This is a genomic window from Streptomyces sp. SJL17-4 (assembly GCF_036826855.1).
In the GTDB taxonomy this organism is placed as follows: domain Bacteria; phylum Actinomycetota; class Actinomycetes; order Streptomycetales; family Streptomycetaceae; genus Streptomyces.
This window is the reverse complement of record NZ_CP104578.1, coordinates 2,354,918-2,411,572: the sequence shown is the minus strand read 5'-3', so window position 1 is coordinate 2,411,572 and position 56,655 is coordinate 2,354,918. Positions and strand designations below refer to the sequence as shown.

At 72.7% G+C, this 56,655-nt stretch carries 52 protein-coding genes (2 of these 52 only partly in view); 27 read left to right on the top strand and 25 right to left on the bottom strand.

Annotation, left to right across the window (positions count from 1 at the left end):
- The 9 genes from N5875_RS10375 to N5875_RS10335 all read left to right on the top strand — a co-directional run.
- Window positions 1–556: the end of a HAMP domain-containing protein gene (locus tag N5875_RS10375; RefSeq protein ID WP_338493273.1), read on the top strand. Its footprint begins 4,922 nt before the window's first position; 556 of the gene's 5,478 nt are visible here — the last part of the coding sequence; its start codon lies beyond the left edge, outside the window; it ends in the stop codon at window positions 554–556.
- A 404-nt stretch (window positions 557–960) separates the two neighbouring features.
- Window positions 961–1,635 carry a response regulator gene (locus N5875_RS10370; RefSeq protein WP_015036579.1) on the top strand — a complete coding sequence of 225 codons (675 nt, stop codon included), beginning with the start codon at window positions 961–963 and terminating at the stop codon, window positions 1,633–1,635.
- Window positions 1,636–1,761: 126 nt separating this feature from the next.
- Window positions 1,762–4,608 carry a DNA translocase FtsK gene (locus N5875_RS10365; protein ID WP_318207582.1) on the top strand — a complete coding sequence of 949 codons (2,847 nt, stop codon included), beginning with the start codon at window positions 1,762–1,764 and terminating at the stop codon, window positions 4,606–4,608.
- Between the two features lie 277 nt (window positions 4,609–4,885).
- On the top strand, window positions 4,886–5,713 hold the full coding sequence (locus N5875_RS10360) for a helix-turn-helix domain-containing protein (RefSeq protein ID WP_338493269.1): 828 nt from the start codon (window positions 4,886–4,888) through the stop codon (window positions 5,711–5,713).
- A gap of 90 nt (window positions 5,714–5,803) precedes the next feature.
- Window positions 5,804–7,324, top strand: a complete 1,521-nt coding sequence (gene rimO, locus N5875_RS10355; protein ID WP_318207580.1) for a 30S ribosomal protein S12 methylthiotransferase RimO — start codon at window positions 5,804–5,806, stop codon at window positions 7,322–7,324.
- Complete coding sequence (pgsA, locus tag N5875_RS10350; protein ID WP_318207579.1) at window positions 7,321–7,995, top strand: CDP-diacylglycerol--glycerol-3-phosphate 3-phosphatidyltransferase; 675 nt, start codon at window positions 7,321–7,323, stop codon at window positions 7,993–7,995. Before rimO ends, pgsA begins: the two co-directional genes overlap by 4 nt.
- Window positions 7,992–8,513, top strand: a complete 522-nt coding sequence (locus tag N5875_RS10345) for a CinA family protein (RefSeq protein WP_318207578.1) — start codon at window positions 7,992–7,994, stop codon at window positions 8,511–8,513. The genes pgsA and N5875_RS10345 overlap by 4 nt, the downstream gene beginning before the upstream one ends.
- Before the next feature lie 109 nt (window positions 8,514–8,622).
- A complete protein-coding gene (locus tag N5875_RS10340) occupies window positions 8,623–9,006 on the top strand; it encodes a helix-turn-helix transcriptional regulator (protein ID WP_030326330.1) in 384 nt (127 codons plus the stop codon).
- 280 nt (window positions 9,007–9,286) lie between these two features.
- Window positions 9,287–9,556, top strand: a complete 270-nt coding sequence (locus N5875_RS10335) for a hypothetical protein (RefSeq protein WP_338493267.1) — start codon at window positions 9,287–9,289, stop codon at window positions 9,554–9,556.
- Here the strand turns inward: N5875_RS10335 and N5875_RS10330 are convergent.
- The 3 genes from N5875_RS10330 to N5875_RS10320 all read right to left on the bottom strand — a co-directional run bounded on the left by N5875_RS10330 (window position 9,504) and on the right by N5875_RS10320 (window position 15,946).
- Complete coding sequence (locus N5875_RS10330; RefSeq protein WP_338499139.1) at window positions 9,504–10,304, bottom strand: SDR family oxidoreductase; 801 nt, start codon at window positions 10,302–10,304, stop codon at window positions 9,504–9,506. The genes N5875_RS10335 and N5875_RS10330 overlap by 53 nt on opposite strands.
- A gap of 140 nt (window positions 10,305–10,444) precedes the next feature.
- Entirely contained in the window at window positions 10,445–11,260 is an 816-nt protein-coding gene (locus N5875_RS10325; RefSeq protein ID WP_338493266.1) for a DNA-formamidopyrimidine glycosylase family protein, read from the bottom strand.
- Between the two features lie 36 nt (window positions 11,261–11,296).
- Window positions 11,297–15,946: a crosslink repair DNA glycosylase YcaQ family protein gene (locus N5875_RS10320; RefSeq protein ID WP_318207575.1), complete on the bottom strand. Its 4,650-nt coding sequence runs from the start codon at window positions 15,944–15,946 to the stop codon at window positions 11,297–11,299.
- Window positions 15,947–16,059: 113 nt separating this feature from the next.
- On the opposite strand from N5875_RS10320, the gene N5875_RS10315 reads away from it, so the two are divergent.
- Genes N5875_RS10315 through N5875_RS10305 form a run of 3 tightly spaced genes read left to right on the top strand, consistent with a single transcriptional unit; the run spans window position 16,060 to window position 18,045 of the window.
- Entirely contained in the window at window positions 16,060–16,905 is an 846-nt protein-coding gene (locus tag N5875_RS10315; protein WP_318207574.1) for an AraC family transcriptional regulator, read from the top strand.
- Between the two features lie 10 nt (window positions 16,906–16,915).
- Window positions 16,916–17,740 (top strand): AzlC family ABC transporter permease, encoded by an 825-nt coding sequence (locus N5875_RS10310; protein WP_318207573.1) that lies wholly within the window; start codon window positions 16,916–16,918, stop codon window positions 17,738–17,740.
- On the top strand, window positions 17,737–18,045 hold the full coding sequence (locus N5875_RS10305) for an AzlD domain-containing protein (RefSeq protein ID WP_055601382.1): 309 nt from the start codon (window positions 17,737–17,739) through the stop codon (window positions 18,043–18,045). Before N5875_RS10310 ends, N5875_RS10305 begins: the two co-directional genes overlap by 4 nt.
- Window positions 18,046–18,080: 35 nt before the next feature.
- On the opposite strand, the gene N5875_RS10300 is transcribed toward N5875_RS10305, so the two are convergent.
- Window positions 18,081–19,010, bottom strand: coding sequence for a hypothetical protein (locus N5875_RS10300; protein ID WP_338493264.1), 930 nt, complete (start codon window positions 19,008–19,010; stop codon window positions 18,081–18,083).
- Between the two features lie 79 nt (window positions 19,011–19,089).
- Between N5875_RS10300 and N5875_RS10295 the strand changes: the two genes are divergently transcribed.
- A complete protein-coding gene (locus N5875_RS10295) occupies window positions 19,090–19,284 on the top strand; it encodes a DUF3046 domain-containing protein (protein ID WP_318207571.1) in 195 nt (64 codons plus the stop codon).
- 80 nt (window positions 19,285–19,364) lie between these two features.
- On the top strand, window positions 19,365–20,801 hold the full coding sequence (locus tag N5875_RS10290) for an AI-2E family transporter (RefSeq protein ID WP_338493262.1): 1,437 nt from the start codon (window positions 19,365–19,367) through the stop codon (window positions 20,799–20,801).
- 9 nt (window positions 20,802–20,810) lie between these two features.
- Here N5875_RS10290 and N5875_RS10285 read toward each other — a convergent pair whose 3' ends face one another.
- From N5875_RS10285 to N5875_RS10265, 5 genes are all read right to left on the bottom strand, one after another.
- A complete protein-coding gene (locus N5875_RS10285; protein ID WP_318207570.1) occupies window positions 20,811–21,590 on the bottom strand; it encodes a cytochrome d ubiquinol oxidase subunit II in 780 nt (259 codons plus the stop codon).
- A 57-nt stretch (window positions 21,591–21,647) separates the two neighbouring features.
- Entirely contained in the window at window positions 21,648–22,994 is a 1,347-nt protein-coding gene (locus N5875_RS10280; protein ID WP_338493260.1) for a cytochrome ubiquinol oxidase subunit I, read from the bottom strand.
- 162 nt (window positions 22,995–23,156) lie between these two features.
- Window positions 23,157–23,825, bottom strand: a complete 669-nt coding sequence (locus N5875_RS10275; RefSeq protein WP_318207568.1) for a response regulator transcription factor — start codon at window positions 23,823–23,825, stop codon at window positions 23,157–23,159.
- Entirely contained in the window at window positions 23,822–25,150 is a 1,329-nt protein-coding gene (locus tag N5875_RS10270; protein WP_338493258.1) for a sensor histidine kinase, read from the bottom strand. The genes N5875_RS10275 and N5875_RS10270 overlap by 4 nt, the downstream gene beginning before the upstream one ends.
- A gap of 132 nt (window positions 25,151–25,282) precedes the next feature.
- Window positions 25,283–26,920 (bottom strand): IucA/IucC family protein, encoded by a 1,638-nt coding sequence (locus N5875_RS10265; RefSeq protein ID WP_338493257.1) that lies wholly within the window; start codon window positions 26,918–26,920, stop codon window positions 25,283–25,285.
- A gap of 41 nt (window positions 26,921–26,961) precedes the next feature.
- Here N5875_RS10265 and N5875_RS10260 point away from each other — a divergent pair, with 41 nt between their 5' ends.
- A complete protein-coding gene (locus N5875_RS10260; protein ID WP_338493256.1) occupies window positions 26,962–28,503 on the top strand; it encodes an IucA/IucC family protein in 1,542 nt (513 codons plus the stop codon).
- A gap of 42 nt (window positions 28,504–28,545) precedes the next feature.
- On the opposite strand, the gene N5875_RS10255 is transcribed toward N5875_RS10260, so the two are convergent.
- From N5875_RS10255 to N5875_RS10245, 3 genes are all read right to left on the bottom strand, one after another.
- Entirely contained in the window at window positions 28,546–29,037 is a 492-nt protein-coding gene (locus N5875_RS10255; RefSeq protein ID WP_318207564.1) for a DUF3291 domain-containing protein, read from the bottom strand.
- Between the two features lie 32 nt (window positions 29,038–29,069).
- Window positions 29,070–29,783, bottom strand: coding sequence for a helix-turn-helix domain-containing protein (locus N5875_RS10250; protein WP_338493252.1), 714 nt, complete (start codon window positions 29,781–29,783; stop codon window positions 29,070–29,072).
- A 135-nt stretch (window positions 29,784–29,918) separates the two neighbouring features.
- On the bottom strand, window positions 29,919–30,524 hold the full coding sequence (locus tag N5875_RS10245; protein WP_318207562.1) for a GPP34 family phosphoprotein: 606 nt from the start codon (window positions 30,522–30,524) through the stop codon (window positions 29,919–29,921).
- Window positions 30,525–30,986: 462 nt separating this feature from the next.
- Here N5875_RS10245 and N5875_RS10240 point away from each other — a divergent pair, with 462 nt between their 5' ends.
- The 3 genes from N5875_RS10240 to recX all read left to right on the top strand — a co-directional run bounded on the left by N5875_RS10240 (window position 30,987) and on the right by recX (window position 33,508).
- Window positions 30,987–31,469 (top strand): VTT domain-containing protein, encoded by a 483-nt coding sequence (locus N5875_RS10240; protein ID WP_318207561.1) that lies wholly within the window; start codon window positions 30,987–30,989, stop codon window positions 31,467–31,469.
- Window positions 31,470–31,800: 331 nt separating this feature from the next.
- Complete coding sequence (gene recA / locus N5875_RS10235; RefSeq protein WP_338493247.1) at window positions 31,801–32,937, top strand: recombinase RecA; 1,137 nt, start codon at window positions 31,801–31,803, stop codon at window positions 32,935–32,937.
- 4 nt (window positions 32,938–32,941) lie between these two features.
- Window positions 32,942–33,508: a recombination regulator RecX gene (gene recX, locus N5875_RS10230; RefSeq protein WP_318207559.1), complete on the top strand. Its 567-nt coding sequence runs from the start codon at window positions 32,942–32,944 to the stop codon at window positions 33,506–33,508.
- Between the two features lie 44 nt (window positions 33,509–33,552).
- Here recX and N5875_RS10225 read toward each other — a convergent pair whose 3' ends face one another.
- The 8 genes from N5875_RS10225 to N5875_RS10190 all read right to left on the bottom strand — a co-directional run bounded on the left by N5875_RS10225 (window position 33,553) and on the right by N5875_RS10190 (window position 40,101).
- Window positions 33,553–34,005: a rhodanese-like domain-containing protein gene (locus tag N5875_RS10225; RefSeq protein ID WP_338493245.1), complete on the bottom strand. Its 453-nt coding sequence runs from the start codon at window positions 34,003–34,005 to the stop codon at window positions 33,553–33,555.
- Window positions 34,002–34,556 (bottom strand): cysteine dioxygenase, encoded by a 555-nt coding sequence (locus N5875_RS10220; protein WP_338499137.1) that lies wholly within the window; start codon window positions 34,554–34,556, stop codon window positions 34,002–34,004. The genes N5875_RS10225 and N5875_RS10220 overlap by 4 nt, the downstream gene beginning before the upstream one ends.
- Window positions 34,557–34,696: 140 nt before the next feature.
- Complete coding sequence (locus N5875_RS10215) at window positions 34,697–34,768, bottom strand: putative leader peptide (RefSeq protein WP_309544753.1); 72 nt, start codon at window positions 34,766–34,768, stop codon at window positions 34,697–34,699.
- Window positions 34,769–34,815: 47 nt separating this feature from the next.
- On the bottom strand, window positions 34,816–36,621 hold the full coding sequence (locus tag N5875_RS10210; RefSeq protein WP_338493243.1) for an FAD-dependent monooxygenase: 1,806 nt from the start codon (window positions 36,619–36,621) through the stop codon (window positions 34,816–34,818).
- 193 nt (window positions 36,622–36,814) lie between these two features.
- Window positions 36,815–37,705 (bottom strand): amino acid ABC transporter permease, encoded by an 891-nt coding sequence (locus N5875_RS10205; RefSeq protein ID WP_338493240.1) that lies wholly within the window; start codon window positions 37,703–37,705, stop codon window positions 36,815–36,817.
- On the bottom strand, window positions 37,702–38,376 hold the full coding sequence (locus N5875_RS10200) for an amino acid ABC transporter permease (RefSeq protein WP_338493237.1): 675 nt from the start codon (window positions 38,374–38,376) through the stop codon (window positions 37,702–37,704). Before N5875_RS10200 ends, N5875_RS10205 begins: the two co-directional genes overlap by 4 nt.
- Before the next feature lie 120 nt (window positions 38,377–38,496).
- On the bottom strand, window positions 38,497–39,318 hold the full coding sequence (locus N5875_RS10195; protein ID WP_338493234.1) for a glutamate ABC transporter substrate-binding protein: 822 nt from the start codon (window positions 39,316–39,318) through the stop codon (window positions 38,497–38,499).
- 54 nt (window positions 39,319–39,372) lie between these two features.
- Window positions 39,373–40,101 carry an amino acid ABC transporter ATP-binding protein gene (locus N5875_RS10190; protein ID WP_173861672.1) on the bottom strand — a complete coding sequence of 243 codons (729 nt, stop codon included), beginning with the start codon at window positions 40,099–40,101 and terminating at the stop codon, window positions 39,373–39,375.
- 329 nt (window positions 40,102–40,430) lie between these two features.
- On the opposite strand from N5875_RS10190, the gene N5875_RS10185 reads away from it, so the two are divergent.
- Window positions 40,431–41,144 (top strand): response regulator transcription factor, encoded by a 714-nt coding sequence (locus N5875_RS10185; RefSeq protein ID WP_318207554.1) that lies wholly within the window; start codon window positions 40,431–40,433, stop codon window positions 41,142–41,144.
- Window positions 41,145–41,162: 18 nt separating this feature from the next.
- Window positions 41,163–42,599, top strand: a complete 1,437-nt coding sequence (locus N5875_RS10180; RefSeq protein WP_318207553.1) for a HAMP domain-containing sensor histidine kinase — start codon at window positions 41,163–41,165, stop codon at window positions 42,597–42,599.
- On the opposite strand, the gene N5875_RS10175 is transcribed toward N5875_RS10180, so the two are convergent.
- The 4 genes from N5875_RS10175 to N5875_RS10160 form a co-directional block, all read right to left on the bottom strand.
- Window positions 42,578–43,579 (bottom strand): TAXI family TRAP transporter solute-binding subunit, encoded by a 1,002-nt coding sequence (locus tag N5875_RS10175; RefSeq protein WP_338493231.1) that lies wholly within the window; start codon window positions 43,577–43,579, stop codon window positions 42,578–42,580. The two genes, N5875_RS10180 and N5875_RS10175, sit on opposite strands and share 22 nt — an antisense overlap.
- Window positions 43,580–43,758: 179 nt before the next feature.
- Window positions 43,759–44,946 carry a chromosome condensation regulator RCC1 gene (locus N5875_RS10170; protein WP_318207551.1) on the bottom strand — a complete coding sequence of 396 codons (1,188 nt, stop codon included), beginning with the start codon at window positions 44,944–44,946 and terminating at the stop codon, window positions 43,759–43,761.
- A 17-nt stretch (window positions 44,947–44,963) separates the two neighbouring features.
- Window positions 44,964–46,133 (bottom strand): chromosome condensation regulator RCC1, encoded by a 1,170-nt coding sequence (locus N5875_RS10165; protein WP_318207550.1) that lies wholly within the window; start codon window positions 46,131–46,133, stop codon window positions 44,964–44,966.
- Window positions 46,134–46,149: 16 nt separating this feature from the next.
- On the bottom strand, window positions 46,150–47,376 hold the full coding sequence (locus tag N5875_RS10160) for a sialidase (RefSeq protein WP_318207549.1): 1,227 nt from the start codon (window positions 47,374–47,376) through the stop codon (window positions 46,150–46,152).
- Between the two features lie 663 nt (window positions 47,377–48,039).
- Between N5875_RS10160 and N5875_RS10155 the strand changes: the two genes are divergently transcribed.
- From N5875_RS10155 to N5875_RS10145, 3 genes are all read left to right on the top strand, one after another.
- Window positions 48,040–48,522 carry a hypothetical protein gene (locus tag N5875_RS10155; RefSeq protein WP_318207548.1) on the top strand — a complete coding sequence of 161 codons (483 nt, stop codon included), beginning with the start codon at window positions 48,040–48,042 and terminating at the stop codon, window positions 48,520–48,522.
- An 80-nt stretch (window positions 48,523–48,602) separates the two neighbouring features.
- Complete coding sequence (locus tag N5875_RS10150) at window positions 48,603–49,604, top strand: hypothetical protein (protein ID WP_318207547.1); 1,002 nt, start codon at window positions 48,603–48,605, stop codon at window positions 49,602–49,604.
- An 18-nt stretch (window positions 49,605–49,622) separates the two neighbouring features.
- Window positions 49,623–51,023, top strand: a complete 1,401-nt coding sequence (locus tag N5875_RS10145) for a hypothetical protein (RefSeq protein WP_338493229.1) — start codon at window positions 49,623–49,625, stop codon at window positions 51,021–51,023.
- Window positions 51,024–51,050: 27 nt separating this feature from the next.
- Here the strand turns inward: N5875_RS10145 and N5875_RS10140 are convergent, their stop codons facing one another.
- Window positions 51,051–52,802: a glutamate--tRNA ligase family protein gene (locus tag N5875_RS10140; RefSeq protein ID WP_338493226.1), complete on the bottom strand. Its 1,752-nt coding sequence runs from the start codon at window positions 52,800–52,802 to the stop codon at window positions 51,051–51,053.
- Between the two features lie 203 nt (window positions 52,803–53,005).
- Here N5875_RS10140 and N5875_RS10135 point away from each other — a divergent pair, with 203 nt between their 5' ends.
- From N5875_RS10135 to N5875_RS10120, 4 genes are all read left to right on the top strand, one after another.
- A complete protein-coding gene (locus N5875_RS10135) occupies window positions 53,006–54,367 on the top strand; it encodes an MFS transporter (protein ID WP_338493223.1) in 1,362 nt (453 codons plus the stop codon).
- Window positions 54,364–55,281 (top strand): TIGR03619 family F420-dependent LLM class oxidoreductase, encoded by a 918-nt coding sequence (locus tag N5875_RS10130; protein WP_338493220.1) that lies wholly within the window; start codon window positions 54,364–54,366, stop codon window positions 55,279–55,281. Before N5875_RS10135 ends, N5875_RS10130 begins: the two co-directional genes overlap by 4 nt.
- Before the next feature lie 32 nt (window positions 55,282–55,313).
- A complete protein-coding gene (locus N5875_RS10125) occupies window positions 55,314–56,384 on the top strand; it encodes a LysR family transcriptional regulator (protein ID WP_338493218.1) in 1,071 nt (356 codons plus the stop codon).
- A 221-nt stretch (window positions 56,385–56,605) separates the two neighbouring features.
- On the top strand, window positions 56,606–56,655 hold the 5' portion of the coding sequence (locus N5875_RS10120; RefSeq protein WP_338493215.1) for a DMT family transporter. The gene runs 880 nt beyond the window's last position; 50 of the gene's 930 nt are visible here — the first part of the coding sequence; its start codon is at window positions 56,606–56,608; its stop codon lies off the right edge, out of view.

Below are 56,655 nucleotides of genomic sequence, written 5' to 3'. Positions count from 1 at the left end.
GCCGCCGCCGGTACGGACGGAGGCGCGGTCCGGGGCCGGGGCGCTCTTCCGGCACCGGCGGAAGGCGGCCGCGGAGGCCACGGGGGCGCGGACGGCGGTGCCGGGGCAGTTCGGCCAGCAGGTCGCCGCCGACCGGGCGGAGCAGGAGGTGGAGGCCGAGCCGCGCCGTACCTTCGGCTTCTCCGGCGAGAAGGTGCTCATCGTCGACGACGACATCCGCAACGTCTTCGCGCTCACCAGCGTCCTGGAGCAGCACGGACTCGCGGTGCTCTACGCGGAGAACGGGCGGGAGGGCATCGAAGTCCTGGAACAGCACGACGATGTGACGATCGTCCTGATGGACATCATGATGCCGGAGATGGACGGATACGCGACGACGACCGCGATCCGGCGCATGCCGCAGTTCGCGGGGCTGCCGATCATCGCGCTGACGGCGAAGGCGATGAAGGGCGACCGGGAGAAGGCGATCGAGTCCGGTGCCTCGGACTATGTGACGAAGCCGGTCGATCCCGACCACCTGCTCTCCGTGATGGAGCAGTGGATGCGGGGGCAGTGACTCCGGGGCTCCGGGCGGGGACCGTGGGGCGGGGGAGTCCCTCCGCACCATGGGCCCGCCGGGGGCCGGGGAGTGCCTCCGCACCAGGGGTCCGCCGGGGCCGGAGGGAGTACCTCCGCACCATGGGCCCCGGGGGGCGCGGCCGGGGTTTCGGTCTTCGCTGACGGACTGTCGCCAGGGGGTGTGAGGGGCCGGTATACGGGGAACCTTCTGGTCTCCCACCGCGTTTCCGGTACGTGCACAGTGACATCGCGGTGACAGGGTGTGGCGACGGGCGGGGTGCGGCTACGATGACCGGCACAAGGACGGACGGCGTTAGGGAGTCGTCTTCTGGGGCGGCGCCCGGTGCTTCCCCCGGTTCCGGGAGCCGGGGAGAGACGTTGCCGGGGCGAGGAGGACGGGGCATGGTGCAGAAGGCCAAGATCCTCCTGGTCGATGACCGGCCGGAGAATCTGCTGGCGCTGGAGGCCATTCTCTCCGCGCTCGATCAGACGCTGGTGCGGGCATCGTCCGGGGAGGAAGCGCTCAAGGCGCTGTTGACGGACGACTTCGCGGTCATCCTGCTCGACGTCCAGATGCCAGGAATGGACGGCTTCGAGACCGCCGCGCACATCAAGCGGCGGGAGCGGACCCGGGACATCCCGATCATCTTCCTCACCGCCATCAACCACGGCCCCCACCACACGTTCCGTGGGTACGCGGCCGGGGCGGTGGACTACATCTCCAAGCCGTTCGACCCGTGGGTGCTGCGCGCCAAGGTCTCGGTCTTCGTCGAGCTGTACATGAAGAACTGCAAGCTGCGCGAGCAGGCCGCCCTGCTGCGGCTGCAGTTGGAGGGTGGCGGCGAGGGCGGTCACGGCAAGGAGGCCGCCGGTCTGCTCGCCGAGTTGTCCGCCCGTCTCGCCGCCGTCGAGGAGCAGGCGGAGGCGCTGTCCAAGCAGCTCGACGACGACTCCGCCGATGCCGCTGCCGTCGCCACCGCCGCGCACTTGGAGCGCAAGCTCACCGGGCTGCGGCGGGCGCTCGACGCGCTGGAGCCGGGTACCGGCGCCGCGCCGACGCTGCCGGCCCAGAGCTGACGCACCGTCACCGAGGCGTCGGGCGGCTGCCGTCCCGCGTGATGCGCCGTCAGCTTCGGGCCACGGCAGGAACGACACGAACGGGTGAGGCGGACAGCCGGTCTTCACACCGGTAACCTCGGCATCATGGCTTCACGTACGTCCGGCAAGGGTTCCCAGGGCACGGCGGGCACCGCTAAGCCGCGCGCCGGCCGTACGGCGGGCGCCGCGAAGAAAGCGGCACCCGCGAAGTCCCCCGCCAAGCCGCCCGCGAAGAAGGCGCCGGCCAAGAAGGCCGCGCCCGCCAAACGCGCGCCCGCGCGGAAGACCGCGGCGAAGAAGGCCGCACCCCGGCCCGCGCCGTCCCCCACCGGGGGCGTCTACCGGCTGGCGCGCGGCGCCTGGCTCGGCCTCGCGCACGCGGTCGGGGCGATGTTCCGGGGGATAGGGCGTGGTGCCAAGGGTCTCGACCCGGCCCACCGCAAGGACGGGCTCGCCCTGCTGCTCCTCGGCCTCGCGCTGATCGTCGCCGCAGGCACCTGGTCCAACCTCCGCGGCCCCGTGGGCGACCTCGTCGAGATGCTGGTCACCGGCTCCTTCGGCCGGCTCGACCTGCTCGTTCCGCTGCTCCTCGGCGCGATCGGCGTGCGTCTCATCCTCTTCCCGGAGAAGCCCGAGGCCAACGGCCGGATCAGCATCGGGCTCTCCGCCCTGGTCATCGGCATTCTCGGCCAGGTCCACATCGCCTGCGGTTCACCCGGCCGCGGCGACGGCAGCGAGGCCATGCAGGACGCCGGCGGCCTCATCGGCTGGGCCGCGTCCCAGCCGCTCGTCTTCATGATGGGCGAGGTCCTCGCCGTACCGATGCTGGTGCTGCTCACCCTCTTCGGGCTGCTCGTCGTCACCGCCACCCCGGTCAACGCGATCCCGCAGCGGCTGCGCGCCCTCGGCGCCAGGCTGGGAATCGTCGAGCCCGCCTACGACCCCGCGGAGGACGACCCCGAGGGCCACCGGAGCCCCGCCGGCGAGTACGACGCGTACGACGAGGAGTGGCGGGAGGCCCGGCCGCAGCCCCGGGCCGCCCGGCCCGCACGGCGACGCGGCCCGGCGGACCCCTACGACGTGGACCGGGCCGAGGCCGAGATGCTCGACCGGCGCAGCCGGCAGGCCCGCCGCCCCTCCCCGGAGCCCGCCTTCGAGCACGGCCTGGACCCGGTGGACGTCGCCGCGGCCGCGGCCGCCGCGCTCGACGGTGCGGTGCTCAACGGCATGCCGCCCTCCGCGATCGTCGCCGACCTCACCAGGGACGTCACCGCCGACCGCAAGGCCGCCGTGGACGCCGCCGCGAAGGCCGCCGCCGAGGCCGCGGAAACGGCGGCTCCGGCCGCTCCCGTACCGCCGGCCCGTGGTGGGGACCAGCGGCCCGGCGGAGGCGTACCGGATCTGACCAAGCCGGCGCCCGAGCCGACCGATCTGCCGCCCCGGGCCGAGCAGCTCCAGCTGGCCGGCGACATCACGTACTCCCTGCCCTCGCTCGACCTCCTGGAGCGGGGCGGGCCCGGCAAGACGCGCAGCGCCGCCAACGACGCCGTGGTGGACTCGCTCTCCAACGTCTTCACCGAGTTCAAGGTCGACGCGGCCGTCACCGGCTTCACCCGGGGACCGACGGTCACGCGGTACGAGGTCGAGCTCGGCCCCGCCGTGAAGGTCGAGAAGATCACGGCCCTGACCAAGAACATCGCGTACGCCGTGGCCTCACCGGACGTACGGATCATCTCGCCGATCCCCGGCAAGTCCGCGGTCGGCATCGAGATCCCCAACAGCGACCGGGAGATGGTCAACCTCGGCGACGTCCTGCGGCTCGCCGCAGCGGCCGAGGACGACCACCCGATGCTCGTGGCGCTCGGCAAGAACGTCGAGGGCGGCTACGAGATGGCCAACCTGGCGAAGATGCCGCACGTCCTGGTCGCCGGTGCCACCGGTTCCGGAAAGTCCTCCTGCATCAACTGCCTGATCACTTCGATCATGATAAGGGCGACCCCCGAGGACGTCCGGATGGTCCTCGTCGACCCCAAGCGGGTCGAGCTCACCGCGTACGAGGGCATCCCGCACCTGATCACCCCGATCATCACCAACCCCAAGCGGGCCGCCGAGGCCCTCCAGTGGGTGGTGAAGGAGATGGACCTCCGCTACGACGACCTGGCGGCCTTCGGCTACCGGCACATCGACGACTTCAACCAGGCGATCCGGGACGGCAAGATCAAGCTGCCCGAGGGCAGCGAGCGGGAACTCAAGACGTACCCGTACCTGCTCGTCATCGTCGACGAGCTCGCCGACCTGATGATGGTGGCGCCCCGGGACGTGGAGGACTCGATCGTCCGCATCACGCAGCTCGCGCGGGCCGCCGGCATCCATCTCGTGCTCGCCACCCAGCGGCCGTCCGTGGACGTCGTCACCGGCCTCATCAAGGCCAACGTGCCGTCCCGGCTCGCCTTCGCGACCTCCTCGCTCGCCGACAGCCGGGTCATCCTCGACCAGCCGGGCGCCGAGAAGCTCATCGGAAAGGGTGACGGACTGTTCCTGCCGATGGGTGCCAACAAGCCCGTCCGCATGCAGGGCGCCTTCGTCACCGAGCACGAGGTCGCGGCCGTCGTGCAGCACTGCAAGGACCAGATGACCCCCGTCTTCCGGGAGGACGTCACCGTCGGGACCCGGCAGAAGAAGGAGATCGACGAGGACATCGGCGACGACCTCGATCTGCTGTGCCAGGCAGCCGAACTGGTCGTCTCCACGCAGTTCGGCTCCACGTCGATGCTCCAGCGGAAGCTGCGCGTCGGCTTCGCGAAGGCCGGGCGGCTGATGGACCTCATGGAGTCGCGGAACATCGTCGGACCGAGCGAGGGCTCCAAGGCACGCGACGTGCTGGTCAAGCCCGACGAGTTGGACGGGGTGCTGGCCGTGATCCGGGGGGAGTCGGGGGAGCCGGGGGAGTAGCCCTGGGCTGGAAGAGGCGGGCCCGGTCGGAGTAGCGCGGGGCCCGGTCGGAGTAGGCGGCCGGGGAGGGGGTACGCGATCGAGACCGGGCCGAGACTCACTCGTAAGGGAATGGAGGGCAACCGTTTCCCCTGGCCGTACGTCAAGTTGAGCGGAGGGACAGAAGGATGTCCCAGCCTCATGGCGTACAAACAGCACCCGCCCGGTTGCCCCACCCTTTCGTACCACCCATAGACTGAACGTCCAGCAGGTGGCTACACGCTCGAAAGGCGCTCTCGTGTCCATCGGCAACTCCCCCGAAGACGACCGGACCTTCCCGGCAGACGACCGGGACTCGATCGGTCGCGCTCTCCAGCAGACCCGCATCGCCGCCGGTCTCACCGTCGAAGAGGTCAGTGCCTCCACCCGTGTCCGGATTCCGATCGTGCACGCGATCGAGGAGAACGACTTCTCGCGCTGTGGCGGCGACGTCTACGCCCGCGGCCACATCCGCACGCTCGCGCGTGCCGTCGGCCTCGATCCGGCCCCGCTGATCGAGCAGTACGACGCCGAGCACGGCGGTCGTCCCGCGCCCACCCCCGCCGCCCCGCTGTTCGAGGCGGAACGCATCCGCCCCGAGCCGCGCCGGCCCAACTGGACCGCCGCGATGGTCGCGGCCATCGTCGCCGTCGTCGGTTTCGTCGGCTTCACGATGTTCAACGGCAACGAGGCGCCGAAGGGTGCCACCGCCGCGGACGGCGGCCCGGCGCCCGCGCCGGAGAAGGCCACGTCCGGCGGCAAGCCGAAGCCGGTCAAGCCCGCGCCGCCGAAGCCCACCGAGAGCGCGATCGCCGCGGTCCCGCAGGACAAGGTGACGGTGAAGATGACCGCCACCGACGGCAAGAGCTGGATCTCGGCCAAGGCCGCCAACGGCAAGCTGCTCTTCGACGGACTGCTCCTGAACGGCGAGTCGAAGACCTTCCAGGACGACGAGCGCATCGACCTGGTCCTCGGCAACGCCGGAGCCATCGAGCTCTACGTGAACGGCAAGAAGATCGACGACAAGTTCGAATCCGGCCAGGTCGAGCGGCTGACGTACACCAAGGGTGACCCCGAGGCCGGCTGAGCCGCCCCTCCGGGCCCGTGATGTGACCTCTGTCGCGCAGGTGAACCCTGCGCGACGGGGGAACGGCCGGGACGAAGTAGTCTTGAGCCCATGCCCGAACGCCGTACCGTCGCCCTTGTCACTCTTGGCTGCGCCCGTAACGAGGTGGACTCGGAGGAGCTCGCAGGCCGCTTGGCAGCGGACGGCTGGGAGCTCGTCGAGAACGCCGAGGACGCGGATGTCGCCGTCGTCAACACCTGTGGATTCGTCGAGGCCGCCAAGAAGGACTCCGTCGACGCCCTCCTCGAAGCCAATGATCTGAAGGACCACGGCCGCACCCAGGCCGTGGTCGCCGTCGGCTGTATGGCCGAGCGCTACGGCAAGGAACTCGCCGAGGCCCTCCCGGAGGCCGACGGCGTCCTGGGCTTCGACGACTACTCCGACATCTCCAACCGCCTCCAGACCATCCTCAGCGGTGGCAGTGTCGAGGCCCACACCCCGCGCGACCGGCGCAAGCTGCTGCCGCTCTCGCCGGTGGAGCGCCAGGCGGCCGCCGCCGCGGTCGCCCTCCCGGGTCACGGCGTCGTGGACGCGCCCGCTCCCGCCGCCGTCCCGGCTTCCGCCCCCGAGGACGTACCGAGCGACCTGCCGGACGGTCTCGCGCCCGCCTCCGGACCGCGCGCGCCGCTCCGCCGGCGGCTGGACACCAGCCCCGTCGCCTCCGTGAAGCTGGCCTCCGGCTGCGACCGCCGCTGCTCCTTCTGCGCCATCCCCTCCTTCCGCGGCTCGTTCGTCTCGCGCCGTCCCTCGGACGTGCTGAACGAGACGCGCTGGCTCGCCGAGCAGGGCGTGAAGGAGGTCATGCTGGTCTCCGAGAACAACACCTCGTACGGCAAGGACCTCGGCGACATCCGGCTCCTGGAGAGCCTGCTGCCCGAGCTCGCCGCGGTCGACGGCATCGAGCGCGTCCGCGTCAGCTACCTCCAGCCCGCCGAGATGCGCCCCGGTCTGATCGACGTCCTCACGTCGACCGACAAGGTCGTGCCGTACTTCGACCTGTCCTTCCAGCACAGCGCCCCCGACGTGCTGCGGGCCATGCGCCGCTTCGGTGACACCGACCGCTTCCTGGAGCTCCTGGAGACCATCCGGGCCAAGGCCCCGACCGCCGGTGCCCGCTCCAACTTCATCGTCGGCTTCCCCGGCGAGACCGAGGCCGACTTCGCCGAGCTGGAACGCTTCGTCACCCACGCCCGCCTCGACGCCATCGGTGTCTTCGGCTACTCCGACGAGGACGGCACCGAGGCCGCCACCTACGAGCACAAGCTCGACCAGGACGTCGTCGACGCGCGCCTCGCCCACCTCTCCCGGCTCGCCGAGGAGCTCACCGCGCAGCGCGCGGAGGAGCGGATCGGAGAGACCCTTGAAGTACTGGTCGAGTCCGTGGACGACGAGGACGGCGTGATCGGCCGCGCCGCGCACCAGGCGCCCGAGACCGACGGTCAGGTGGTCCTCACCACGGCCGGCGGTACGAGCCCCGACCTGGCTCCGGGCCGTATGGTCGTGGCCAAGGTCGTCGGCACGGAGGGCGTCGACCTGGTGGCCGAGTGTCTTTTCGAGGAGGCAGGCAGATGACCGGAGTCCCGGCATCCGCGACGGGCGGGACCGGTAGGCCGGCGCCCCGCGGCAAGCTGGGCACGGCGGCCGTCAACCAGGCCAGCCTGTGGAACATCGCCAACATCCTGACCATGATCCGGCTCGTGCTCGTGCCGGCCTTCGTGCTGCTGCTCCTCCAGGACGGCGGTCACGATCCCGCATGGCGGGCCTGGGCGTGGGCGGCGTTCGCCGTCGCCATGATCACGGACGTCTTCGACGGGCACCTCGCCCGTACGTACAACCTGGTCACGGACTTCGGGAAGATCGCCGACCCGATCGCCGACAAGGCGATCATGGCGGCGGGACTCATCTCGCTGTCCTCGCTCGGGGACCTGCCGTGGTGGGTGACCGGCGTCATCCTCGCCCGCGAGCTGGGGATCACCCTGATGCGGTTCTGGGTGATCCGTCACGGGGTCATCCCGGCCAGCCGCGGCGGCAAGATCAAGACGCTCGCCCAGGGCACGGCGGTCGGCATGTACGTGCTGATGCTCACCGGGCCGCTCGCCACCCTGCGCTTCTGGGTGATGGCGTTGGCCGTCGTGCTGACGGTCGTCACCGGTCTGGACTACGTCCGCCAGGCGGTCGTGCTGCGCCGCAAGGGCCTCGCCGCCGAGCGGGCCGCCGCGCGCTCGGAGGCGGCGACGCGATGACCGCGGCCGCCCGGGTGCTGGCGCTGCTCGCGGAGCGTGGTCACACGCTGGCCGCGGCGGAGTCGCTCACGGGCGGACTGGTGGCCGCGGAGCTCACCGGAGTGCCCGGTGCCTCGGCCTCCTTCCGGGGGTCGGTCACGGCCTACGCCACGGCCCTCAAGCAGGAGCTGCTCGGTGTCGACGCGGCCCTGCTCGCCGAGCGCGGAGCGGTGGACCCCGAGGTCGCGCTGCAGATGGCGGCCGGTGTACGGGCCCGGCTCGGCGCGGACTGGGGGGTCTCGACGACCGGGGTCGCGGGGCCCGATCCGCAGGACGGACAGCCGGTCGGAACCGTCTACGTGGCGGTCGCGGGCCCGGCCGCGACGGGCGCCCGCGCCGGGAAAGTGGTCTCGTTGAGGTTGAACGGCGACCGCGCGGACATCCGTAGAGAGAGCGTACGGAGCGTGCTGGAACTGCTCCATGAGGAACTCTCGGGAAATGCGCGGGCACAGGATACGGAACACAACGGGGGGAATTGATGTTTGCAGCCCTGAGTGAACACGACATCGCTCCCCGCACGGCCGCAGCGCGAGGCGGTACGGTGGGGCGTGAAGGATGCGGCTACGCGGTCCGAGGAGGGAGCCACCGATGATTCTGCTCCGTCGCCTGTTGGGTGACGTGCTGCGTCGGCAGCGCCAGCGCCAAGGCCGTACTCTGCGCGAAGTCTCCTCGTCCGCCCGAGTCTCGCTCGGCTATCTCTCCGAGGTGGAGCGGGGGCAGAAGGAGGCTTCCTCCGAGCTGCTCTCCGCGATCTGCGACGCGCTGGACGTACGGATGTCCGAGCTCATGCGTGAAGTGAGCGACGAGCTGTCACTGGCCGAACTGGCCGAGTCGGCAGCGGCGAGCGAACCGGTGCCGACGCCGGTACGCCCGATGCTCAATTCGGTGTCGGTGACGTCGGTGGGCCGTGTGCCCACCGAGCGGGTGACCATCAAGGCGCCCGCGGAAGCGGTGGACGTCGTCGCCGCCTAGTCGTCGCCGTACGAAAGCGATACGGGTCGAGCCCCGGTCGGTGCCCCATGGGGGGCGCTGGCCGGGGCTTTTCTCTTGCTTCCGCGATGGAGCGCATTGTCGTGGAGTGGCTTGTCGGCGAGTGAATGACTGTCGAGTGAATTGCCTGAGATGCCGGGTTCCGGTGCCTCGTGCCATGGTGGGGGGAACGTACGACTGGGCCGTGTGCGCCGGGTTTGCCTCCGGTGCGCCCTCCCGCAGGGTGATCCTGCCGGTCTAGCGTCGACGGCAGGAGGCGGCCATGGTACGGCGACGGATGCCGCCGGCGACGCTCGCGCTGGTCGCGATCGGGCTGGTGGCCGGGGGGCTCTGGTGGTGGGCGGTGCTGCGCCTGCTCCTGGTGCCGGGGGAGTCCGGCCCGGTCGAGGGCGCGGTGGCCGCGGGCGGCTGGGGGCTGAGTCTGCTGCCGGTGCACGTGGCCGCCTCTTCGGGACGTCCGGGGGCCCTCGCCCGGCGGATCACCAGGGCATCGCGACGCCGCCGTTGGGGCGCAGGATCTGGCCTGTCGTGAACGCGGACGCGTCGGACGCGAGGTGCAGGACGGCATGAGCGATGTCCTCGGCCTCCCCGACCCGGCCCAGTGGTGAGTGACGGATCATCGCGGCCTCGACCTGCTCCTGGGCGGCCGGCTCGTGCCGGTCCGTCATGGGGGTGCGGATCCATCCCGGGGCGACGGCGTTGACCCGGATGCCGTGACGGCCCGCCTCCGTCGCCAGCGTCTTCGTCAGCTGGACGACGGCCGCCTTGGTGACGCTGTAGCAGAGCAGGCCGGGGCTCGCGGTGTCCATCGCGCCCGAGGCCATCGTGACGATCGAGCCGGGAACGCCGGCCGCGATCATCGAGCGGGCCGCCTCCTGGCAGGCGTAGAGCACGCCTTTGAAATTGACGGCGAGGACGCGGTCCAGATCCTCGTCGCGGGTCTCCAGGACCGAGCTCGTGTGCATGATCCCGGCGACGGCGACCATGACGTGGAGGGGGCCGGCCGCGCGGACGGCGGCAGCGAGGGCGGCGCGATCGGTGACGTCCAGGGGGTGCGGGTGTGCGGTGCCGCCCTCGCGGGCGATGAGGGCGACCGTCTCCTTGAGGCCCGGCTCGTCGCGGTCCGCGCAGTGCACGGTGGCGCCCGCCTGGGCGAGGAGGACGGCGGTGGCGCGGCCGATGCCGCTGGCGGCGCCGGTGACGAAGGCGGTGCGGTGGGCGAGGTCGTAGGCGGGGAGGGGCGACTTGTTCGCCGCGGCGGTGGTCGTCGGGGGCGTCATCGGCGTCGTGGGCGTCGTGGTTGTCGCGGTCGGTGCCGTTGGTGCGGTCGGTGCGGTCGGTGCGGTCGGTGCGGTTGGCGCGGTCGTCGGGTTCGCCTTGTCCGTCATGGTCGGACCGTAGGACTGGAACTGACGGGTCGTCAATTGTCGGGGGTGGTCTCGTTCTCGGGACCGCGCTGGCAGCCGGGGCACCAGAAGGTGACCCGGTCGCCGAGTTCCGCCTTGCGGATCGGGGCGCCGCAGCGGAGGCAGGGGTGCCCGGCGCGACCGTAGACGTGCAGCGGGGTGCCCGGGTGGCGCGTGGTGGTGGTGCGGCGGTCGGGGCGGTCCTTGTTCGCGTCCAGGAGGCGGTGGGCGGTCGCGACCAGGCGCGCGGGGACATCCGGGCGGAGGTCCCCGACCGGGAGCCAGGGCGTCACGCCGGCCAGGAAGGCCAGCTCCGACTTGTACACGTTGCCGATGCCGGCCAGGTTCCGCTGGTCGAGCAGGGCCTCTCCGAGCGAACGGGTGGGCTCCGCCGTCAGCCGACGGGTCGCCTCCTCGGCGGCCGCGGCGTCCCACTCGGGGCCCAGCAGGTCGGGGCCCAGGTGGCCCACCGCGTCCGGCTCGTCCGCCGTGCGGATCAGCTCCAGGACCGGAAGGCGGTAGCCGTACGCGGTGTGGTCGGCGTTTCCGAGGATCGCGCGGATCTGGTGGTCCGGGCCGCCGCGCGGGCGCTCCCCGGTGGCGTACACGCGCCAGGCGCCGTCCATCCGCAGATGGGAGTGGAGGGTGAGGCCGCCCTCCACGCGGGCGAGGAGGTGCTTGCCGCGGGGAGTGACGTCGAGGAGGGTGCGGCCGGTCAGGTCGGCGGTGGCGAAGCGGGGCACCCGGAGGTCCGAGCGGGTCAGGACCCGGCCGGCGAGTGCGGAGTGCAGGCGGTGGGCGGCCTGCCAGATGGTGTCTCCTTCGGGCACGGTTCCATTGTGGGGCTGGAGCGGAGTGAGTGGTTCTTACGCGCGGAGGCGGAGGCCTCTCGGGGTGGCGACGAAGCCCGCCTTTTCCAGGGGGCCTGCCAGGGGGGACGTCAGGGACGTCGCGCCGTTGATCCGTTCCACCGTCACTGTGCCCAGAGTGCCCGCCTTCGCGGATGCCGCCAGGGCTTCCGCCGCGGCCTTCAGGGACGGGTCGTCCGGATCCGTCTGCCAGGACAGCAGCGTCTTGCCGCCGCGCTCCATGTAGAGCGTGAGCTCGCCGTCGACCAGGACCACCAGGGCGCCCGCCTTGCGCCCCGGCTTGTGGCCGGCGCCCGTCGGGGGCTCGGGCCAGGACAGGGCCGCCCCGTAGGCGTTCGCCGGGTCCGCCGCCGCGAGGACCAGCGCGCGCGGGCCCGCCGCGGCCTCCGCGCCGCGGTCACGGGCGGTCGCGGCGGCCCGGAGGCGGTCCACGGCCCCGTCCATCGCGAACTGGGCCGCGCCGAGACCCTCGACCACATAACCGCGCCGGGCCTGCCCGCTGTCCTCGAAGGCGGCCAGGATCCGGTACGTGGCGGAGAAACCGCCTTCCACCCCCTCGGCGGCCACCGCGCCCCGGGTGACCACGCCGTGCCGGTCCAGGAGGGTGCGGGCGAGGGCGTGCGCCCGGTGGGTCGGTTCCGGTTCCGGCGGGGGGAGGAGGGACCAGCGGCCGGAGACCGTGGGCGGGCCGGTGCGGGAGACGGGGCGGGCGGCCGCCGTCAGCGTGCCGTACCGGCCGCGCGGGACCGTGCGGCGCGCGCGGTGGGCGGTGGAACCGGCCGTACGGCCCGAACCGAGGACCGAGCGCAGCGGGGCGAGGGTGTCGTTGGTCAGACGGCCGGACCAGGCCAGGTCCCAGAGGGCGTCCGCCAGCTGCGGGTCGGTGGCGTCCGGGTGGGTGGTGGCCCGGATCTGGTCGGCGATCTGCCGGAAGAACAGGCCGTACCCGCCGGAGAGGGCCGTGAGCAGCGACTCGTGCAGTGCGGACAGCTCCAGGGGATGCGGCTGCGGGAGGAGCAGCGGTGCCGCGTCCGCCAGGTACAGCGAGACCCAGCCGTCCTTGCCGGGCAGTGCCCCGGCTCCCGCCCAGACCACCTCGCCGGTGGTCGTCAGCTCGTCCAGGAGCGCCGGGGCGTAGTCGCGGACCCGGGACGGCAGGATCAGCTTCTCCAGGGCCGAGGCGGGTACGGGGGCGCCCTGCAGCTGCTCGATCGCGCGGGCGAGGCCGTCGATTCCGCGCAGGCTGTTGCTTCCCAGGTGCTGCCACTGCGGCAGGAAGGTGGCGAGGGCCGCCGGGGGCACCGGCTCCAGCTCGTGGCGCAGGGCGGCGAGAGAGCGGCGGCGCAGCCGGCGCAGGACGGTGGCGTCGCACCACTCCTGGCCGATGCCGGAGGGGTGGAACTCGCCCTGGACGACGCGGCCCGAGGCGGCGAGCCGCTGGAGGGCGCCGTCGGTGACGGCGGCGCCCAGGCCGAAGCGGGTGGCGGCCTGGGAGGAGGTGAACGGGCCGTGGGTCCGCGCGTACCGCGCGAGGAGGTCGCCCAGCGGGTCCTTGACCGGCTCGGTGAAGGCCTCCGGGACGCCGACCGGCAGGGCCGTGCCCAAGGCGTCCCGGAGCCTGCCCGCGTCCTCGATGGCCGCCCAGTGCTCCCGGCCGCCGATCCGCACCCGGATCGCCCGGCGTGCCGTCCCGAGCGCGGGTGCCCAGCCGGCCTCGGCGCCGCGCTCGGCCAGCTCGGCGTCGGTCAGCGGGCCCAGGACCCGCAGCAGGTCGGCGACACCTTCCGCGTCCTTGATGCGGCGGTCGTCCGTCAGCCACTGGAGCTCCCGCTCCAGCTCCGTCAGGACGTCGGCGTCGAGCAGCTCGCGCAGCTCCGCCTGGCCCAGCAGTTCGGCGAGCAGCCGGGAGTCCAGGGAGAGCGCGGCCGCCCGCCGCTCGGCGAGCGGGGAGTCTCCCTCGTACAGGAACTGCGCCACGTAGCCGAAGAGGAGCGAGCGGGCGAAGGGGGACGGTTCGGGGGTGGTGACCTCGACCAGGCGGACCCGGCGGGCCTCGATGTCGCCCATCAGCTCCGTCAGACCGGGGAGGTCGAAGACGTCCTGGAGGCACTCGCGGACGGCCTCCAGGACGATCGGGAACGAGCCGAACTCGCTGGCCACCTGGAGGAGCTGGGCGGCGCGCTGCCGCTGCTGCCAGAGCGGGGTGCGCTTGCCGGGGTTGCGCTTGGGCAGCAGCAGGGCGCGCGCGGCGCACTCGCGGAAGCGGGACGCGAACAGCGCGGAGCCGCCCACCTGGTCGGTGACGATCTGCCCGATCTCGCCCTTGTCGAAGAGGGCGTCGGCCGCGCCGACGGGCGCCTTGTCGGCGTCGAACGTCGTGTCGAGGTGGCGGCCCGGGTCGACCGGGTCGTGGTCGAGGAGGTCCAGGCCCATGTCCAGGCCCATCAGGTCCGCGTCCGGCAGGCGCAGCACGATGCCGTCGTCCGCGTGCATCACCTGCGCGTCCATGCCGTACCGCTCGGCGAGGCGCGCGCCGAGCGCCAGCGCCCACGGGGCGTGCACCTGCGCGCCGAACGGGGAGTGGATGACGACCCGCCAGTCCCCGAGTTCGTCCCGGAAGCGCTCGACCAGGATCGTCCGGTCGTCGGGCACGTGGCCGCAGGCCTCGCGCTGCTCCTTGAGGTACGCCAGGACGTTCTCCGCGGCCCAGGCGTCCAGGCCGGCGGCGAGCAGCCGCAGCCGCGCGTCGTCGTCCGGGAGCGCGCCGACCTCGCGCAGGAACGCGCCCACCGCCCGGCCCAGTTCGAGCGGGCGGCCCAGCTGGTCGCCCTTCCAGAACGGCAGCCTGCCCGGCACCCCGGGCGCCGGCGTGACGAGCACCCGGTCCCGGGTGATGTCCTGGATCCGCCACGAGGTGGTGCCGAGGGTGAACACGTCGCCGACCCGGGACTCGTACACCATCTCCTCGTCCAGCTCGCCGACCCTGCCCCCGCCCTTCTTGGGGTCCGAACCGACGAGGAACACACCGAACAGGCCCCGGTCGGGGATGGTGCCGCCCGAGGTGACGGCGAGCCGCTGCGCGCCCGGCCGACCCGTGACCGTCCCGGCGACCCGGTCCCAGACCACGCGCGGGCGCAGCTCGGCGAAGGCGTCCGACGGGTAGCGGCCGGCGAGCATGTCGAGCACGCCGGTGAACGCCGACTCGGGCAGCGAGGCGAACGGCGCCGCCCGGCGCACCAGCGCGAGCAGGTCGTCCACCTGCCAGCTGTCGAGCGCGACGATGGCCACCAACTGCTGGGCGAGGACGTCCAGGGGGTTGGCGGGGATCCGCATCGACTCGATCGCACCCGCCCGCATCCGCTCGGTGACCACGGCCGCCTGCACCAGGTCGCCCCGGTACTTGGGGAAGACCACGCCCGTCGAGACCGCGCCGACCTGGTGCCCTGCGCGGCCCACGCGCTGGAGTCCGGAGGCCACCGAGGGCGGCGACTCGACCTGCACGACCAGGTCGACCGCCCCCATGTCGATGCCCAGCTCCAGGCTGGACGTGGCCACCACGGCGGGCAGCCGGCCCGCCTTCAGGTCCTCCTCCACCTGGGCCCGCTGCTCCTTCGACACCGAGCCGTGGTGGGCGCGGGCGAGCAGCGGCGGGGCGCCCTGGGCGGCGCCGGACTGGGCCATGATCTCGGCCGGGGGAGCCCCGTCGGGGAGGGGTTCGCCGGTCGCCCGCTCGTACGCGATCTCGTTGAGCCGGTTGCACAGGCGCTCGGCGAGACGGCGCGAGTTGGCGAAGACGATCGTGGAACGGTGGGCCTGGACGAGGTCGGCGATCCGCTCCTCGACGTGCGGCCAGATCGACGGCTTGTCGCCGCCGTCCTTGCCCTCGGATGCGGGGGAGCCTCCCAGCTCGCCCATGTCCTCGACGGGGACGACGACGGAGAGGTCGAACTCCTTGCCCGAACGCGGCTGCACGATCTCCACGGCGCGCCCCGGCGACAGGTACCGGGCCACCTCGTCCACCGGGCGGACCGTGGCCGACAGGCCGATCCGGCGCGCGGGGCGGGGCAGCAGCTCGTCGAGCCGCTCCAGGGAGAGGGCCAGGTGCGCGCCCCGCTTCGTGCCCGCGACCGCGTGGACCTCGTCCAAGATGACCGTCTCCACGCCCGCGAGGGCCTCGCGGGTGGCGGAGGTCAGCATCAGGAAGAGCGACTCGGGCGTGGTGATCAGGATGTCCGGCGGCCGCGTCGCGAGCGAACGGCGCTCGGCGGCCGGGGTGTCACCGGAGCGGATGCCGACCCGGATGTCCGGCTCGGGAAGGCCGAGCCGCACCGACTCCTGCCGGATGCCGGTCAGCGGCGAGCGCAGGTTCCGCTCGACGTCCACGGCGAGGGCCTTGAGCGGTGACACGTAGAGCACGCGACAGCGCTTCTTCGGCTCGGCCGGCGGCGGTGCGGCGGCGAGCCGGTCGAGGGAGGCGAGGAAGGCGGCCAGGGTCTTGCCCGAGCCGGTCGGAGCGACGACGAGCACGTCGGAGCCCGCCCCGATGGCGGTCCAGGCGCCCTCCTGCGCCGCCGTGGGCGCGGTGAAGGCCCCGGTGAACCAACTGCGGGTCGCGGGGGAGAACGAGTCGAGCGCGGACCTGACCATGTCCCCCATCGTGCACCCCGGCACTGACAACCGCCCGGACCTGGGGATATCCGGACCCGGGGATGTCCGTACGCGCCACGACGGCCCTCCGGGCCCTGCCGCAGAATGGAGGCATGGCGAGTGGGGAGCGGGCACGGTACTGGCAGTACTCCGAGCTGCCCGGGGTCGACCTGCTGCACGCCCACTACATCCACAAGGCCTTCGCCCGGCACACCCACGAGACCTTCGTCTTCGCCGCGATCACCGAGGGCGTCGAGGCCTTCCACTACCGCGACGATCTCGTCCACGCGGGCCCCGGGCAGATCGCCCTGGTGAACCCCGACACCCCGCACACCGGGCACGCGGGCGTGCCCGAGGGCTGGACGTACCGGACGATCTACCCCGACGCGGAGATCGTGCGGTCCATCGCCGCCGACACCCTGGCCCTGCGCGGCTCGGTCGGTTTCACCACGCCCGTCGTGGACGACCCGTACGCGGCCCGGCTCGTCGTCGGCGTCCACCGGGCCGCCGAGGAGGGCAACGCGCTCGCGGCCGACAGCCTGCTGCGGCTGGTCACCGCCCGGATGCTGCGCAGTCACGGCGGGATCGTCACCCCGCTCCCGCCCCGCTCGGCGGGCGCCCGGAACGCGGCACGCGCGCGTGCCGTCCTGGAGGACCGCATGATTGAGCCGCCGACCCTGGAGCGGCTCGCCACGGACCTCGGCACCAGCCCCTTCGCCCTCCTCCGGGCCTTCCGGGACGTGTACGGGATGCCGCCGCACACCTGGCTGACCGACGCGCGCGTACGCCGGGCCAGGCGGCTGCTCGACACGGGGACGCCACCGGCGGAGGCGGCCGCGGCCGTCGGCTTCACCGACCAGTCGCACCTCAACCGGCATTTCACCCGCAGCGTCGGGGTGCCGCCGGGGGCGTACCAGCGCGCAAGAACGTACAAGACCGGGCCGCCGAGGCTGCCGTAACGTCCCTGACGTGGCAGAACAGACAGCACCTCCCGTCATACGCGACGGCGCACCGAACCGCCCCGAAGGCACATCGAACCGCCCCGACGGCGCACAGAACCGCTCCGAAGGCGCACCGAACCGGCCCGACGGCGTACCGGCCAAGCCCGACGCCGCCGTCGTCCGGGACGCCCTCGGGGTCGGCATCGCCGTCGGGCTCTCCGGCTTCGCCTTCGGCGTGACCTCGGCGGGCTCCGGCCTCAGCGTCCTCCAGACCTGCGTCCTCAGCCTGCTCGTCTTCACCGGCGCCTCGCAGTTCGCCCTGGTCGGAGCGCTCGCCGCGGGCGGCAACCCCTTCACGGCGGCCGCCGGGGCCTTCTTCCTGGGCACCCGGAACGCCTTCTACGGGCTGCGGCTCTCCCAGCTCCTCGCCGTACCGAAGGCCGTCAGGCCGTTCGCCGCGCACTGGGTGATCGACGAGACCACCGCCGTCTCCCTCGCCCAGCCGACCCGCCGGGCGGCCCGCATCGGCTTCACCGTCACCGGACTCACGCTGTACGTCCTGTGGAACGCCACCACGCTGCTCGGGGCGCTCGGCGCCGAGGCGATCGGCGACACCGCGGCCTGGGGGCTCGACGCGGCCGGGCCCGCCGTCTTCCTGGCCCTCCTCGCCCCCATGCTGAAGTCCGCGACCGAGCGGGCCACCGCCGGGATCGCCGTCCTGCTCGGCCTCGGGCTGCTGCCCGTGCTGCCCGCCGGCGTCCCGGTGCTCGCGGCGGCCCTCGCCGCGCCCCTGGTGCTCTGGTTCCAGGGCCGTCGGATGGGCCCCGCCGGACGAGAGAAGGACTCCCGATGAACGTCTGGATCGCGATCGCCCTGACCGCCGCCGGGTGCTACCTGGTGAAGCTGGCCGGCCTGCTCGTACCCGCCGGAGCGCTGGAGCGCCCGCTGGTCCAGCGGCTCGCCGCCCTGCTTCCCGTGGCGCTGCTCGCCGCGCTCACCGCGCAGCAGACGTTCAGCACGGGCGGCACCGTCGTCCTGGACGCCCGCGCCGCCGGCCTCGCGGCGGCGGCCGTCGCCCTCGTCCTGCGGGCACCGTTCCTGGTCGTGGTGGGCGCGGCCGTCGCCGTCACGGCGGGGGTACGGGCACTGGGCTGGTGAGCCCCGCCGACGCGACCACGCCCCGCCGCCCGAGGTCAGTCGAGCGGGCGGCCGTGGGCGCGTAGCGTGCGGAGGGCTTCCACCGTGACCATCGGGCGGCATTCCAGAGCCGTGCCGGGGGCCCACGTGCGCCAGCGGATCGGCCAGCCGCCGTCCTCCTGCTGGTCCGAGGCGAGCCGGTCGAGCGAGCGGGTCATCTCCTCCTCCGTGAACCAGCGGGTCGCCAGGGAGTCCGGCACGCGCGCGTAGTCGTGCGGGAAATGCAGTTCCCGGGGTGCGTACCCGTCCGCCACGGGATAGTCCTCCTCCCGGTCCGGGTCCAGGACGGCGAGCCGCTGGTCCCGGACCATGCGGCCGAGGCGGTCGGCGGCCGCCTCCGCACGCGCGCGGTCCGGGGCCCCGTCCAGGAAGGCGACGGCCGCCTGGACCTCGTACGGGTGGGACTTCTCCAGGGCCTCCACCGCCGACCAGCAGAACTCGGTCGCCCGGAACAGCCACGCGTGCCAGACCTGGTTGCGGTGCAGGACCCCGACCACCGGGCCGGTCGTGAGCAGCGCGCTCGGCGGGGAGTCGACGACCGGGACGAACGGCGCGGACGGGTAGGCGCGCTGTGACGGGTGGATCGCGGGGAGCGCGCCCTCGTGGGTCGACACGTCCGTCAGGTAACGGCAGATCCGCTCCACGCGCAGCCCGCCGCAGCGGCCGATGGAGTCCAGCACGCGCAGCGCGTGCGCGGTGTGCAGGGGCTGGCTGACCGGCCCGCGGAGATCGGGTTCGAGCGCGTGGCCGTAGCCGCCGTCCTCGTTGAGGTACGCCGAGAGGGCCGTCTCCACCTGATCCGCGCCGCCGCGCAGGAAGTGGTAGGCGAACCGGCGCTGTTCCAGGACGCGGGCCGTCAGCCAGATGAAGCGCTCGGCACGGGCGAGGGGGGTCTCGGGCGGGGAGGAGAGCGGTTTTTCGGCCATGCTCCGACCGTAGGGCGGAAAGTCGCGGTGACAAGGGCTACGGAGCGGGCTGCACTCTTGGGAGCGTGATACTGGGGTCATGCGGTTGACGATTTTCTGGGAGCGGATGGCGGACCACTTCGGTGCGTCCTATGCCGAGTCCTTCGCACGTGACCATGTGATGGCCGAGCTCGGAGGCCGGACGGTGCACCAGGCGCTGGACTCCGGCTGGGAGACGAAGGACGTGTGGCGGGCCGTGTGCGCGGCCGTGGACGTCCCCGCCGACAAGCGGTGACCGGTCGGGCACGACAGGTGGCCGAAGGGGAGGCAGGGGGTCCGGGGTGGAATGTCCGTGCCGTGCGCGAGACTGGCGGGGTGGCTCCTCCGACTGACGACACCGACGGCTCCGACCTGACCGCATCGACGGATTCGACCGCATCGGCGGATTCGACCGCCGTGACCGGAGCGACCGCCGCGACCGCGTCGGCCGGAGCGACCGCCGCGACCGCCGCGACCGCGTCGGCCGGATCGACCGGACCGGTCGCCGCGTCCGGAGCGGCCGAACCGGCCGCCTCGGCCGCCTCCGCCGTTTCCGCGACGTCGGGCGGCAGAGGCGACGGCGGTGGCCCCGCGCCCGTGTCCGCCGGCCAGGCGGCCCGGATGCCGCGATGGCTGCCACGGGCGCTCGTCCTGGCCCTCGCGCTCTACTCCGTCTTCCTCCTCGGCAACTGGGCCTTCCACCAGCTCGTCGGCCTCCTCGTCAACATCCTGCTCGCCTTCTTCCTGGCCCTCGCCATCGAACCGGCGGTCGGGCGCATGGCGGCGCGCGGGATGCGCCGGGGGCTCGCGACCTTCCTGGTCTTCTTCGCGGTCCTGATCTTCAGCGTCGGCTTCGTGGTCCTCCTGGGATCGATGCTCGCCGGCCAGATCGTGGACATGGTCGAGAACTTCCCCAAGTACCTCGACTCGCTGATCAACTGGATCAACCAGAACTTCCACACGGACCTGTCGCGGGTCGAGGTCCAGGACAGCGTCCTGAGCTCCGACTGGCTGCAGAAGTACGTCCAGAACAGCGCGTCCGGCGTTCTCGACGTCTCCGCCACCGTCCTCGGCGGCCTGTTCCGGCTCCTGACGATCTTCCTGTTCTCGTTCTACTTCGCCGCCGACGGGCCCCGGCTGCGGCGCGCGCTCTGCTCCGTCCTGCCGCCCGCCCGCCAGACCGAGGTACTGCGGGCCTGGGAGATCGCGGTCGACAAGACCGGCGGCTATCTGTACTCGCGCGGTCTCATGGCCCTCATCTCGGGCACCGCGCACTTCGTGCTCTTCGAGATCCTCGACGTGCCGTACGCGCCCGCGCTCGCGGTGTGGGTCGGCCTGGTGTCGCAGTTCATCCCGACCATCGGCACCTATCTGGCCGGCGCGCTGCCGATGCTGATCGCCTTCACCGTGAACCCCTGGTACGCGCTGTGGGTGCTCGGCTTCGTCGTGATCTACCAGCAGTTCGAGAACTACCTGCTCCAGCCGAAGCTGACGTCGAAGACGGTCGACATCCACCCGGCGGTGGCCTTCGGCTCGGTCATCGCGGGGACGGCGCTGCTCGGCGTCGTCGGCGCGCTGATCGCCATTCCGGCCGTCGCCACCCTCCAGGCCTTCCTCGGTGCCTATGTGAAGCGGTACGACGTGACGGACGACCCGCGGGTCCACGGTCACCGGCGGTACGGGGAGGCCGTGGTCGCGCGGCTGCAGAAGGCCCTTCACCACAAGAAGGAGGCCGCACAGGAGTCAGGGCAGTTCCGTCCCGAGGATTCCTGACCCTGCCCCTCAGAGGTACGACGGCCCGGTGACCCGGTGCCGGAAGGTGTGCCAGATCCACGCCTGGACGATCACGAGCAGCGGCGTGACGACCACCAGGGCGGGCACGAGCAGACCGAGCGTGGCGGGGGACGCCGCCCGCTCGGCCAGCGGCAGCGCGGTGCCCGCCCAGAGCGGCAGCCCGCCCATCAGGACCGCGGTGAGCGCGAAGGACTGCCAGGGGCGCCCGGCGCGCCCGACGAGCCTTCGGGCGCGCTCGTACGGCAGTCCCGTGAGCCGGAGCGTGGCGAAACCGAGCCCGTGCGCGGCGAACAGCGCGGCCACGGCGAGGGCGGTGAGGAGGGCCGTGGCGCCGGTCGCGGGCGCGAACGGCCGTCCGGTGAGCAGGGCGGCGAGCAGCCACCCCCAGGACATCGCGACGGTCCAGCTCCCGCAGGTCACTGCTGCGTCGCAGGCCGCGCGCCAGCGCGGACCCGGGCCGCGGCCGCGGGACCAGAGGCCCGCGTCGCGGACGATCCAGCCGGTCAGCAAGGCCACGAGGACCGGGAACTGGCCGCTCAGGAGCTCGCCTTCGAGGGCGGGGAAGCAGCCGACGAGGACGCCGACGGTGGCCACGAGCCAGACCTCGTTGCCCAGGAAGAACGGGGCGAACGAGGCGAGGACGAGCCGCCGCTCGCGGTCGTTCCGGCCGAGCCAGGGCGTGAGCATGCCGGTGCCGATGTCCGCCCCGGCGAGGACGAACCAGCCCGCCGCGAAGAAGGCGAGCAGGGCGATGGCCAGGGTCTCCACGGGGGCTCCTCGGGCTTTCCTGGGGGAGGGAGGGAGGCGACGGGGGGAACGGAGTGTTCAGTAGCGGGGGGCCGGGAGGGAGTCGGCCGGGTCGGGTGTGCCGTCCCCGCCGTCCCCGCCGTCTTCGCCGGGCTTCCTGCCCCCGTGCCCTTCCCCGCCCACGCCGGGCCGTTCGTCGTGGCCGAGGCCGGCGTCGACCGGGCCCCGGCGGGCATGGCGGGTGAGGAGCCAGGCGTTGAGGACGGCCAGCAGGACGAAGACCGTGGTGAAGACGGTGAGGGAGAGGCGCATGGTGCCGGGGGAGAGGTCCGAGACCGCGTCCTCCGTCTTCAGCAGCCCGTAGACCACCCAGGGCTGCCGCCCGGACTCCCGGAAGACCCAGCCGCTGATCATCGCGATGTACGGCAGCGGGACGGCCGCCATCAGGACGAGATGCCACAGGCGGAACCGGAAGACGACCTTCCTGAATGCTGCCAGGATCACCCCGGCGAAACACAGGTACATCATCAGCGCGAAGCAGATCAGCATCACCAGTGCGCCGCCTCGGGTCCACGCCTCCGAGGGCACGTAGTCGCCGGGCCCGAAACGTTCCGTCAGCTCCGCCTGGACCCGCGCGATCTCCGCGGTCGTCCCGCTGAACACGGCCGACTTCATCGGCTGGAAGGCGTCGAGGACGGCGAACTGCACCCCGCCGAAGACGGCGGTCACCATCAGCGCGGGCGCCGAGAGGAACACCCCGATCCGCAGGCTGCGGCCGAAGAACTCCCACTCCGGGCTGCGCCGGAACAGGTGGTACGCGCTCACCCCGGCCATGAAGAACCCTGCCGTGAGCAGCGCGCCCGCCACGATGTGACCGAAGGCGAGCAGGGCGGAGGGGTTGGTCAGCACCGCGACCGGGTCGTCGAGGACGAGCTCGCCGTTCTCGGAGCCGTACCCCACGGGGTGGTTGAGGAAGCCGTTGGAGACGAGGATCCAGTACGCCGAGACGTAGGCGGTCAGGACGACGATCCAGATCGCGGCCAGGTGGGCCCAGCGGTTGAGCCGGTTCCAGCCGAAGATCCACAGGCCGAGGAAGGTCGACTCGACGAAGAACGCCACGATCGTCTCGACGGCGAGCGAGGCCCCGAGGATGTTGCCCGCCTCATGGGTGAGCCCGCTCCACGCCATGCCGAACTGGAACTCCATGACCAGACCGGTGACGATGCCGACCGCGTAGTTGATCACGTACAGCTGGCCCCAGAACCGCACCATGCGCGCGTCCTGCGGCTTGCGGCTGAACGTGGCCCGTGTCTGGAGCACGGCGACGACGGTCGCGAGCCCCAGAGTGAGGGCGACGAAGAGGAAGTGGCCGCCCGCCGTGAGGGCGAACTGCAGCCGCGCGAGATCGAGTACGTCCTGGTTCACCCGATCAGCGTCGGCGTACGGTCAGGGGCGTGGCGTCACCCCCGGGTGGACAGTCGCCGTACCCCAGCGGTTGCGCCTGTCCACGCGCGCGTACCCCGTGAGTTGTGCCGAGCGGTTCCCCTCACCTAGGGGTCGGGACCCCGCCGAGGGGGCCTGCTCCGGTCAGGCCAGCCAGCCCGGCGTGATCATCCCCGACTCGTACGCCAGGATCACCAGCTGCGCCCGGTCCCGTACGGCCAGCTTGGTCATGATCCTGCTGACGTGGGTCTTCGCGGTCGCGGGGGACAGGACGAGGCGGCCGGCGATCTCGTCGTTCGAGAGCCCGGCGCCCACCAGGCCGAGGACCTCGCGCTCCCGCTCGGTGAGGGCGTTGAGCCGGGGGCTCGGATCGGGCTGCCGGTCGGCCCGGCCCGCGAACTCGGCGATCAGACGGCGGGTCACGGCCGGGGCGATCAGGGCGTCGCCGCGCGCCACGACCCGCACCGCGTGCAGCAGCTCCATCGGCTCGGTGTCCTTCACCAGGAAGCCCGACGCGCCCGCGCGGAGCGCCCCGTACACATGGTCGTCCGCGTCGAAGGTGGTCAGGATGACCACCCGTACCCCTTCGAGCCGTTCGTCGGCGGTGATGCGGCGGGTGGCTTCGAGGCCGTCGAGGACCGGCATCCGGATGTCCATCAGGACGACGTCCGGGCGCAGTTCGCGGGCGAGCGTGATCGCCTGCTCCCCGTCCCCGGCCTCGCCGACGACCTCGAGGTCCTCCTCGTCGGAGAGGATCGACCGGAAGCCGGCCCGGACCAGGGTCTGGTCGTCGGCGAGCACGACACGGATCATCGGGGGTCCCTCTCGGACGCGTCGCTGTCGGATGCGGTGGGTTCGGACGCGTCGCCTTTGGACGCGGTGGGTTCGGACGGCGTGGGTGTGGATGCCGTGGGTGCGGACGTCGTGGGTACGGACGTCGTGGGTTCCGGGAGGGGCAGTCGCGCGTCCACCAGGAAACCGCCGGCGTCCCCATTCTCGGCGCTCAGCTCGCCGCCGAACGCACGGGCCCGCTCGGCCATGCCCCGGATACCGCTGCCGAGGGGGCGACCCTCCGGCGCGCCCTCGCCGTCGTCCGCGATCCGCAGCCGCACCGCGTCCGTGCCCCAGTCGAGGGCGATGCGGACGGTCCTCGCGCCCGCGTGGCGGGTGACGTTCGTCAGCGACTCCTGCACGATCCGGTACGCGGCCAAATCGACGGGCGGCGGAAGGGGTACGGGCGTGCCCGTGACGTCCGTACGGACATCGAGACCGGCACTACGCGCGCGTGCGACGAGATCACCGAGGAGCGCGAGACCCGAGGAGGACGGGGCCGTCGGTGTCGGCTCGTCGGTACGGCGCAGCACCCCGAGGGTCGCCCGCAACTCGCGCAGCGCGTCCTTGCTGGTGGACTTCACCGCCTCCAGGGCCTCGGTGGCGGTGACGAGCCCGGCCTCCGGGGCGGGCCCCTTGCCGAGGCGGTGGAGCGCGGCGCCCGACTGGACGTTGATCAGCGAGATGCTGTGACCGAGGACGTCGTGCACCTCCCGGGCGATCCGCAGCCGCTCCTCGGTGGCGCTCTGCCGGGCCCGCGCCTCCTGCTCCCGCTCGGCGGCCAGCGCCCGCTGCTCCACCTCGTGCAGATAGGCGGTCCGGGTGCGCTGGGCCCGGCCCACCGCGACGAGGCTGATCAGCCAGCCGGCCAGCATGACCAGCGACGTGTCGTCGATCTGCCGGTGCCCCGGCCGCTGCCGGATCTCGCCGAGCCCGACCGCGAGGAGGGTGACAGCGGCCAGTGCGACGGCGGCGGCGAAGCGGCCCTCGGCGGCGGTCGTGTACAGGGCGAGTGCGAAGGCGATCATCAGCGGGCCGTCCTGGGCGGACAGCGGGTAGTAGACGACGCACGCGAGCAGCGTGACGACGGAGACGGCGACCGGCTGCCGCCGTCGGAAGTACAGGGCTCCGCACCCGACCAGGATGAGTACCCAGCCGAGCACCGTACGGCCGGTGGGCTCACTCGCGTACTGCGCGGACACGAGCGTCCAGACGGCGACGACGAGCAGGACGACACCCGCCACGGCGGCATCGGCGGCCCGTGGCGAAAGACGCCCGCCGCCCGGGGAAGGGAGGGGGAGGGACATGCGTCGAAGGATAGGCGGGGGACGGTTGGGGATCACCGTGCTGCCCTGGGTCCCGGGGTACGGGATCACTCGCGTGGTACGGGGGGTCCGGGCGCGTCGGGGACGGGACCACGGCCCGGATCGGGAGCCCGGTCAGGGCCGGGGCCGAGGCCGTTCGGAGGTCTGGGCGGTCGTGAGGGGGTTGGGCACCGGGAGGTAGTGGGGCGCGGTGCCCTCCGCGCGGAGCCAGCGGGAGAGCAGGTTGGCCTTGCCCGGGACGGTGGGGGAGCCGAGCAGGGCCTTGATGTCGGGGAGGGCGGGCAGCCGGCCGCCCCGCTCGAACTCGGCGCGGGCCATCGCCCACAGCGCGGCGGCGGACCCCGGGAAGCGGTGGGCGAGGGCGCCGGCGATCTCGGAGAGGTTGTTGACGACGAGGCAGTACACGAGCCTCCGCCAGGCCGCCGAGCGCGGCATCTCGGGGATCGTCTTGGCACCCTCCGCGTCGCGGAAGACGGACTGGACGGGAGTGCCGTGGGTGTCCACGGCGATCAGGGTGTTCTGCAGGTGGCACTCCACGACGACGCCGAAGCGGGCGAACGCCTCCAGGACGGGCGCCACGACGCACCGCAGATACGCCGCCCACCAGGGCCGGGGGTCGCCGATCCGGTCGAGGGGGTTGCCGGGGAAGCCCTCCGCGAGCGCGGCGGCCAGCACGGCGGTCGAGCCGGGGGCCAGATGGCGGTCGAGGCCGTCCCGGACGAGGACGGCGCAGGTCTCGAAGAGGCCGTCCACCGTGCGGTAGCCGCGATCGCTGAGCCAGGACGCCGGGCCGTCCATGGCGGCGAAGGCGGCGGTCACGACGGGGTCGGTGCGGCGGACCTGGAGCAGCTCGTGGCGTCGCATCCGGCGGATGTCGTTGGTGATCCGGACGTCGAGACTGAACTTCAGGAACATGTCCCCGGCCTTCCCGGGCTCCCCGGCCTTCCCGGCATTCCCGACCTCCCCGGCTCCGGAGGTCCGCGCGGCGTCCCCGGGAACGTGCAGGGTGCGGACCGAGGACGTCGGCCGGGCGGCCCCGGGCGTGATGCCCAGGTGGACGAGGCGGCCTTCGGCGAAGGCGGTACGCACGCGCGTGGTGCGGTCGGAGAGCGCGAGCTGCCAGGGGTGGGCCGGAAGCAGCCGGTAGCCCGGCGGTGCCTCGCCGAGCGTGTCCAGGGCCCGGGTGTCACCGTCCTCGACCACCGCGTCCTCGCGTACGCCGAGCAGGACGAGCGGGAACTGGGCGTACGCCTCGGGCGCGTAGCGCAGCCAGTCGGCTGCCGGGCCCTCGCCCATGCGCGCCTTGGGGGCCGGGTGGTACGGGTGGCCCATGACCAGCGCCTGTTCGGAGCGCAGCCAGGGGTCCTCGGGCGGCGCCACGCGGGCGCGTGCGGCGAGTACGGCCTGGACCGCGGTGCGGCTGGCGGCCATCTCGGCGGCCAGGGCGGGGTTGGCGCGGCCGGTGGACGCGTACATCTCCTGGACGGCGAGGTCGACGAGCTCCGCGTGGCGGAGGCTCCGCCAGGAGCGGCCCGTCCACAGTTCGGGGGCGGAGGGGCGGTGGCCGGGGCGGACGCGCAGGAGGCGGCCGCTGACCCGCAGCCGGTGGACGGCGTACGGGGCGGGGCCGCCCCTGCGGGGCGGGTCCGTGGCGGTGTCCGCCGCCGGGTCCGCGGCCTCGCGGAGCAGGCAGTTGAGCAGGGGCGTCACCGCCAGTGCGTCAGCGGTCCGCGCGAGTGCGTCCATCGCCATCAGTATGTGTGGATCGCGTTCGACCGCGATAGAACAACCGTATGTGCCGAACCGCCGCGGAGCGGACCCTGGCAGCCGAGCTGGACGCCGTACGCCCGGGACTCACGCCCGCGTACGCGGCGGAGCTTCCGGGCGCCAGGGCCGCCGTGCTGACCCGGCTCTGGCGGGGGCTCGTGCACGAGCCGCTTCCCTGGGTCGCCACGCGGACGCCCGACCGCGAGGGCGTCACCCTGCGTCTGGAGGACGGGCGGCGCCTGCGCGGGCCGCACTCGGACCCCTGGGCGACCACGGCGTCGGTGTCCGGGCTCGACCTGGCCGGGGTCCGGTACGACCATCCGGCTGAACTGGTGGCGGCTCTCGCCGTTCCGCAGGGCACGCGACTGGCGGCCGAGCTCGACCACAGTGTCGCTTCGCTGGCCCTCTCCCGCACGGCTCCTCGGCGAGCGGCGCCGCCCGTCCAGCCGTGGGAGTGGGAGCAGGGCGAGACCGACGGGCACCCGTACCACCCGGGCTGTCGCTCCCGGCCCGGATTCTCCGCCGCCGAGCAGCTCGCGTACGCCCCCGAGCACCGGCCCGTGGTGTCCCTGCGGCTCGCCCCGGTCGAGGGCGCGGCGGTGTCGTTGTCGGGGGAGTGGCCGCGCGAGCTGCGCGACGGCTCCTCCGTGCTGATCCCCGTACACCCGTGGCAGGCCCGGCACGTGCTTCCCGGCCTGGGGCTGCGGCCCGGTCCGGACGCCCATCCGCTGCTGTCGCTGCGGACGCTCGACATGGGCGGCGACCGCCACATCAAGACCTCGCTGACCACGCAACTCACCTCGACCGTGCGGGACATCTCGGCGTACACCGTCACCCACTCCCTCGCGACGTCCGAGTTCGTCGAGGGGCTCGCCCGCAGGCTCGACGGCCGGCTGCGCATCGCCCGCACGGTGGCCGCGGCGGGGGCGGGAACGGCCGATCTGGCGGCGCTCCTGCGTGAGTCGCCGCAGGTGCACGCGGACCGGGCGGCCGGGGAGCGGGTCGTTCCGGTGGCGGTCCTTCCCGAGGTCCTCGCGGAGCGCACACCGGGTGAACGGCTCGATCGCGTCGTGGAGTTCGCGCGCCTCGCCCTCGGAGTCTGTCTGGAGCTGCTCGACCTCGGGGTGGCCCTGGAGGCGCACGGCCAGAACCTGCTCGCCGTCGTCGACGCCGACGGCCGGACCCGGCGCCTCGTCTACCGGGACCTCGCCGACATCCGCATCAGCCCCGCCCGCCTCGCCCGGCACGGCGTCCCGGCCCCGCCCGTCAGAGGCCGCCTCCTGAACGACGACCCGGCCGTGCTCCGTCGCAAGGTCCTCGGCAGCCTGGTCACCGGCGCGCTCGGCCCACTGGCCGGCGACGCGACGACCCTCGGCACGGTCCTGGAGACGGCCACCCGGGACCTCACCGCCACGGCGGATCTGCACGCCCTGCGGACGGAACCGCTCCCGGCGAAGGCACTCACGCTGATGCGGCTGGCCACGGCGGGCGGCAGAGGCGGGGAGCTCTGGACGGAGCTTCCGCACCCCTCGGCGGACGGGCGGCGCAGTGGCCGTCATACCGGCTGAAACCGTGGCTCGACGGCCGGGGTTCCGGTCGGCGGGTCCGCATCAGGCGGGCCGCATGTCGTGCTGTGCGGCCTCGGCGGCGCTGTAGGAGGAGGCGAAGGTGAACGCGCGCGGGGACGGGCCGTTCGTCCGCAGGTCCGCCAGCCGCTCCAGGGCCTCGTCGGCGGTCGGGAGGTGTCCGGCGGGGACCCACCACAGCACCAGGTGCGCCTCGACGTGCCGTGCGAACCATTCGCGGCGCCGTCGCATCACCTCCAGGTGCCCGCTGCGGTAGGCGAAGTCCCACAGGGCCTCCTGGGTCTCCCAGACCGACAGGTTGACGATGACGTCCTCGCCCGCCGGGCGCAGGGCGGTGGCGTCGGCCTCGCCCTCCTCCACCAGCCGCCACACGAAGCCGGGTGTGCCGTCGGCGGCGGCGTTGACCGGATCGAGCAGCTCGACGAACGGTGCCACGCGCGGGTCGTCGAGGGGGTGGAGGAGTGTGGCGACGTTGAGTTGGGCGAGGTGGGCGGCGGCGTGCGGGGATGTGGTCATGGCCTCATCCCAGCACGCCGTCGATTTCTATGTCAATGATCGTTGTTTTTAGAAGTCTCGACCACTACGCAGCACTCGCCCGGCCGGGCGTCCATGCGGGCGCGTACGGCGCCGTCCGTGCCCAGCAGTCCTTCGAGCAGGGCGAGGTTCATGCCGCAGACGAGGGGCGGGAAGCGTTCGGCGACGGCGTGGAAGGGGCAGTTGCGCATACGGAGGACGAGTGCGGTGTCTCTGATGTCTTCGGCGACCTCGGGGGTCCCGGTGGCCTCGGCGGCCTCCAGGTGCGGTTCGTAGCCGCGCGCCGCCAGCGTCTTCATCGCCTCCTCCAGGTCTCCGCAGGGCGCCTCCGAGCCGCGCAGCTCCTCGCCGCGGCGGCGTGCGGCCGCGCAGAGCCCGGCGTCCAGTCCGGCCTGTTCGGCGGCCTCGGCGAGCAGCTCGGCGGCGGTGCGGTAGTCGCGGGCCGGCAGGGACACCGACCGCTCGGCCCGCGCCCGTGTGTAGACCTTGGCGGGGCGGCCGGCTCCCGGCCCCGAGCGGCCCGTCAGGCGGCGGCTGCCGCTCTCCAGGAGCCCGGCGTCGGCCAGCTTGTCCAGGTGGTGCGCGGCGAGCGTGCGCGCCACCCCGACGGCCTCGGCGGCCTCGTTGCGCCCGACCTCGCGGCCCTGCGCCGCCACGTACGCGTACAGGCGGCGCCGTACCGGATCCTGCAGCATGGCGATCGCGTCGATGTCCTGCGTGTCCTCCATTCGGCCATTCTAGGAACAACGCGGGTTGGAGATAGAGAACCGGGGCCCGGGCCGGGACCGAGACCGGGACCGGGACCGAGACCGGGGTCGGGACCGAGACCGGGGTCGGGACCGAGACCGGGACCGGGGTACGGCTTACGGGCCGCGCCAGATGTTGGCGAAGGCGGTGTTCTCGATGGTCCGCCTCTGACGTACGGCTTCGAGTTCCATCACCGCGTCGTGGACGACGGCGACCACGGCCGTCACCGCCTCGTCGTCGAGACCGGACTCGTCGTCGGACCGGCCGCTGTCGATGCCCACGGCCGAGGCGAGGGCGACCAGGACGGGTTCGTTCTCCTCCCAGCGGTCGGCGGCCCGGCGGTTCGCGGGCGTGTCGGCGGGTTCCACGCGTTCGGGGCCGAAGGACAGCCGACCGCTGCGCTTCCGCGTCAGCTCGCCGGCCCCCTCCAGCGCGGTCCGGTACGCGGCCGAGAGGTCGCGGCCGCGGCGCCACAGCCAGTCCTCGACGAGCTCGTAGGGCTCCTGCCGGGCGACTTCCGCCGCGGCCTCGCCGAGGAGTCGGTCGTCCGGCTCCGACGGCTCGCCCGGCACGATGCGGTCGTCCTCCACGGTGACGGTCCCGGCGCCGATGAGATCGATCAGCTCGGCTCCCGCGAGTGCGAGCGACAGGTCCCCCTGGCCCACTGCATGGTCCGACCTCGGGTCCATGGCGATGATGAACAGGTCTTTCGCCGTGGTCATGAAGGCTCCCCTCGGAGACATCGACAAAGATGCGTTCCCACCCCCACCCGACCGGCCCGTGTCCAGGACCGATCCGGTGCGAAGCGACTGCCGTGATCAGTATCGCCCCCTGCTCGCACGTCCGAAGCCCCGTCGCGGTACGGGGAGTTCGCGGCCGAGGGTGTGGTGCCACCCGCCGGCCCCTCGGGGGAGCCCGGTGCCCTGTATCCGCCGTGTGTCCGTTCGGTTAGGCTGACCTTGCCTGGGCGTTCGGCCCGGGTGCGAGGGTTCGGGTTCCGGTGCCGCGGGCGTTCCAGTGCCACGGGCGGGAACCCGGAGGGCGGAACGGGCAGAGGCGGGGCGCAGGTGAGAGACGGTGACCGGGCTCGTGCGCGTCGTGCGCGTCGTGCGCCCGTCGAGGCGGGACGTCCATGAGGGTGACGAGGGGCGCGGGTTCCGGCCCGGCGCCCGGGACGAGGCGTCGTGGATAGGATCGCGCTCACGGCCGGAACCCTGTACGTCATCGTCCTGCTGCGCGCCGGAGGGACGTTCGCCGTCGGGTGGCTCGCCGGCGCCGGTGCCCGGCGCAGCAGGTTCGCCGGGCGGATCTCCTCGGCGAAGTTCCAGCGCGCCGAGCGTGCGATCCAGCGGTGGGGCGCACCGGTGGTGGCGGTCTCCTTCCTGACCATCGGTTTCCAGACCGCCGCGAACTTCCTCGCGGGCAGCATGCGGATGCCCTTGCCGCGCTACCTCCCCGCCCTGTTCGTGGGCGGAGCGGCCTGGGCGCTGATCTACGCGACCGCGGGGCTCGGCCTGCTCGAAGTGGTGGGACGGCTCTTCGCCGGGCGGACGGCCCTCGGGGTGTCCGCCGTGGCCGTCCTCCTCCTCGCGGTGTGCGGGGTGGTGGTGTACCGCAGAAGAAGGGCAGCTCCGTCCTCCAGCGGCACCGTGGCCGACGAAGCGTGAACCTGGCCCGTGAGGGCGGATGCCACGGCGGGCCGGATGTACGCGGCGCCTCGGCTCTCCCCGGGTCTCCTCGGACCTCTACGGCCACGGCCGCCCTTCGCTCTCCGTGTCCGGGCTGGAGCAGTCGGTAGCGAACGAGTCGGCGTGTCGCCCCGTGGATACGCTTGACACTAAAATCGAACATCCATTCTCATGGAAGCCCGGCCCTTGGGATCTCGGGCTTGTCGCCGAGTTGTCCACAGGCTGGAGGGGACGTCGGGGCCCATTGTCAGTGGCAGGGGTTAGCGTCTTTCACATGAAGCGATCGACTCAAGCAAACCGGGTGGAACCCATGGCAGGAACCGACCGCGAGAAGGCGCTCGACGCCGCGCTCGCACAGATTGAACGCCAATTCGGCAAGGGCGCCGTGATGCGCATGGGCGACCGCACCCAGGAGCCGATCGAGGTGATCCCGACCGGATCGACCGCCCTCGACATCGCCCTCGGCGTCGGTGGCCTGCCGCGCGGCCGTGTCGTGGAGGTCTACGGACCGGAGTCCTCCGGCAAGACGACCCTGACCCTGCACGCGGTGGCCAACGCCCAGAAGGCCGGCGGCCAGGTGGCGTTCGTGGACGCCGAGCACGCCCTCGACCCCGAGTACGCCAAGAAGCTCGGCGTCGACATCGACAACCTCATCCTGTCCCAGCCGGACAACGGCGAGCAGGCCCTCGAGATCGTCGACATGCTGGTCCGCTCCGGCGCCCTCGACCTGATCGTCATCGACTCCGTCGCCGCGCTCGTCCCGCGCGCGGAGATCGAGGGCGAGATGGGCGACTCCCACGTCGGCCTCCAGGCCCGACTCATGAGCCAGGCGCTCCGGAAGATCACCAGTGCGCTCAACCAGTCCAAGACCACCGCGATCTTCATCAACCAGCTCCGCGAGAAGATCGGCGTGATGTTCGGCTCGCCGGAGACCACGACCGGTGGCCGCGCCCTCAAGTTCTACGCCTCGGTGCGCCTCGACATCCGCCGTATCGAGACCCTCAAGGACGGCACGGACGCGGTCGGCAACCGCACCCGCGTCAAGGTCGTCAAGAACAAGGTCGCGCCCCCCTTCAAGCAGGCCGAGTTCGACATCCTCTACGGCCAGGGCATCAGCCGCGAGGGCGGTCTGATCGACATGGGCGTGGAGCACGGCTTCGTGCGCAAGGCCGGTGCCTGGTACACGTACGAGGGCGACCAGCTCGGCCAGGGCAAGGAGAACGCCCGCAACTTCCTGAAGGACAACCCCGACCTCGCCGACGAGATCGAGAAGAAGATCAAGGAGAAGCTCGGCGTCGGCGTCCGGCCCGAGGCCGCCAAGGCCGAGGCGGCGACGGACGCGGCCGCCGCCGCGGACACCGCCGGCACGGACGACGCCGCCAAGAGCGTCCCGGCACCCGCGAGCAAGACCGCGAAGGCGACCAAGGCCACCGCGGTCAAGAGCTGAACCAGTGACCGGTCGCACCGAATGGCCGGGTGACAGCCCCGACTCGTCGAGGGCCGAGAAAGAGCTGTCACCCCAGGACCCGGCTGAGCGGGCGCGGGCGATCTGCCTGCGCCTGCTCACCGGGAACCCCCGCACGCGCAAGCAGCTCGCCGACGCGCTGCGCAAGCGGGAGATCCCTGACGAGGTGGCCGAGGAGGTCCTCTCCCGCTTCGAGGACGTCGGGCTCATCGACGACGCCGCTTTCGCGGGGGCCTGGGTGGAGTCCCGCCACCACGGCCGGGGCCTCGCCCGCCGGGCGCTCGCCCGCGAGCTGCGGACCAAGGGCGTCGAACCGTCCCTCATCCAGGAAGCGGTGGAGCAGCTCGACTCCGACCAGGAGGAGGCCACCGCGCGGGAGCTCGTCGCCCGCAAGCTGCGCGCCACCCGCGGTCTCGACCGCGACCGGCGCCTGAGACGGCTCGCCGGGATGCTCGCCCGCAAGGGCTATCCCGAGGGCATGGCCCTCCGTGTCGTCCGCCAGGCGCTGGAGGCCGAGGGCGAGGACACGGACGGGCTCGACGAGTCCTTCTGATCCCCGGGGGAGATCAGAAGGACGCGTTCCCTCCCTCTCGGGGCTCAGCCCGGTGTCGTCGGGAGCAGGACCGGGAGGCCCGCCGCCTTCCATGCCTGGAAGCCGCCGATCAGGTCCGTCGCCCGGTGCAGGCCCAGACGGCGCAGGGACTCGGCAGCGAGGGAAGAGGCGTAGCCCTCGTTGCAGAGGACCACCACCAGGAGGTCATGGCCGGTCGCCTCCGGTGCGCGGTGGCTGCCCCGGGGATCCAGCCGCCATTCCAGTTCGTTGCGCTCCACCACCAGCGCGCCCGGGATCAGGCCGTCCCGTTCGCGCAGGGCCGCATAGCGGGTGTCGACCAGGAGCGCTTCACCCGACTCGTACGCCTCGTAGGCGGCCCGCGGTTCGATCCGGTCGAGGCCGGACCTGACCTGCTCCAGGAGTTCGTCGATGCCGACTTCGATGCCCCCTTCGACACCGACGTCGATACCGGCGCGGGCGTTGTCGCTGTCGCTCACTGCCAGTCCTCCGGGCGTTCGACCTGCTCGAGACGGAGCACCGCGCCCGCCCGGCTGAAGCGCCGGATCAGCGGGAGCGGCGGGTAGTAGGCGTGCACCGACACCGCGTGGGTGTCGGTGGACTCATTGAGCACCTCGTGCACATGGTGGCGGCCGAAGGCGCGGCCACCGCCCTCCCCGAGCCGACGGGAGCGGTCGAGGCCGTCGGCCAGTTCCAGGGTCTTCCAGCCGCTCGCCGGCAGCCGGACCGCCAGCGCGTTCTCGGTCAGGGTGCCGCGCGCGGTGGCGAAGGCGCCCAGCGACTCGGCGTGGTCGTGCCAGCCCGTGCCCGTGCCGGGCGGCCAGCCGATGAGCCAGGCCTCGCTGCCGCCGGGGCCTTCGAGCCGTACCCAGGTACGGCCCTCGGGGTCGAGGGGCAGGGAGTCGACGAGTTCCCGGTCGGCCGCCGTGCGTCGGACGAAGTCGAGCAGATCGGCCGCCGACGGGGCGCCGGGGGGTGTGGCGGCGGGAGTGGCGGGGGAGTCGACGGGGGAGTGGGTCGAGGCGTTCAGGGGGCGTGCGGGGGCGGGTTGAGACACGGGTGACCGTCCTGGGTTCGCTGAGAGCGCGCGGCGGCAGCACGACACACGGACGTACCGGGATGTACCTGGACGTACGGCGATGGCGGGGCGCGCGCGGGGAAGGGGCGAGATCAGCAGGACGGGCGACACACGCAGCCCGCATAGCGGACGAGGTCCATATGGACCCTCCGCCACAGGCGCACATCGGTGTCGGTCACGCTCCGGAGTACACCATGCGCGCCTGCGGGAATCAACGCATGTCCGCTGTGCGGTCACTCCCCGTGGACACTCCGGCGGCTTCCACCTTCGACCCCGTCTTCGAGCTCACCTTCGAGCCCGCCTTCGCTCCGGCCTTCGCTCCGGCCTTCGCTCCCGTCTTCGATCCCGCCGTTGCGCCCGCCGTCGCTCCGGCCTCCGTCCCGCCCTCCGTCCCGTCTTCCGGCTCGTCGGTCGGCGAGCCGCCGCGGGCCGCGTCCGCCGCCGCGTACAGCCCCTCGGGGTGGACCCCGGCGAAGGCCGCGACGAGATGTCCGTCGGGCCGTACCAGCAGGACGGCGTGGGCGGGGGCGCCCGGGTAGGCCTCCGTCACCAGGACCTCGGCCTTCGCCGGGAGGGCGGCGACCGCCTCTTCGAGCCGGGGCATCACCCCGGCGCCGCGCCAGTGCCGCGGGTCCCACACCCCGGTGCCGGGCGCGACCAGGAGGACCAGGAGGCGGCCCTGACCCAGCCGGTCCCGGAGCCGTACGGTCGTGCCGTCGGGGGCGGTCACGCGGACGTCCTCGACCGGGGCGCCCTCCGGGGTGCCGACCGGGGTCCGGCCCTCGGTGTACGGAGGTGCGAGGGGGGAGTGGGGGTACGCCGGGGGCGCGCCGAGCGGGCCGCGCCCCACATGGCCGTCGGTCAGGAGGGCGTCGTGGCCGCGCGTGGCCCCCGGAAGGTACGTCCGGAGACCGCCGCCGCCCCGCAGGACCGGCAGCGACTGGTCGGCGCCGCGCAGCCGGTGGGCGACGGCCGAGCGCCGCTCGCTCTGGTAGCTGTCGAGCAACCGCTCGGAGGCTCCGTGGTGCCAGGTGTGGGCCAGTTTCCAGGCGAGGTTGTCGACGTCCCTCAACCCCTCGTCGAGGCCCTGGGTGCCGACCGCGCCGAGCAGGTGCGCCGCGTCCCCGGCGAGGAGGACGCGGTCGACCCGCCACCGGCGGGCGAGCCGGTGGTGGAGGGTGTGGACGCCGGTGTCGATGAGTTCGTACGGGGGTGTCACACCGTCGCACCAGCCGGCCAGGGTCTCGCGGATCCGGGCGACCAGCGCGTCCGGGGTGACGAGGTCGCCCCGGGGCGGCAGCAGCCAGTCGATCCGCCACACCCCGTCGGGCAGTGGGCGGGCGGTGATCTCGTCGGCGGCGCCGCGCCACGGCGGCTGACGGTGCAACAGGGCCTCGCCGGGCCAGGGGAGTTCGGTGCGCAGTGCGGCGACCGCGTGCCGCTCCACCGCCGTACGGCCCGGGAAGCGGATGCCGAGCAGCTTGCGGACGGTCGAGCGGGCGCCGTCGCAGCCGACGAGATGGCTGCCGCGCCACCAGGTGCCCGCCGGGCCCCGGGTGTGGGCGACGACGCCGTCGCGGTCCTGCTCGATGGTGTCGAGCCGGGCCTCGGTGACGAGCCGGATCAGCTTCTGGTGGGCGATGGCGTCGCGCAGCCCGCGCGCCAGGGCGTGCTGCGGGATGTGCAGCGGCGCAGCCGGTGCCGAGGGCGCGGCGGGGTCCTCGGACCACTCCTCCGTACCGCCGAGCCCCAGGTCGAGGGTGAGGTGGCGGACCACCTGGCGGCGGCGCATGCCGCGCCAGCCGACCCAGCGGACGCCCTCGTCACGGAGGGTGGTGCAGCCGAGCCGCTCGACCATCGCGGCCATGTCGGCGCGCAGCACGACGCTGCGGGCGGGGCGTGGCTCGTCCTTGCCGGAGCCCTCGTCGAGGACGACGCTGGGCACACCCTGCGCGGCGAGCGCGAGGGAGAGCGCGAGGCCGACCGGCCCCGCGCCCACGATGATCACCGGGTCCACGGCGCGGCTCCTGAAGGCCGGACGGTCATGGGGGCAGCACATCTGAGTGTGGCACGAGCCCGGTGCTTGATCACAGACCGTATGCAACCCACTGAGGGTGCTTGCGTCAAGCGACGGGGTGGGCGCGGTGCGGCTGACCTGAAGTCAGTACCGCTCCGGCCCACCCCTGTTGTCCCACAGACCCCTGGAGGGGTCAGGCACCGCTGACGGCGTCGCTCTTCACATCGGCGGGTCCGCCCTGGGCGGGGATGGCCGCCGCGACGGACTTCTTGCCCTGCCGCAGGCGCTTCTCCAGACGTCCCGCGAGCCAGGTGACGATCGCGTTGAGGACGATGTAGATCAGCGCGATGACGGTGAAGGTGGCGATGGTGTTGGCGCCGTAGTTCGCGGTGATCTGCCGGTTCTGGCTGAGCAGCTCCGTGAAGCCGAGCAGGGCGCCGCCGAGTGCCGTGTCCTTGACGATCACGACGAGCTGGCTGACCAGGGCGGGGAGCATGACGGTGACGGCCTGCGGGAGCAGGACGTACATCATGGTCTGGCCCTTGCGCATACCGAGTGCCTCGGCCGCGTCGCCCTGGCCGCGCGGCAGCGAGAGCACACCGGCCCGGACGATCTCGGCGATCACCGAGGCGTTGTAGAGCACCAGACCGGTGACGACCGCGTAGAGCGGGCGGAAGTCGGAACTGACCGTCGTGAACTCGCGGTACAGGGCGGCCGCGAACATCATCAGGAGCAGCACCGGGATGGCGCGGAAGAACTCCACGACCGCCCCGACGGGGACGCGCACCCAGCGGTGGTCGGAAAGCCGGCCGATGCCAAGGAGGGCTCCGAGCGGCAGCGCGATCAGGATCGACAGCGCGGCGGCCTTGAGGGTCTCCATCAGACCGGGCAGCAGATAGGTCGTCCAGACCCGGGAGTCGGTGACGAACGGACTCCACTTCTCGGCGGCCAGCTGGTTCTTGTCGGCCAGGGCGGCCAACACCCACCAGGCCAGTAGGCCGAGGACCGCGAGGAAGCCGACCGTGTAGAGGACGTTGCGCCGCTTGGCACGGGGGCCGGGGGTGTCATACAGGACGGAGGTCATCGCTTCACCGCCAGTCGCTTGGCCGCCCAGCCCAGGATGAGGCCGGTCGGGAGGGTGAGGACGATGAAGCCGAATGCGAAGACCGCAAAGACCGCGAAAAGCGCGTCGGCCTCGTTCTCGATCATTTCCTTCATCAGGAACGCTGCCTCGGCCGCGCTGATGGCCGCCGCCACGGTGGTGTTCTTGGTGAGGGCGATCAGGACGTTGGCGAGCGGAGTGACCACCGTGCGGAACGCCTGGGGGAGCACCACCAGGGTGAGGACCTGGATGAAGCTCAGGCCCAGCGCGCGGGCCGCCTCGGCCTGGCCGGGCGGGACGGTGTTGATGCCGGAGCGCAGCGCCTCGCAGACAAAGGTGCCGGTGTACGCGACGAGTCCGAGGACGGCCAGCCGGAAGCCGATCGACTCGGAGCCCTCGGCGCCGAGCGTGATGCCGAGGGTCTGGTCGAGGCCGAGTGAGCAGGCCACGATGACCACGGTCAGTGGAGTGTTCCGGACGAGGTTGACGTACGCGGTGCCGAAGGCCCGCATGAGTGGGACCGGGCTGACCCGCATGGCAACCAGAGCGGTGCCCCAGATCAGCGAGCCGATCGCCGAGTAGAGGGCGAGCTGCGCCGTCACCCAGAAGGCGCCGAGCAGGTCGTACTGCCCGGAATCAAGAAAGTCGAACACGATGCCCGCGCTCTCCCCTGGTGGTCGGTCGGGTGTGAAGGCCGGTGCGTGGGCAGCGGCCGGTGCCGGTGTGGCGGCCGCCCCGGAAGGGGGCGACCGTCACGGCCGGAGCGGGTCAGGTCAGTTCTCGACCTTCGGCGCGGGCTCGTACTTGTAGCCGGACGGGCCGAAGTGCTCCTTGACGAGCTTCTCCCAGGTGCCGTCGGTGACCATCTTCTCGAGCGCCTTGTTGATCTTGCCGCGCAGCTCCTCGTCGCCCTTCTTGACGCCGATGCCGTACTTCTCGTCACTCATCCGGAGACCGGCGAGCTTGAACTTGCCCTGGTTCTCCTTCTGCGCGGCGTAGCCCGCGAGGATGGAGTCATCGGTGGTCAGCGCGTCGACACGCTTGTTCTCCAGGCCGGTCAGGCACTCGGAGTAGCCGCCGAGCTGGCGGAGGTCGGCCTTCGGAGCGAGCTTGTCCCGGACGTTCTGCGCGGAGGTCGAGCCGGTGACCGAGCAGAGCTTCTTGGCGTTGAGGTCCTCGACCTTGGTGATCGAGCTGTCGTCGGAGCGCACGAGCAGGTCCTGGTGGGCCAGGAAGTACGGACCGGCGAAGTCGACCTCCTTCTTGCGCTTGTCGTTGATCGAGTAGCTGGCGACGACGAACTTGACGTCACCGTTCTTGATCAGGTTCTCGCGCTCGGCGCTGGGTGCCTGCTTGAAGTTGATCTTGTCCTCGGCGAAGCCGAGCTCCTTCGCGACGTAGCGGGCGACGTCGACGTCGAAGCCGGCGTACTTGCCGTCCGGGGTCTTCAGGCCGAGGCCCGGCTGGTCGAACTTGATGCCGACGTTGATCTTGTCACCGTTGCTGCCCGAGTCGGAGCCGCCGCCACAGGCGGTGGCGGTCAGCGCGAGGACGACGGCGGCCGCGGCGGCGGCAGGGGTGCGGCGAAGCTTCATCGAGGAATATCCCTTGGTCTAGAAGTGAGTTGGGAAGAATAGGCCCGAACTCGCTCAGTGGTGAAGGATCTTGGAGAGGAAGTCCTTGGCCCGGTCACTGCGCGGGTTGCTGAAGAACTCCTCGGGCGTCGCCTGTTCGACGATGCGACCGTCCGCCATGAAGACGACCCGGTTGGCGGCGGAGCGCGCGAAGCCCATCTCGTGGGTCACGACGACCATCGTCATGCCGTCCCGCGCCAGCTGCTGCATGACCTCGAGGACCTCGTTGATCATCTCGGGGTCGAGCGCGGAGGTCGGCTCGTCGAACAGCATGACCTTCGGGCCCATCGCGAGCGCGCGGGCGATCGCCACACGCTGCTGCTGGCCACCGGAGAGCTGCGCCGGGTACTTGTCCGCCTGGGTGCCGACCCCGACCCTGTCGAGCAGGGCGCGGGCCTTCTCCTCGGCGGCCTTCTTCTCCGTCTTCCGGACCTTGATCTGGCCCAGCATCACGTTCTCGAGCACCGTCTTGTGCGCGAAGAGGTTGAACGACTGGAAGACCATGCCGACGTCGGAACGCAGGCGGGCGAGCTCCCTGCCCTCCGCCGGCAGCGGCTTGCCGTCGATGGTGATGGTGCCGGAGTCGACGCTCTCCAGCCGGTTGATCGTGCGGCACAGCGTCGACTTGCCGGACCCGGAGGGTCCGATGACGACCACGACTTCGCCGCGGCTGATCGTCAGATCGATGTCCTGGAGGACATGCAGTGCGCCGAAGTGCTTGTTCACGCCGGACAGTACGACCAGGTCGTCCGAGCCCTGCGGGGTGCCCTCGGGACTCTTGGACACTGACTCTCCGCTCATCGGCCTTGCTCCGTCCTCCTCGGTTGGGGAGGACACTAGAGACCCGATGTGATGACCGTCATCACATCTGAGCGGAAATTGAGGATAACGATCCGGCCGCAACCGGACACAGTATGTGAACGGGACACCCCGGGCCGTACCGGCTGCATAACGGAAACGCAGCCGTCACAGGGGGACACTTGACTGTGACACCGATGATCGGCGTTCATGCCTTGGTACCACCTGGTACACAGAGACCCGATATCAGGACCGCGACCACGGAGGAGGTACGTATGCGACTGCTGCTCGTCGAGGACGACGATCATGTCGCCGCCGCCCTCTCCGCGATCCTCGCCAAGCACGGCTTCACGGTGACCCACGCCCGCAACGGCGAGGAGGCGCTCCAGGCCGTACTGCCCACGGCGCAGGGCGAGCGCCCCTCGTACGGGGTGATCCTGCTCGACCTCGGCCTGCCCGACCAGGACGGCTACCAGGTCTGCGGCCGCATCCGGAAGCTCACCACCACCCCGGTGATCATGGTGACCGCGCGCGGCGACGTACGCTCCCGGATCCACGGGCTCAACCTCGGCGCCGACGACTACGTCGTCAAGCCCTACGACCCCGGCGAGCTCCTCGCCCGTATCCACGCGGTCAGCCGGCGCAACGCCGGCGCCGAGGAGACGGCCGCGGGCGGCGCGGTGACCGACGGCACCCAGCTGCGGCTCGGCTCCGTCACCATCGAGCTGCCCACCCGCCGGGTCAGCGTCGACGGCGAGAGCGTGCCCCTCACCCGCAAGGAGTTCGACCTGCTCGCCCTCCTCGCGCAGCGCCCCGGAGTCGTCTTCCGCCGCGAACAGATCATCAGCGAGGTCTGGCGCACCAGCTGGGAGGGGACCGGCCGCACCCTGGAGGTGCACGTCGCCTCCCTGCGGTCCAAGCTGCGGATGCCCGCCCTGATCGAGACCGTGCGGGGCGTCGGCTACCGCCTGGTCGCCCCCGCCGCGTAACCGCCGGACGGCCCCTTCGTGCGCACCCGCCTCCTTCCGCTGCTCATCGTGCTGATGGCCGGCGTCCTGCTCGCCCTCGGCTTCCCGCTCGCCGCCAGCCTCGCCGCGTCCGAGCAGCAGCGGGTCGTCGTCGACCGGCTCGACGACGCCGCCCGCTTCGCCGCGCTCGCCCAGTTCGTCAGCGAGACCAGCCCCGGCACCGACGAGCGGCGCACCACCCTCGGCGGCGAACTCGCCAGCTACCACGACGTGTACGGCATCCGGGCCGGCATCTTCTACCGCGACAACCGGTCCATGGCCGCCGCCCCCGAGGACTGGGTGGTCCCGTACGAAGGGGAGGGCCGCCGCGCCTTCAACGAGTCGCTGCTCGGCCGCCGCAGCCACGACCCGCCGCAGGTGTGGCCCTGGCAGGCCCACGCCCGGCTCATCATCGCCTCACCGGTCGTCCGCGACGGCGACGTCGTCGCGGTCGTCGTCACCGACTCGCCCACCGGCCAGCTCCGGCTCCGCATCCTGCGCGGCTGGCTGCTGATCTTCGCGGGCGAGTCCCTGGCCATGCTGGTCGCCGTCGGCGCCGCCTTCCGGCTCACCGGCTGGGTCCTGCGGCCCGTCCGCGTCCTCGACTCCGTCACCCACGACATCGCCACCGGCCGGATGAACTCCCGGGTCGCCGCGACCGGCGGGCCGCCCGAACTCCGGCGTCTCGCGCTCTCGTTCAACGAGATGGCCGACAACGTCGAGGAGGCGCTCGAACAGCAGCGGGCGTTCGTCGCCGACGCCTCCCACCAGCTGCGCAACCCGCTGGCCGCGCTGCTCCTGCGGATCGAGCTGCTCGCCATGGAGCTCCCCGAGGGCAATGCGGAGATCGCCTCCGTACGCACCGAGGGAAAGCGCCTCTCACAGGTCCTCGACGACCTCCTCGACCTGGCGCTCGCCGAGCACGCGGCGGCCGAGCTGCGGCTCACCGACGTCGGCGCGCTCACCGCCGAGCGGCTCTCGTCCTGGCGGCCGGTCGCCGACGACAAGGGTGTCGTGCTCACCGGGGAGTGCGGGGCGGTCACGGCCTGGGCGGACCCGGTGGCGCTCTCCAGCGCGCTGGACGCGGTGATCGACAACGCGCTGAAGTTCACCCCGGCCGGGGAGGAGGTCACCGTCACGGCCAAGGCCCTGCCCGGCGGGGAGAGCGTCGCCGTCGTCGTCGCCGACCACGGGCCCGGCCTGACGGACGAGGAGCTGGGCCGGGTCGGCGACCGCTTCTGGCGCTCCGGCCGGCACCAGAACATCAAGGGATCGGGCCTCGGCCTCTCGATCACCCGGGTCCTGCTCACGGCGGGCGGGGGCGGCATCGACTTCGCGCCGAACGAGCCCCACGGGCTGCGCGTGACCGTCACCGTGCCCCGGAACCCGCCGGTGGCCAGGGGCGACGCACAGGGTCAGGGCTTCACCGAGCGGTAGTAGCGGCGCGCGCCGTCGTGGAGGGTCAGCGGCTCCGTGTAGATGGCGGTCCGTAGGTCGACCAGCTGCGCCGGATGGACCTGGCGGCCGATCCGGTCCCGGCTCCCGATCACCGTACGCGTGAAGCCCTCGACCAGGTCGTCGTCGGCCTCCACGGTCGTGACCAGCAGGTTCGCCACCGCGAGGGTCTCTATCGGCCGGCCGTCCTGCGCCTTGGCGTACGCCTCGGCCGGGATCACCGCGGACCGGTAGTGCCGGGTGGTCGAGTCGCCGACGGCGTGGAGCCGGTCGATCAGCGCCGCGTCCAGCGCCAGCAGCCGGATCGGGAAGCGCTCGGACAGCACCTGCACCGCCTGGGTCGGCAGGCCGCCCGACCAGAAGAAGGCATCCAGCTCGCCGCGCTCAAGGAGGCCGGGCATGGTGTCGATGCCCGCCGAGACCGGCACGACGTCCCGGTCCGGGGTGAGGCCGGCCGCCGCGAGGACGCGGTCGGCGATCAGCCGTACGCCCGACCTGTCCTGACCCACGCCGACCCGGAGGCCGCGCAGGTCCCGCACGTTCCGCAGCTCGGAGCCCTTGCGCACCACGATCTGCACATAGTCGTCGTAGAGCCGGGCACAGCCGCGCAGCCGCTCCCAGCCGGGCCTGCGCTCCCGCTGGTACTGGGCGACCGCGTCCGCCGTCGCGACGGTGAAGTCGGCCTCGCCGTTGGCCACCCGCTGCACGTTCTGCTGGGAGCCCTCGCTCTCCTTCAGCGTTATCGACACCTCGGGCAGGTCCTGCGCGAGGTCCTGCTTGAGGAGGTCCCCGTACCGCTGGTAGACGCCGGTGGAGACTCCCGTACTGAAGGTGACCGAGCCGCTGGGAGCGGGGGAACCGAAGGGCATCAGCCACCACGCCAGCACCCCGCACACCGCGAGCAGCGCGGCCGCGCCCGCCAGGACGCGGCGACGGGCGGCACGGGAGAGGGAGGCGAACATGCTCGCGATCCTGCCAGGTCACTGTCCCTTATGGCCAGGATCGGGGGTGTGGGCCGCCTCTCCCCGCGGGGGTGGCCGCCTCCCCCGGCCGGGTGGGGCTCCGTACCCGGCCGGGGTGAGCCCCGTACCCCGCCGGGGTGGGCGCGGGGCCGGCGAGGGCCCCGCGCGCGTCGGCCCCGTCAGTAGGCGAAGCCGGACTTTCCGGTCATCGTCGTCGCGACCTTGGTGATGCCGCTGCCCGGCGGGAGCGCGGTCGCCGTCGCGGTTCCGGTCGGGGCGGTCGTGGAGCCGTCGCCGAGCTGGGCGGCCGCGTTGGCGCCCCAGCCGATCACCGAGCCGTCGTCGAGCGCGGCCACGGTGAAGTCGGCGCCGCCGGCGATGTCCTGCACGCCCTTGAGGTGGTCGAGGGTGACGGGCGTGGTGCGGTTGGCGTTGGTGCCGTCGCCGAGCTGCCGGTCGGTGTTCTTGCCCCAGCCGGCCAGGCTGCCGTCGTCGAGGACGGCGAAGCTGGAGGCGGAGGTGGCGAAGATCCTGGCCACGGAGTCCAGGTAGGCGACGTCGACCGCCTTGTTGCTGTCGGTGGTGGAGTCGTTGCCGAGCTGGCCCTCGGCGCCCTTCCCCCAGGCCTTGATCGTGTTGTCGGCGGTCAGCGCGAGGACGTGGTCGCAGCCCACGGCGATGGCTTCGACGTTCTCGGCGTCGGGGACCTTCTGCGGGGTCTCGCGGGTGGTGTTGTTGCCCGTGCCGAGCCGGCCGTTGTCGCCCTTCCCCCAGGTCCAGACCGTGCCGTCCTGCCGGAGCGCCACGCTGAAGTCGCAGCCCGCACCGACGTCCTTCACCTTGTCCAGGCTCTGCACGGGGATCGGGGTCTTGTAGGGGTTGGTGGTGTCCTGGCCGGTGCCCAGCTGCTTCGAGGCGTTGCTGCCCCAGGCGAGGACCCGGCCGCCCTTGACGGCGAGCACGTGGTTGAGGCCCGCGGAGAGCGCGCTGACGCCGGACAGGCCCGCGACGGTGGCAGGGAAGCTCTGAGCGGTGGTGGTGCCGTTGCCGAGCTGGCCGGTGGCGTTGGAGCCCCAGCTCTTGACGGTGCCGTCCTTGAGGAGGGCGACGGCGAAGGGGTTGGCGGTGGTGCCGGCGCCGCCTCCGCCGCCGGACAGCTTGCGCACGTCGTCACGGGTGATGCCGGTGACGGCGGCGGGGGTCTGCTGGGCGAGCGTGGAGCCGTTGCCGAGCTGGCCCTGGGCGTTCTCGCCCCAGCCGCGGACCCAGGGGTCGGTGCCGGCGGCGGCGTGGGCGGAGAGGCAGGGGGCGGCGAGGGCGGTGATCGCCGTCAGGGAGGTGAGCAGGGTGATGCGCTTGTGGTGCATGAGGGGGACCTTTCAGGTCAGTAGGCGTAGCTCGACGTGCCGACGGTGGTGGCCGAGACGCGGGTCGTGCCGCTGCCCGCGGGCAGCACGGTGACCGGGGTGGGGGAGTCGGTGGTGCTGCCGTCGCCGAGCTGTCCGGACGTGTTGTCGCCCCAGGCGAGGACGGAGCCGTCGGAACGGACGGTGACGGTGTGCCGCCAGCCGCCGGCCATGTCGGTGACCTCGGCCAGGCCGGGTACGAGGACCGGGGTCGTACGGGAGACGGTGGAGCCGTCGCCGAGCTGACCGGCGGCGTTCGAGCCCCAGGCGCGGACCGAGCCGTCGTCGAGCACGGCGAAGCTGTGGTAGCCGCAGCCGTGGACCTGGGCCACCCCGTCGAGGTGGTGCACCTCGACCGGCGAGGGCCCGACCTCCTTGCTGTCGTTGCCCAGTTGGCCGTCGGCGTTGTAGCCCCAGGCCCGCACGGTGCCGTCGGCGAGCCGGGCGAGCACGTGGTGGCAGCCGGTCGCGATCTCGACGACCTCCGTGAGGCCGGGGACCCGTTGCGGGGTGTTCCGGTCGGTGGTGTCGCCGAGACCGAGCTGGCCGTTGTGGGCGCGGCCCCAGGTCCAGACGGTGCCGTCCTCCCGGAGGGCGACGGCGTGGAAGCAGCCGGCGGCGACGTCCTTCACCTTGTCCAGGCTCTGGACCCGGACGGGTCGGGTGGCCGACACCACGGTGCCGTCGCCGAGCTGGCCGTAGGTGTTGTCGCCCCAGGCGAGCACCCGCCCGCCGCGGACGACGTAGACGGCCTGGTGGCCGGCGGCGACCTCGGTGGCTCCGGAGACTCCGGCCACGGCGGCGGGGAACGGCCGGCTCACGGTGGTCCCGTCGCCGAGCTGGCCCGTCACGTTTCCGCCCCAGGCCTGGACCGTACCGTCGGTGAGGAGCGCCACCGCGAAGGCGTTGGTGCTGTTGGATCCACCGCCGGACAGCTCGCGCACGGAGGCGCGGGCGAGCCCCTGGACCGCCGACGGGGTCTGCTGGTCCGCCGTCGTGCCGTTGCCCAGCTGGCCGCCCGGGTTCGCGCCCCAGGCCCGCACCCACGGTTCATCGGGTTCGGCGGCGACGGCACCTTCGGTGGGGGGCAGTGAGAACGCCGCGAGGACGAGGAGCGCGGCGGCGGCGCGCACGCGTGCGTACGTCATGGGAGCACGCCCCCGCTCAGTACGCGTACGTCGTGTTGCCGCCCAGCGACACCGCCACGTTCTTGATCGCCGAGCCCTCGTTGAGGATCTTCACCGACTCGTAGCGCGGGACGGTCGTGCCGTTGCCGAGCTGGCCCTCGCCGTTGTGGCCCCAGGTGAAGACGTCGTCCGCGGTGACGGCGACGCCGTGCCGGGCGCCGGCCGCGAGGTGCTGGACGCCTTCGAGGCGGGGGATCTCGACGGGGGCGGTGCGGTTGGTGCGGGAGACGTTGGAGTCGAAGGCCTCGTCGGACTCCAGGAGCTGGCCGTACTGGTTGTTGCCCCAGCCCCAGACGTGGCTGTCGCTCGTCTTCACGTAGTTGTGGTGGGCACCCGCCTCGATGTCCGAGACGCCCTCGATCCAGTCGACGTCGACGGGGACGGTGGAGGACTTGGTGGAGGAGTTCCCGAGCTGGCCGTAGAGGTTGTAGCCCCAGGACGTGACCGTGTCGTCGGCGGTCAGCGCGAGGGCGTGGTGGCAGCCCGCGTCGACCTCGACGATGTTCTCCAGGCCCACGACCTGCCGCGGTACGGAGCTGGTGGCACGGTTTCCGGTGCCGAGCTGGCCGTGGATGCCGCGGCCCCACGCGTACACCTTGCCGTTCTCCAGGAGGGCGAGGCTGAAGTCGCAGCCGGCCGAGATCTGCTTGACCTTGGGCATGCCCTGGACCCGGTCGGGGACCGTACGGCTGTCGCCGGTGCGGTTGTTGCCGAGCTGGCCGTAGGCGTTGTCGCCCCAGGAGTAGACCTGGCCGCTCGTGTCGAGGGCGAGGGCGTGCCGTCCGCCCGCCGCGATGTCCTTGATGTTGTTGAGGCGGGGGACGGTGGTGGGCACGGTCTGGTTGGTGTTGCCGCCGTTGCCGAGCTGACCCGAGGCGTTGTGACCCCAGGACTTCACCGTCTTGTCGGTACGGGCCAGGGCGAAGGAGTCGGCGGACGAGGTGCCGCCGGCCGACATCTGGTCGACGTCGCCGCGAAAGAGGCTGGTGACCGAAGCCGGGCTGAGGCTGTCGGCGAGGGTGCCGTTGCCGAGCTGGCCGGTGCGGCCCGCGCCCCAGCTCAGCACGGTCGGATTGCCCTCGTTGGCGGTCGCGACGGGGGCCAGGGCCGGCAGGCAGCCGAGGGCGGCGGCCGTGAGCGCTGCGGCGGCGACCGGTAGGCCGCGGAAGCGGGGACGCAGGGGACTGCGGCGTGTACGGGACATGGCTCTGCTCTCCTTCGATGGGGACATACGGGAGCGCTGCGCCCCTCGGCCGGCGGCTCCGCAGGAGGCGGAGTGCGCGCGGGTCGGGCGCGGGTCATGCGGACAGGCCGTGCCGGGCCCTTGGGCATGGGGCGCCCACGGCCGGGTGCGGCGACCGGGACGGGCCGCCGGGCACAGGAGCAGACTGTCCGAAAACGATCACTTCGGCGAGCCGGAACAGCTGAAACACCCGTCTGACGGACGCCCGTTCGGGGAGGTGTCCCCGGGGGCGCTTTCCCCCTCGGGGCGCACCCGCCGGGGCCGGTTCGTCGCCCGATCCGGTGGGCCGCCGAACGGCGGCGGCCGGGTGAGTGAGGGCCCCCGCCGCGTACGGCCGCCCACCCTCACGCCGGCGTCCTGGATTCCCTACGAACGGGTGGACCGGAGCGCCCGTGAAGCAGCGTGCGGACACCCCGGAACCCGCCCCTCGCTCCGGCCCCGAGTGCGCTCCGCCGAAGTGGTGAGCGGGTCCGTCGGCGCGCGCCGCGCCGTGTGTCCTGCCGGGGGCCCGGGGGCCCGGCGGCTAGCGTCGGCATGCGCTCGGTGATCTTGAGGACAGTCCCCTGTCCGCCCCTGGTGTCCCCTCCGAGCTCGCCAACTCACCTCAGTCTCAAGGGAGTTCCCATGCCCGCGTTGAAGGCATCGGCACGTCGTGTGCTGACCGCCGCCGTTCTCGCCGCCGCTCTCGCCCTGCCCCTGGCCCCCACCGCGTACGCCGAGGAGTGCAAGCCCGACGACCAGGCCTGCCTGGACAAGGAGGCCAACGCCAAGGAGGCCAAGGAGATCGAGGAGCAGCAGAAGAAGACCCAGGAGGCGGCCGGCAAGGCCGAGAAGGACATCAAGGACGCCGGGAAGAAGCTGGACGAGTGCCCGCCCGGCTCCAGCTCCTGCATGGAGAAGCTGGCCGGCAAGGGCGGCCGCGAGGAGGACGGCTTCAAGGACATGAACACGACCATCTCCACGTACCGGCCGGAACCCGCCGACAACGCCTCCCAGGCCGTCGAGTCCACCTGTACGGCCTTCCCCGCCTCCCTGCCGCAGGGGTCGAGCGACCCGGGACAGTCCCCCTTCCCGGCCTCCCAGCTCTGCTCCCTGCTCGGCTCCTGACCCACTTCCCGTCTCCGCTCGTTCCCCCGTCTCCGCCCGTTCCCCCGTCCCCGCCCCCCGTCCCGAAGGGTTCCTCCGTCATGCCTCCGCGCCGTCCCCGCGCCGCCGTCCTGCCCGTGCTCGCCCTGAGCCTCGGGCTCGCCGCCCCCCTCGCCCTGCTCACCCCGCCCGCCGTCGCCGGCACCGTCGAGGAGGGGCCCGGCGAGACGCCCGTGGCCCGCGCCGTGACCGCGTCCGGCCGCCCCGCGAAGATCGCCGACGTCCTGGAGTACTGCGGGACCAAGCGCTCCGCCTGCACCTTCCGGATCGACCCGAAGCAGGCCCGCGAGTACGCCACCGCCGTCAAGTCCCTCGGCAACGCGGTCGTCAACTGCACCACGAGCGACATGGGGGTCGACCGGACCGTCACCCTGCGGACCAGCAGCACCGACAACATCGGTGGCGAGATCTCCGGGAAGATCACCGCCGAGGGCACGGTCTCCGCCTCGGGCGAGGTCACCACCAACCTCGCCAACGACATCACGAGCGAGAACAAGACCCCCAACCTCAAGGACGGCCCGACCTCGACGAACGGGACGAAGACCTCGGTCTCCGGCGGCGCCAAGGCGGCCGGTTCGATGAGTGCCAAACTCGCCTTCGAGGCCGCCTTCAAGGCGACGTACTCCAAGTCCTGGACCATCGACAACACCGAGACCACCGTCTACAAGTCCACCGTCAAGCCGTACGACATGCTCGTCTTCGGCGCGAGCGCGGCCATGCGGCGCGTGGTCGGCGACCTCGTCACGGACACGGGCAAGAAGATCCTCAACGTGAGCGTGGACAGCCCCTCCATGGTCAACACCAGCAGCTTCGTCGCCCAGACGTACGCCGTCCCCGACCGGCTCTGCGGCCGTAAGCGCCCCGCCGGTGACACCGCGCCGGACGCCGACAACAACCCTCCCGGCGGGCTGCGGAGCGCCGCCGCAGCGGAGGGGCAGGCCGTACGGGAGGTGCCCGCCGTACGGGAGGTGCCGGCCGCGCGGGCCGTGCCGCCGGGCGCCGAGCCGAAGCGTGAAGTCGTCCTGTCGTCCCACGCCCACTGACGCGGAGGAGTCCCCACCATGAACCGCTCCCTCCCGGCCCTCACCGTCCTCGGGGCCGCCGGGCTGCTGCTGCCCCTCGCCCCGCTCGCCTCCCTCTCCTCCCTGTCCTCCGTCGCCTCGGCCGCCCCCGCCGAGCAGGCCGTCCCCGTCCTCAACGGCGACTTCGCCGACCCGGTCATGAAGGGCGACGGCCCCACCACCGTCGGCATCGACTTCTGGACCGGCCTCAACCAGCGCTATTCGCCTACCGCTTCGGGCCGCACCGACGCCTCCCACGGCGTCGCCCTCCAGAAGGACGGAAACACCCTCCGGCAGCGGCTCCGCGGGGTCCGCGCGGGAGCCAAGGTCACCGTCCGCTACGAGGACAGCCCGGCCGTCTCCAAGGAGTGCACCGGCGAACAGGTCGCCGACGGCCAGCCGTACGAGGTCACCGCCTCCGGCGGACCCGTCCAGGAGGTCACCACCGCCGGCGACCCCGACCGTGTGAAGGGCACGCCCGGCAAGGGCCGTTGGACCGGCCGCGCCTACGTGTTCACCGCCGGCGAGAACGAGCCGCTGCTCACCTTCACCTCCCGGGTCACCGACTCCCGCACCCATGTGACCTGTTCACCGATGATCGCCCGCATCCGCGCGGTCGAGGTGCCGACCGCCGTGGACAAGACGGTGAACAAGACGGCGCTCGGTACGTCGGAGGCGTACAAGGGGAACGAGCGGGAGAGCACCCTCCAGAACGCGGCCGCCGCCTGCAACGGCGAGAACGCCTGCGCCTTCCGGCCGGACACCCGCACCTCCTTCCGCTACTACGACCGGGCGCGGGTCGTCGGCGAGGCCTTCGTCAACTGCACCCGCAACGCGCTGGAGCACTCCCGGCTCCTCTCGTACTCCGAGCGCAGCCACGACAGCATCTCCCAGACCTACGCCGACGCCGGTCTGGCGCTCAACGAGGTGGCCAGGCTGCCCACTTCGGGGGACCGGACCGAGGACGAGAAGCGGGTCAAGGAGCGCCCCATGGCCACCCAGTTCGCCCTCGCCCACGAGAAGGACTGGCAGCGGCCCTGGCAGTGGTTCAGCAGCGATCAGCGGACCGTCGTGGAGAAGATCCAGCCCGGCGAGGTGAGTTGGGTCGAGATGCAGCCGAGCCGTGAGCGGGTCGAGGGCTGGTTCGTCAGCAAGAAGGACGACTACCGGCTGCACGCCGTCGTCGACGGACCCTCCCGGGCCGTGCCCGACCGGCTGCTCCAGCGCACCGGGCCCATGTCGGAGGCCGAGAAGCAGCGCTGCGCGGCCGCCCGGCCCATGACCACGACCCCGGTCGGCGCGGACGCGCCCGCGAGCTCCAGTGACAAGGGCCTGCTCAAGATCCCGGCGCCCACGGCTCCGGGAGTGCGGTCCTCGGATCGGAGCATGCCGCTGGACTGACCCCGCCTCCGGTGCCGGACCGCCGCCTCACCCCGCCACGGCGGTGAGGCGGCGCCGTACTTCGTCCGGGCCCAGCGCGCGGGCCACGGCGAACAGGTCCGGGCTGCGGGTGGCGCCGGTCAGGGCGACCCGGACCACGTTCGCGATCTCCCTCGGCGGTCCCGCCCAGCGCTCCGGGTCGCGGCGCCAGGAGGCCGTGTCCGGGGCGTAGCCATGCCGCCGGGCCAGCTCGCGGAGGGTGCGGTACCACTCCTCCGGCGTGGCGGGGCCGCTTCCCTCCCCGGCAGGGCCGATTTCCCCCCTGGCAGGGCCGCTTCCCTCCCTGGCAGGGCCGACAGCGGACGGGACGCCGGATTCGACGGGGAACTCGGCGGCGAACTCGGCGGCGAACTCGGCTGCGATCCGGCGCACGAGCTCCGGGTCCAGGCCGCCGTAGCGGTCGTCGTCGGCGGCCGGAGGCGGGCCGAAGAGCTCCGCGAAGAAGAAGCCGTAGCGGTCGCGGAAGCAGGACCAGCGGTCCAGGTCCTTCCGGGCGGGCGCGCCCTCCGGCCGGCCCGCCGCCACGGCCGCCAGGGCGAGTCCCCGCTGCCGGACGAGCACGGACCCGAGCTCCGGGTCGTACTCCTCCGCCCAGGCGAGCAGCTGGCCGTACAGCTCGTCCGGCGTGAGCGAGGCGATGAACTCCCGGCTCAGGGAGTGAAGTTTGGGCAGATCGAGCAGCGGCCCCGAGGGACGCATCCCGTCGAGCCGGACGGGGGCGGCGAGCGCCTCGGCCGTGGGGACGTCCATCAGCCGGATGTTGGCGAGACCGCGCAGATAGTGCTGGACGGCGGCCGGCGGATACCCGGCGGCCAGGTAGTAGTCCACCGACGCCTCGGGGTCCTTGCGCTTGCTGAGCTTGCGCCGCGAGGGCCCCTCGGCCTTCATCAGCGGCGCCAGATGCGCGTACGCCGGAGGGTCGAAACCGAGCGCCGCGTGGAGCTGGAGATGGACCGGCGTCGAGGACAGCCACTCCTCGCCGCGCACCACGAGCGACACCCGCATCAGGTGGTCGTCCACGACATGCGCGAAGTGGTAGGTCGGCAGGGGGAGTTCCTCCTGCGAGGACTTGAGCAGCACGATGTCGTTGCCGTTGTCCTGCAGGGTGACCTCGGCGCGGATCCGGTCCGTGAAGCGGACCCGGCCGGGGAACTCGTACGGGCAGCGGAACCGCACGACGTACGGCTCACCGGCCGCAAGCCGACGGGCGGCCTCCTCCGGTGCCAGTGTCCGGCAGGGCGCCCACCGGCCGTAGTAGCCGATCGGGGAGCGGCCCGCGCGCTGCTCCTCGGCGCTGCGGGCCAGCCGGTCCTTCTCGCAGAAGCAGGGGTACGCGCGGTCCCGCCGCAGCAGCTCGCGCAGCTGGCTGAGGTAGACGTCCCGCCGCTCCGACTGGAGGTACGGGCCCCACTCCCCGCCGCCGGCGACCCCACCCTCGTCCGGCGCGAGGCCGAAGGCCGCGAGCAGCCGGGAGAACTCCTCGGCGGCTCCGGCCACTTGGCGCGTCCGGTCGGTGTCCTCGACGCGCAGCACATGCACGCCACCCGACTGGTGGGCCAGGGCGCGGGCGACGGCCGCCGTGTAGAGGCCGCCGATGTGCAGATGTCCGGTGGGGCTCGGGGCGAAGCGGGTCACCTCGGCGCCCTCCGGCAGGGTGCGCGGCCGGAACCGGCGCTCCCAGTCGGCCGGTTCCGGGAGATCGGGCGGGAACATCGCGTTGATGACGGACAGGTCGAGCACGGTGGACTCCCTCCTGGGGTTCCTCGATCGATCCACCGTAGGCCGGTGACCGGCCGATTCGAGAGGAGCGGGGGCGCGAGGCTGCGGGACTCCGAACCCTCTTCGGTGTTGTGGGCCCCGAGCGCCGCACACGGTCGGTAGCGTCCGCAGGACCGTTCCGTACGAGGCGGGCGGACGACAGACGCGGAAAGGAGGGGGGTGTGATGGGCGGTACGCGCGCGGTGACCCTGCTCGCCCTCGGCTCCTTCGCGATGGGGACCGACGCCTACGCGATGGCCGGACTGCTCCCGGACATCGGCGCCGACCTGGATGTCTCCGTCTCCCTCGCCGGACAGTCCGTCACCGCCTTCACCCTCTGCTACGCCCTGGCCGCGCCGCTGTTCTCGGCCGTCCTCGCCCGCTGGGGGACCCGTACGGTCCTGGTGACCGCGCTCGTGGTCTTCGTCGTCGCCAACGCCGGGACCGCACTGACCGGTTCGTACGCCGGACTCCTCGGCACCCGGGCCCTCGCCGGTGCGGCAGCGGGCCTCTTCACCCCGGCGGCGGCCACCGCGGCCGTCGCGCTCGTCCCGCCCGAGCGGCGCGGACGCGCCCTCGGCCTGGTGCTCGGCGGGATGAGCGCGGGGACGGTCCTGGGGGTGCCGCTCGGGCTGCTCGTGGCGGCCAACTCCGGCTGGCGTACCGCACTTTGGCTGATCACCGGACTCGGCGTGATCGCCCTGGCCGGGGTCGGCCTCGCGCTTCCGCCGGTACGCGGGGCCGCGGCGCCCTCGCTGCGGGCCCGGTTCGGCGCCCTCGCCCGGCCTCGCGTCGCCGTGGTCGTCGCCGTCACCTTCACCCAGACCGTCGCAAGCCTCGGGCTCTACACGTATCTGGAACCGGTCCTCCACCGGGTCGCCGACATCGGCAGCGCCGTGCCGTACCTCTGGGTCTGGGGCATCGGCGGGGTCTGCGGCAGCCTCCTCGCCGGGACCCTCGTCGACCGGACCGGCAGGCCCGCCCTGCTCGCGGTCGCCCTGCTCGGCACCCTCGCAGCGGCCCTGGCCCTGCTGCCGTGGGCCGGAACCGTACCCGGCCTCGTCCTGCTGCCGCTGATCGTGTGGGGCGCGGTCGGCTGGGCCTTCGTCGTACCCCAGCAGCATCGGCTGCTCGCGCGGGAGGGGGAGGGAGGAGCCGCCGCCGTCGGCCTCAACAGCTCCGCCACCTACCTGGGCGGCGCCGTCGGCTCAGCGCTCGGCGGCCTCGCCCTCGCCCACGGGCTCGACGCCCGCTGGCTCCCGCTCCCCGCCGCCGGGGTCGCGCTCGCGGGAGTCCTCTTCCACCTCACCGCGGTGCGCGCGCTCGCCAAGCGCGAGGCCGGGGCCGGCCACCGTGACGGAGGCGAGGTCGACCGTCGTGACGGAGCCGGAGCCGGCCACCGTGGCGGAGGCGGGGTCGACCGTCGTGACAGAGCCGGAGCCGGCCGCCGTGACAGAGACGGGACCGACCGCCGTGACAGAGACGGGGCCGGAGCCGCGGGCGCGACCGTGGCCGAGGTCCCGGAACCGGAAAGGAACGCGCCATGAAATTCGGCGTCAATCTGCCCAACTACGGGCCCGAGGCCACCCCCGACGCCCTCGCCGACTGGGCGCTGCGGGTCGAGTCGATGGGCTACCACTACGCGATGGTCTCCGACCACGTCGCGCTCACCCCGGACGTGCAGCACCTCTTCCCCGCCCCGTTCTACGACCCCTTCGCGACCCTCGCCTGGCTCGCGGGCGTCACCAGGACCGTGGGGCTCGGGACGACGGTGACGATCCTCCCGTACCGGCATCCCGTGCACACCGCCCGCGTCGCCGCCAACATCGACCGGTTCAGCAACGGCCGGCTCGTCTTCGGTGCCGCCGCCGGCTGGGCCGCCCGGGAGTTCGCCGTCCTCGACGTCCCGTACCGCAAGCGGGGGGCGATCAGCGACGAGTACCTCGCCGCGATCAAGGCCTGCTGGGCCACCGAGGTGGCCTCCTTCGACGGCGCCCATGTCTCCTTCCACGAAGTGCACACCGGACCGCTGCCCGTGCAACGGCCCGGCCCGCCCGTCTGGGTCGGCGGCCACAGCCACGGCGCGCTCCGCCGGGCCGTCCGGCTCGGCGACGCCTGGCACCCCACCTCCGTCTCCGGCGACTGGCTCCTCGGCGTCGGCCTGCCCGCGCTCCGCCGGGTCGCCGACGAACACGAGCGGCCCGTCCCCGACGTCTGCCCCCGGATCAAACTCCGCGTCACCTCCCGGCCGCTCGGCCCCGGACGGCTGCTGGGCGAGGGCGCCCTCGCGCAGATCGCCGGCGACCTCGGACTCCTCCAGGACCTGGGCGCGCGAGCCGTCGTCCTCGACCCCACCTACCCGGGCGACCGGCGCGAGGCGGGGCGCACCGCGCGGGACCTCGACGTCCTGGAGACACTGGCCAAGGAGGTCATCGACGTGGACGCCGGCTGCGTACGATGATCGAACGGCGGCAGCGGGAGGGGGCGCGTGACGTGACCGATCCGGACCTGCGGAAGCTGCGGGTGCTGAGGGAACTCAGCGAGTGCGGAACCGTCAGCGCGGCCGCCCAGGCCCTCCACCTCACCCCCCAGGCCGTCTCTCAGCAGATCAGCGCCCTGGGACGCGAGTTGGGCGTCCCGCTCACCGAACCGTCCGGACGCCGGCTGCGGCTCACCGGGGCCGCGCGGATCGTGCTCCGGCACGCCGACGCCGTCTTCACCCAGGTCGAGCAGATGCGCGCGGAGCTCGCCGCCCACCAGAGCGGCGAGCGGGGCGAGGTGGCGGTCGCCGGTTTCTCCACCACCCTCTCGGCGCTGATCCTGCCCGCCGTGGCCCGGCTGCGGGAGACCCGGCCGCTGCTGCGGACCTCGCTGGCCGAGGTCGACCCGCCGGAGAGCTTCTCCCTGCTCCAGCGCGGGGAGACGGATGTCGTCATCTCCGCGGACACGACCCGGCCCTCGCCGGGCTCGGGCGGTGACGAGGGGCGCGTCGACGGACCGCGCGACGGCCTGTCCGGCGGGGACTCTTCCGACGCCCGCTCCGGCTTCCACCCCGAGGGCCGACCCGAGGGCCGCCCGGACTCCCGCTCCAACGGCCGATCCGAGGGCCGTTCCGACGCCCGCTCCGACGGGCGGTTCCACCGGGTCGTCCTCTGCGACGACCCCTTCGACATCGCCCTGCCCGCCGGCCACCGGCTCCTCGACAGCGAGCGGCTGCTCCTCGCCGACCTGGCCGACGAGACCTGGATCTTCGCCACGACCGGCCTCTGTCACGACATCGGCGTCGCCGCGTGTACGGCCGCCGGGTTCACCCCGCAGGCCTCCCACGCCATCGGCGACTGGGACGCCACGCTCGCGGCGGTGCGGCTCGGCCTCGGGGTCGCGCTGGTGCCGCGCCTCGCCAAGCCGGTCCCGCGGCCCGAGGTGACGATCCGCCCGTTCAGCGAGCGGGCGCCGTCCCGTACGGTCTTCGCCGCGGTACGGGAGGGCAGCCAGACGTCCCCGGAGATCGCGGCGGTCCTCGACGCGCTGCGCACGGCGGCCAGGGCGGCCGTCGCCGGCTGAGCGGGCCCCCGGGCGAAGCGTGGTGCGTGCGTCACCACTGACCTGCGGGAACGCGATTCGCCACGGCACGTGGAAGGTACCGTCCACCAGACGTTGCTGGACCCGTCCGACCGCCGGTGCGAGGCTCGATCCGTACCGCGCGGAGCTTCGCGCGTCCCTCTCACTTTTCCTCTTCCAACTCCTTGCCGAGCCCTGTCTGCCTTCGGAGAGCGGGAACACCCATGTCCAAAGCCACCTACACGCGGCTGGCCGCACTGAGCCTCATCTGGGG

Bases quoted from the DNA above. Each gene is read 5' to 3' on its own strand.
- N5875_RS10135 (WP_338493223.1), top strand. From the start codon at position 53,006: ATGGGCGGTACGCGCGCGGTGACCCTGCTCGCCCTCGGCTCCTTCGCG.
- N5875_RS10365 (WP_318207582.1), top strand. From the start codon at position 1,762: ATGGCTTCACGTACGTCCGGCAAGGGTTCCCAGGGCACGGCGGGCACC.
- pgsA (WP_318207579.1), top strand. From the start codon at position 7,321: ATGACCGGAGTCCCGGCATCCGCGACGGGCGGGACCGGTAGGCCGGCG.
- N5875_RS10340 (WP_030326330.1), top strand. From the start codon at position 8,623: ATGATTCTGCTCCGTCGCCTGTTGGGTGACGTGCTGCGTCGGCAGCGC.
- N5875_RS10145 (WP_338493229.1), top strand. From the start codon at position 49,623: ATGAACCGCTCCCTCCCGGCCCTCACCGTCCTCGGGGCCGCCGGGCTG.
- N5875_RS10265 (WP_338493257.1), bottom strand. From the start codon at position 26,920: ATGGCGATGGACGCACTCGCGCGGACCGCTGACGCACTGGCGGTGACG.
- N5875_RS10335 (WP_338493267.1), top strand. From the start codon at position 9,287: ATGGTACGGCGACGGATGCCGCCGGCGACGCTCGCGCTGGTCGCGATC.
- N5875_RS10185 (WP_318207554.1), top strand. From the start codon at position 40,431: ATGCGACTGCTGCTCGTCGAGGACGACGATCATGTCGCCGCCGCCCTC.
- N5875_RS10175 (WP_338493231.1), bottom strand. From the start codon at position 43,579: ATGTTCGCCTCCCTCTCCCGTGCCGCCCGTCGCCGCGTCCTGGCGGGC.
- N5875_RS10250 (WP_338493252.1), bottom strand. From the start codon at position 29,783: ATGGAGGACACGCAGGACATCGACGCGATCGCCATGCTGCAGGATCCG.
- N5875_RS10275 (WP_318207568.1), bottom strand. From the start codon at position 23,825: ATGATCCGTGTCGTGCTCGCCGACGACCAGACCCTGGTCCGGGCCGGC.
- recA (WP_338493247.1), top strand. From the start codon at position 31,801: ATGGCAGGAACCGACCGCGAGAAGGCGCTCGACGCCGCGCTCGCACAG.
- N5875_RS10370 (WP_015036579.1), top strand. From the start codon at position 961: ATGGTGCAGAAGGCCAAGATCCTCCTGGTCGATGACCGGCCGGAGAAT.
- N5875_RS10165 (WP_318207550.1), bottom strand. From the start codon at position 46,133: ATGACGTACGCACGCGTGCGCGCCGCCGCCGCGCTCCTCGTCCTCGCG.
- N5875_RS10205 (WP_338493240.1), bottom strand. From the start codon at position 37,705: ATGACCTCCGTCCTGTATGACACCCCCGGCCCCCGTGCCAAGCGGCGC.
- N5875_RS10305 (WP_055601382.1), top strand. From the start codon at position 17,737: ATGAACGTCTGGATCGCGATCGCCCTGACCGCCGCCGGGTGCTACCTG.
- N5875_RS10170 (WP_318207551.1), bottom strand. From the start codon at position 44,946: ATGCACCACAAGCGCATCACCCTGCTCACCTCCCTGACGGCGATCACC.
- N5875_RS10260 (WP_338493256.1), top strand. From the start codon at position 26,962: ATGTGCCGAACCGCCGCGGAGCGGACCCTGGCAGCCGAGCTGGACGCC.
- N5875_RS10300 (WP_338493264.1), bottom strand. From the start codon at position 19,010: ATGGCCGAAAAACCGCTCTCCTCCCCGCCCGAGACCCCCCTCGCCCGT.
- N5875_RS10315 (WP_318207574.1), top strand. From the start codon at position 16,060: ATGGCGAGTGGGGAGCGGGCACGGTACTGGCAGTACTCCGAGCTGCCC.
- N5875_RS10195 (WP_338493234.1), bottom strand. From the start codon at position 39,318: ATGAAGCTTCGCCGCACCCCTGCCGCCGCCGCGGCCGCCGTCGTCCTC.
- N5875_RS10295 (WP_318207571.1), top strand. From the start codon at position 19,090: ATGCGGTTGACGATTTTCTGGGAGCGGATGGCGGACCACTTCGGTGCG.
- N5875_RS10130 (WP_338493220.1), top strand. From the start codon at position 54,364: ATGAAATTCGGCGTCAATCTGCCCAACTACGGGCCCGAGGCCACCCCC.
- N5875_RS10150 (WP_318207547.1), top strand. From the start codon at position 48,603: ATGCCTCCGCGCCGTCCCCGCGCCGCCGTCCTGCCCGTGCTCGCCCTG.
- N5875_RS10270 (WP_338493258.1), bottom strand. From the start codon at position 25,150: ATGTCCCTCCCCCTCCCTTCCCCGGGCGGCGGGCGTCTTTCGCCACGG.
- N5875_RS10330 (WP_338499139.1), bottom strand. From the start codon at position 10,304: ATGACGCCCCCGACGACCACCGCCGCGGCGAACAAGTCGCCCCTCCCC.
- N5875_RS10345 (WP_318207578.1), top strand. From the start codon at position 7,992: ATGACCGCGGCCGCCCGGGTGCTGGCGCTGCTCGCGGAGCGTGGTCAC.
- N5875_RS10320 (WP_318207575.1), bottom strand. From the start codon at position 15,946: ATGGTCAGGTCCGCGCTCGACTCGTTCTCCCCCGCGACCCGCAGTTGG.
- N5875_RS10255 (WP_318207564.1), bottom strand. From the start codon at position 29,037: ATGACCACATCCCCGCACGCCGCCGCCCACCTCGCCCAACTCAACGTC.
- N5875_RS10160 (WP_318207549.1), bottom strand. From the start codon at position 47,376: ATGTCCCGTACACGCCGCAGTCCCCTGCGTCCCCGCTTCCGCGGCCTA.
- N5875_RS10245 (WP_318207562.1), bottom strand. From the start codon at position 30,524: ATGACCACGGCGAAAGACCTGTTCATCATCGCCATGGACCCGAGGTCG.
- rimO (WP_318207580.1), top strand. From the start codon at position 5,804: ATGCCCGAACGCCGTACCGTCGCCCTTGTCACTCTTGGCTGCGCCCGT.
- N5875_RS10155 (WP_318207548.1), top strand. From the start codon at position 48,040: ATGCCCGCGTTGAAGGCATCGGCACGTCGTGTGCTGACCGCCGCCGTT.